The organism is Salinimicrobium terrae DSM 17865, assembly GCF_000424665.1.
GTDB lineage: Bacteria > Bacteroidota > Bacteroidia > Flavobacteriales > Flavobacteriaceae > Salinimicrobium > Salinimicrobium terrae.
Map to the genome: position 1 here is coordinate 1 of NZ_AUKI01000005.1, position 57,671 is coordinate 57,671.

Here is a 57,671-nt window from a genome sequence, read left to right on the forward strand (position 1 = left end):
GTTACGCACCCGTGCGCCGGTCGCCACCATCCGAAGACGTGCTGCCCCTCGACTTGCATGTGTTAAGCCTGCCGCTAGCGTTCATCCTGAGCCAGGATCAAACTCTTCATCGTTAAATCTTATATACTTTAACAACTACTAAAGGAATTCCTCTTCTTCACCCCGATAGCTATCGGGGATCAAAGCTCAAAACGTTCTTCTAGTCTTAATTCTTATTTGCATTTGTTACTAATTAAAGCAACATACGCGCTGTCAATTCAATATGTCAATGAACTCGAACCCCTCCGCCTTCGGCACCTCCCCTTCGAAAGGGGAGGATCATTCCGTTTATTTGGAAGGATCGTCTTGTGAAATAAAAGGAGTTGAACCTTTTTTATTATTACCCGTCCCGGGATTTCTATTTCAGTATGTTTTAATGAACTTCGCTCCTGTTCTAAGCGGCTGCAAATCTACAACCTTTTTTAAAACCAGCAAGAAAAAAAATTAAATTTTTTCTTAGCTCCTGTTTTTAGCTTTCTTAAAGAACGAGCTTGCAAATTTACAACCTTTAGTCTTTATTATCCAAGTTAAAATTCAAAACTTTTTCAGAGAACTTTGCCTGCTATTTCAACCAGACCAATTTTACTTCGATACTCCTGCCCTACCGGCTTACAACTCCCGGATATAAAACCCTTTGTTGTTTCTCAAAGCGGGTGCAAATATACTACCGATTTCTACTTCTGCAAACTTGTACCACAACTTTTTTAAGGTTTTTTTGACATTTCAAAACCTCCCCCAGATAAGGTGTTGAAAATGACTTTTTTGAGAGGTGATTATTTTTTTTCAACCCGCGTTAGGGATAGCAGCGGAAATCCTTTTGTGAAGCATGAGCAAAAAGATTGAAGCGAATAGCCCGACCCCGCATGCGCGGTAGCAAAGGCGGGGGAACGCTCAAAAAAAGCATATACCTATATAATAGTATTGTAAAGCACCCGTGAACCTGTTATCTTTGCACACTTAATAACAGTTTTATGATAAAGATTACGTTGCCCGACGGCAGTATTAAAGAGTTTGAAAACGGCACTACTCCAATGGAGGTAGCAAAAAGCATTAGCGAAGGCCTTGCCCGCAATGTGATTTCGGCAAAGTTCAATAATACGGTGGTGGAGACTACCACTCCTCTTAATACCGACGGCAGCCTTACTTTATTTACCTGGAATGATGAGGAGGGAAAAAAGGCTTTTTGGCACTCTTCTTCTCACGTTATGGCTCAGGCAATCCAAGATCTTTATCCCGGAGCAAAATTGACTATAGGTCCCGCTATCGAAAACGGCTTCTATTATGACGTGGATTTTGGAGAGCAAAAGATCTCTGAGAACGATTTCAAAAAGATCGAGGATCGTATGCTGGAAATTTCCCGCGGAAAGCACGACTTCCAGATGAGAGAGGTTTCCAAACAGGAGGCACTTGATTTTTATAAAAAAGAAAATAACCCTTTCAAGGTTGAATTGATTGAAAACCTTGAGGACGGTACCATCACCTTCTGCGACCATGATACCTTCACGGATTTATGTCGCGGAGGTCATCTTCCCAACACAGGGGTTATAAAAGCAGTGAAACTTATGAGCGTTGCCGGTGCTTACTGGAGAGGAAATGAGAAAAATCCGCAGCTGACAAGAGTGTACGGAATTTCGTTTCCGAAGCAAAAAGACCTTAAGGAGTATCTGGAACTTCTGGAAGAGGCTAAGAAAAGAGATCATCGCAAGCTTGGGAAGGAACTGGAATTATTTACTTTTTCTCAAAAAGTTGGACAGGGACTGCCATTATGGCTTCCGAAGGGTGCTGCTTTAAGAGAGCGCCTGGAAAACTTTTTGAAAAAGGCGCAGAAAAAAGCCGGGTACGAAATGGTGGTTACTCCGCATATTGGCCACAAAGAACTATATGTGACATCAGGTCACTATGAGAAATACGGAGAAGACAGTTTTCAGCCAATCAAGACTCCAAATGAAGGAGAAGAATTTTTGCTGAAACCGATGAATTGCCCTCATCACTGTGAGATATATAATAATGGACACTGGAGCTATAAGGATCTTCCGAAGCGCTTTGCAGAATTCGGAACTGTTTATCGCTATGAGCAAAGTGGGGAGTTACACGGACTAACCCGCGTTCGTGGATTTACGCAGGATGACGCCCACATTTTCTGTACTCCAGATCAACTGGATGCTGAATTCAAGAAAGTAATAGACCTTACCTTATATGTATTCAACTCTCTTGGATTTGAAAACTTCACTGCACAAGTGTCATTAAGAGATAAGGAGAATAAATCAAAATACATAGGATCTGACGAAAACTGGGAGAAGGCTGAAAACGCTATTATAAGCGCAGCCAAAGAGAAAGGACTAAATTATGTTGTTGAAACCGGAGAGGCTGCCTTTTATGGACCTAAACTAGATTTTATGGTGAAGGACGCGCTTGGCAGGCAATGGCAGCTGGGAACGATTCAGGTAGATTATAACTTGCCTGAAAGATTCGATCTTACATATAAAGGAAGTGACAATGAAATGCACCGGCCGGTGATGATCCACCGTGCTCCCTTTGGAAGTATGGAACGTTTTGTTGCCATCCTTTTAGAACATACAGCCGGTAATTTCCCGTTGTGGTTGATGCCTGAACAGGCTATTATTCTCTCCCTCAGTGAGAAATATGAAAAATACAGCCAAAAAGTTTTAACTTTGCTGGAAAATCACGAAATTCGCGCCCTTGTGGACAACCGGAACGAAACCATTGGGAAGAAAATTCGGGGTGCAGAAGTGAACAAATTTCCATATATGCTGATCGTTGGAGAACAGGAGGCAGAGAATGGAACGGTTTCTGTACGTAAACATGGGGAAGGTGATCTTGGCAGCATGTCTGTTGAAGACTTTGCCGAATTAATTAAAAAAGAAGTAAATAGTACATTACAATCATTTGAAGTTTAACCAAAATTTTTGAGCCATAGCAATACGTAGAAAAAGAACCAAAAGACCTCTTAGAGAAATCAAAGAAGATCCGCACAAAATTAACGGAAAGATCCGTGCGGAAGAAGTTCGCCTTGTGGGCGACAACGTGGAAATGGGTGTTTACCCAACCCGTAAAGCATTAGCCATTGCCGAAGAGCAGGAGCTGGACCTGGTGGAAATATCCCCAAATGCCAATCCTCCCGTGGCCAAAGTAATGGACTATAAGAAGTTTCTCTATGAACAGAAAAAGCGTGATAAGGCTTTAAAGGCCAAAGCAACCCAGGTGGTTGTCAAAGAAATACGTTTTGGTCCTAATACAGACGATCACGACTATGAGTTTAAGAAAAGGAATGCAGAGAAGTTCCTTAAGGATGGGGCGAAATTGAAAGCCTTTGTTTTCTTTAAAGGACGTTCTATTGTATTTAAGGAGCAGGGAGAAATCCTGTTATTGCGCCTTGCTACCGACCTGGAAGAACTTGGAAAGGTAGAACAAATGCCTAAACTTGAAGGAAAAAGAATGACCATGTTCCTTTCACCCAAGAAGACCAAATCGAAATAATATCGGCCAGCTCTCCGAGAGTAAGACCGATTTACAATAATAAGTGAGATAATTAAAAAGAAGGACAGAATGCCTAAGATGAAAACAAAATCCAGTGCCAAAAAGCGTTTTAAGCTTACCGGTACCGGAAAGATCAAAAGAAAGCATGCGTTTAAAAGTCACATCTTAACAAAGAAGACTAAAAAACAAAAGCTAGCGCTGACTCACAGTACTTTGGTACATGAAGCAGACGAGAAAAATATCAAACTTCAATTGCGTTTATTGTAGTTGAACCTTTGATGGTTTACCAAATTTAATAACCCTGGAGTTGGGCCTGTTAGAAGTGAGATTTTAGATATGAGTATTGAGATCTTTTCTAATAAAAAAGTGCCGGTTACCGGTCGCCTGCTACAAAAAAATTTAAAAATATGCCAAGATCAGTAAATTCAGTTGCGAAGAGAGCCAGAAGAAAAAAGGTTCTTAAGCAAGCAAAAGGTTACTTTGGACGTCGTAAGAACGTTTGGACAGTAGCGAAAAACGCGGTTGATAAAGCAATGTTATATGCTTATAGAGACCGTAAGACCAAGAAGAGAAATTTCCGTTCACTATGGATCATGCGTATCAACGCAGGAGCCCGTACTCACGGAATGTCTTATTCTCAATTCATAGGGAAGGTAAAAGGCGCAGGAATCGAATTGAACCGTAAGGTTCTTGCAGATTTAGCGATGAACCATCCCGATGCGTTTGAAGCTATCGTCAAAAAAGTAAAATAAATTAAACTGTTATCTCACTTATAAAAGATCCCGTTCGAAAGAGCGGGATCTTTTTTATTTACAATGTTTGGAGTCATCCTGCCATTCTGAACGAGCGATAGCGGAGAGAGAAATCTCTTCTTTTTTCAAGATTTTGTAGAAACTAAAAGAAGCATTATCAAACTTTAGAAAGATCCTGAAACAAATTCAGGATGACTGTAATGGAGAATATTCTGCCAGGTTATTTTTTTTCTCCTGTTATAGTGAGCACCAATTTCCTGCTGCCGCCCTGATCGCGGTGCTCACACAGATATATACCCTGCCAGGTACCAAGATTTAGTCGGCCATTGGTGATGGGGATCTGGAGCGAAGAACCTAAAAGAGCTGCTTTAATATGCGCCGGCATATCATCACTACCTTCTATGTTGTGCTTGTAATAAGGCTGATCCTCGGGCACCATCTTGTCAAAATGGCTTTCAAAGTCCTCCCTGACTGTGGGATCGGCATTTTCGTTAATGGTGAGACCGGCAGAAGTATGTTTGATAAAAACATTCAGCAGTCCTATGGAAACATTCTTTATTTCCGGGATTTGCCGCACCACTTCGTCTGTTATAAGGTGAAAGCCTCTTGGCCGTAGTGCAAGCTCTATCTCCGTCTGAAAGATATAATCCATATTATCGATTTTTCAATACTACCTCAAGTTATAAAATTCTACGGCATTTCTCCCAAAGATCTTCTCCTTATCTTCCTTTGAATAACTGCTGAAAAATTCCTCCACTACTCCAACCACCTCCTTATAATTTGCTGCGGAAAGACAGACAGGCCAATCGGATCCAAACATGAGCCTGTCTGCTCCAAAAGCTTCAGTTACCACCTCCAAATGAGATGAAAAATCGGAAGTTTTCCAGCTGAAGTCGGGAGTTTGAGTTACCAAACCGGAAATTTTGCACCAAACATTTGGTGATTCTGCCAATTGCCCGATATGCCTCTCCCACTCCTTATCAGGTTTTCCAGTAATCTTCGGCTTTCCCATATGATCCAGCACAAATTTTTGTCTTGGAAATGCCTGTACCATTTCTACTGCAGATCCCAGCTGATAATCAAATGCCAGAATATCATAAGTTAATCCAAGATTAGCCAAAAAAGTCAGTCCACGCTGCAAATCGGGAGCTGTCATAAATTCTCCTTTTTCGTCCCAAACCGTATGACGTATACCTTTCAAAAATGGATCTTTGGAAAAAACTTTCAGGCGCTCCTTCACATCGGGTGAACTTAGATCCACCCAACCAACTACCCCTTTGATAAAGTCGTGCTTATTTGCCATTTTCAGAAGGTTTTCTGTCTCGGCTTCAGATTGATGTGCCTGTACAGCAACACAGCCTGAAAAGCCATTTTTGGAGAGTATGGAGCGAAGATCTTCCGGGGTAAAATCCTTCCTGATTACCGCCATTTCATCTGGAATCCATGAATATTTTTCAGAATCGTAATTCCAAAAGTGTTGATGGGAATCGATTTTCATGAAATAGATGTGAGATTTGTGATCTAACAAAAACAGGAGACTTATGTCTTCTGTTTTTGTTTTTTGGCAGCAGGAAAAAGAACATTATTCAGGATAAGACGATATCCCGGGGAGGTAGGATGAAGTTCCAGTTCAGTTTTGGGATCTCCAACCATGTGCTGATAATCTTCGGGATCATGACCTCCGTAAAAGGTAAAAAACCCGTTACCTTTTATTCCATGGATATATTTTGCTTCGCCATTGATCTTGCTCTCTCCCATAACCAAAACTGTAGGTTTTAAGTTTGCAGGATCATAAGCTGTTGTTTGTCCCATAAACCCTTTTACCAGCATTGTATGGTTTTGGGTAAGCATGGTAGGAACAGGATCCCACTTTGCCGAGTATTCCATAAGTGTAAAATAATCCACATCCATAGGCACCTGCCGTTTCCCGGTCATATCAATAGAAGAAAATTCATAAACCATAGGATTACGTTCGAGAATAAAATTTTCAAAAGCAAAACTTTTTTCGAAATTCAGCCTTTTCTGATAATCGGCATCACTGGGATCTCCGTCGAACATGGGCTCGGCAATATCTACACCTTCGGCTGATAATGCAATATCAAAGCTATCGGTTGCACTGCACATTGCGAACATAAATCCGCCTCCAACGACATAATCTCTAATCCTGAGAGCAACAGCAAGTTTCTCTTCCGAGACTTTATCATAACCCAGTCTTGAAGCCATTGCCTCGGCTTGTTTTTTCTCTTCAATATACCAGGGCGCAGTGCGGTAGCTGCGGTAGAACTTTCCATACTGGCCGGTAAAATCTTCATGATGCAGATGTAGCCAGTCGAACAGGAGTAAAGCATCATTCAAAACTTCTTCATCGTAAATTGTTTCATAAGGAATTTCGGCATAAGTGAGCACCATAGTGACGGCATCGTCCCATGGCCTGTTTCCCTGGGGTGAATAAACGGCTATTCTGGGTGCTTTTTCAAGCAGAACAGCTTCCATATTCTTTGATGGACTGGAGATCTCTTCCAGTAAATTTTCAGTTTTCTGATCGCTGATGACCTCAAACGAAACTCCCCGTATTTGACACTCCCGCCTCAATTCTTCCGAATCGGGTAAAAGAAAAGATCCGCCCCGATAGTTGAGCAACCACTGCACTTTTACATCCTTTTCAAGCATCCAGTAAGTGATCCCGTATGCCTTCAGATGATTTCGTTGTGTCTCTGCATCCATGGGAATAAGGATTTGCGAGGCAAAGGCCGAAGCAGGGAGCAGAAAACAAAACAAAAGCACAAAAAGGCCGGAAAAGAGAAATTTCTTTCCGGCCTTTGAATTATTACTTACAGAAGTTTCTTTTCCGAAAAAATTTCGAAGAAAAAAAAATATATTTTTAAAAAGGTACGTCGCTATCGTCATCATTAAGATCATCATTCATTGAGCTTCCAAAAGCTTCATCGGCACTGGGAAAATGACCGGTAGTAAAGCTCATATCTCCTGAATCGTTGTCATTCATTTTCGAATGAAATTCCGATGGAGAATCAAAATCATCTAAGTTATCGAATTTACCTAAATGTCCAACGAATTTCAGCCTAATATTCTCAAGTCCACCATTCCTGTGCTTGGCAACAATAAATTCTGCCTGCCCGTCTGTAGGTGAACGTTCTTCATCATCCCACTCCTCGATCTTATAATATTCGGGGCGGTAAATGAAGGAAACGATATCGGCATCTTGTTCAATTGCTCCGGATTCCCTAAGATCACTTAAAAGTGGCCTTTTTGACCCCCCTCTCGTTTCAACTGCCCGGGAAAGCTGAGATAGTGCAATCACAGGCACGTTAAGTTCTTTGGCAAGAGCTTTCAGGTTCCTGGAAATTGTGGAAATTTCCTGTTCCCGGTTTCCGCCTTTTTGACTACCACCGGCAGTCATTAGCTGAAGGTAATCGATCACGATCAATTTGATCCCGTGCTGTGAAGCAAGCCTCCTAGCTTTCGCCCTAAGGTCAAAAATTGAAAGTGAAGGGGTATCATCTATAAAAAGTGGTGCTTTTTCAAGACCTTTTACTTTTACGTTTAGTTGCTCCCACTCGTGTTTTTCGAGGTTTCCGGTACGGAGCTTTTCTGAAGAAAGTCCGGTTTCGGAGGAAATTAAACGGGTGATCAACTGCACCGAGGACATCTCTAAAGAGAAAAAAGCCACCGGAATATTCTGTCCCACAGAAATATTTCGCGCCATAGACAAGGTAAGCGCCGTTTTACCCATACCGGGACGGGCAGCAACAATAATAAGGTCACTGGGCTGCCAACCGGAAGTTAACTTGTCCAATTTTTCAAAACCGGAAGGAATACCAGAAAGACCCGATTTATTGGATATCTCCTGGATCTTTTTCTTAGCCTGCATCACAAGATCCTGAGCAGTCTCTGATGATCTTTTGATGTTCCCCTGGGTTACTTCATAAAGTTTGGATTCTGCGGTGTCTAAAAGGTCAAAAACATCTGTGGTTTCATCATATGAATCTTCAATGATTTCGTTTGATATCTTGATCAAACTACGCTGAATATATTTTTGAAGAATAATCCTTGCATGGAATTCAATATGGGCAGAAGATGACACTTTTTGAGTAAGCTGCACGAGGTAAAAATCACCACCCACCTGCTCCAGTTTCTGATCTTTCCTTAATTGGTTGGAAACCGTTAATAAGTCAACCGGTTCAGAATTTTCAAACAACTTAAAAATGGCTTCAAAAATATATTGATGTGCATTCTTATAGAAAACATCGGGATGTAAAATGTCAATAATCTCGTCCACCCCTCTTTTATCAATCATCATCGCGCCAAGCACAACTTCTTCTAAATCAACAGCTTGAGGCGGAAGTTTTCCTTTCTCGAGATTGATAACATTCCCGGGGCTGTAATTAATATTTTGAGGGGCTTTGACTTTTTCCATGTTACGAAAGTAGAAAAATTGAGTTTAGAACTTCGCCGTAAACGACTTTACTTAGTTCACAGTTTATGAACATTTTAACTGTTAATAACTTTAATTATTTGTTGATAAGGCCAAAAAAATCCGAAGAGAAACCCTTCGGATTTTTTGCTGTCTTATGTAATAAGGTTTTAACCTTTAAACACTCCCATCTGAGAATATTTATCCATACGTTTTTTGACTAATTCTTCTGGTGATAAGTTTTTAAATTCACCGTAAGCATCAGAAATGGCATTCTTCACAATATCAAAAGTCATTTCCCTGTTGCTATGAGCACCTCCCACCGGTTCTTTAACGATCTCATCAATAAGCTTCTGCTTTTTCATGTCCTTGGCGGTAAGCTTTAAAGCATCGGCTGCTCTTTCTTTAAACTCCCAGCTTCTCCATAGAATGGAAGAACAGGATTCAGGAGAAATTACAGAATACCATGTATTTTCCAACATAAGTACTTTGTCACCTACACCAATTCCGAGGGCTCCTCCACTTGCTCCTTCTCCAATAATCACTACGATAATTGGCACTTTTAGACGGGTCATCTCCAGAATATTTCGGGCAATAGCCTCTCCCTGTCCACGTTCTTCAGCTTCAAGGCCGGGATAAGCACCGGGTGTATCCACAAAAGTAACTACAGGAATTCCAAATTTTTCCGCAGATTTCATAAGGCGAAGTGCTTTTCGGTAACCTTCAGGATTAGCCATTCCGAAATTACGGTACTGGCGGGTTTTGGTATTATAACCCTTCTGTTGACCTACGAACATATAACTTTGATCCCCTATTTTCCCAAGGCCGCCAATCATAGCTTTATCGTCCTTTACATTCCGGTCCCCATGAAGTTCCAGAAATGTATCCCCACAAATAGAATTAATATAATCGAGGGTATATGGTCGGTTTGGATGCCTGGAAAGCTGAACCCGCTGCCAGGCAGTTAGGTTCTTATATATTTCTTTTTTTGTTTCGTTAAGTCTTTTTTCGATTTGACGACAGGTGGCAGTGACATCAACATCACTTTCCTGACCTATGGCACAAGCCTTCTGGTATTGATCTTCCAACTCCTTTATAGGCAATTCAAAGTCTAAATATTCCATAATGAGCTATGGTTGTTTTTAATTAGCTTACAAATATAAGAAACTTAAGAGGTAGCTTTTGGTTGTTTTCTGAATTTTCTCCTCGTCTTTAGAAAGCCGTTCATAATTACTGTAATTACAATAATGGCCGCCCCGTAGTAAAAGCCGGGCTTCATCGCTTCATCGCTTCCAAAGACCCAAAAAGCAAGGAGAATTCCGTAAACAGGTTCAAGGTTGATGGTGAGCATTATTGTGTATGGACTTAAGTGTCGCATGACAGCTACAGAAGCTATAAAAGCATAGGCGGTACATACAGAAGCCAGGATAAGCAGGTAAGTCCAATCCAAAGCTGAAATATCGAAAAAGTCATTATTGGAACCAGTAGTACTGCTTCCGAAGAAGGTAATTATAAGCAGATAGATCGTTATGGCTCCGGTACCGGTGAGCAGTTCATAAAAAGAAATCACCGAGGCATCTTCCTGTTTAGCTAATTTCCCATTTATTAAGGAGAAGACTGCAGAAAGAAATGCTGAAACTAAAGCAAGCAGGATTCCCAACACATATTCCGTCTCTACCTTAAAAATAATATAAAGTCCGCAGATTACAACGACACCGAAAAGGATCTCATACCAAATGACTTTCCGCTTGTAAAAAATTGGTTCCAGTATAGAAGTAAAAAAAGCCCCGGTAGAAAGCAAAGCAAGTGTAATACTAACGTTAGAAACCTTTATAGCTCCAAAAAAAGTAAGCCAATGTGCTGCAATTACCACTCCGGCAATCAACATTACCAGGATCCGTCTTGGTGCAAGACTTAATTTTTTCTTCTTCCATTTGATCCAAAGAAAAATAAAGACACTTGCCAATAACATCCTGTACCATACCAAAGGTACAGCATCAAGAGTTATCAATGCTCCCAGCACGGCCGTGAATCCCCAGATGAACACAATGACGTGAAAATGGAGATAAGCCTTTACTTTATCGTTTAGCATTCCAAAGCAGGTAAACAGCCAGAATTCCGAAGAAAATGTTCGGAAACCACACGGCAAGCAAGGGAGAAAATGTACTTTGTTCGGCAATAGTTCCAAAGACCTTGTCCATAAAGATGAAAACAAAAGCCAGGGTGATTCCCAAAGCCAGGTTGACTCCCATACCACCACGACGCTTCATGGAAGATACGGCTACCGCTATCACAGTAAGGATATATGCCGAAACGGGAAGACTCCAGCGTTTATAGGCCACTACCTTATAACGGTTTATATTGCCTGAACCGCGACTTTTTTCCTGCTCAATAAAAGCTTCAAGTTCATCGTAGTTGAGCGTTTCGGCCATATAAGAGACCGGGGTTAGTTCTTCAAAGTCAAAAGGAAGAACAGTATCTTTACTCATTTCAGTGATGAGCTTATCTCCATCTTCACCTATAATACGTTTATTATAGTTCGTTAAGGTGTAGGTTGAATCTTCCTCATTTAACTTCAACCTTGAGGCGCTAATTTTAAACAGCATCTTGTTTCCCTCAAAGTGTTCTAGAGTGAAGTTCTGAGCAGAATTTATCCGAGGTTGGAAATGTGAAGCATATATAAATTCATTGTCATTGATTTGCCTGTAGACATCACTCGTCTCCTGGACTTCACTTCCCTTTTTTAAATAAGTATATTTAAATTCATTAAAGCCTTTACTGGCAGTGGGCGCAAGATACATCCCCATGATAAGGGCAGCGGCACACACTATGGTAGAACCTATCATATATGGCCGAAGAAAGCGCCAAAAGGATACCCCGCTACTTAAAAAAGCAATGATCTCTGTGTTTTGTGCAAGTTTAGAGGTGAACCAAATTACCGACAGGAACAGAAAAAGAGGAAAAAGTAAATTAGCGAAGTAGATGGTAAAGTCGATGTAGTAATTCACCACCTCCAAAAAAGGCACCTCATTTCGAATGATCTTGTCGATCTTCTCTGCCAGGTTCACTGTTATACCAATAGGAATAAAGAGGAGTAACATTAAAATAAATGTTCCCAGATATCTCTTTAATATGTACCAGTCAAGGATCTTCAAATTAGAGACGTTTGTTCATTTGCTGTACCATCATATTTTTCCAGGTGGCAAAATCCCCGGCTAAGATATGTTTTCTGGCTTCACGAACCAACCAGAGGTAAAAACCGAGGTTATGCATTGTTGCAATTTGCTTGCCAAGCAATTCATTAACAGAAAACAAATGTTTAAGGTATGCCTTTGTATAAAAAGTATCGACATAGGTTATGCCGCTATCATCTATTGGAGAGAAATCATCTTCCCACTTTTTGTTCTTGATATTTATGGTCCCGTGTGCGGTAAAAAGCATTCCGTTTCTTGCGTTCCTGGTGGGCATCACACAATCGAACATATCCACCCCCAGCGCAATATTTTCAAGAATATTGATTGGCGTCCCAACTCCCATTAGATATCGCGGCTTTTCCTTCGGAAGGATTGTCGTCACTACTTCGGTCATGGCATACATTTCTTCAGCAGGTTCTCCAACAGAAAGTCCGCCGATAGCATTACCCTCGGCTCCCGATGCAGCAATATACTCTGCCGATTCCTCTCTTAAATCCTTATAAGTACTTCCCTGCACTATAGGAAAAAGCGCCTGGGAATAACCATATAGCGGCGGATTTTTATCGAAATGGGCTATACATCTATCCAACCAACGGTGGGTGCGGTGCATTGAATTCTTAGCGTAGCGATAGTCACAGGGATAAGGGGTGCATTCATCAAAAGCCATGATAATATCGGCACCAATGAGGCGCTGGGTATCCATAACGTTCTCGGGAGTGAAATTATGAAAAGATCCATCAATATGGGATTTGAACCTAACACCTTCTTCCTTGATCTTCCGTCTCTCAGAAAGGGAATATACCTGATAGCCTCCACTATCGGTAAGAATATTTCTATCCCAATTCATGAACTTATGAAGACCTCCCGCTTTCCTGAGGATCTCTGTCTGCGGGCGAAGATAAAGGTGGTAAGTATTACCAAGAATAATATCAGGATTTACCTGCTCTTTTAGATCTTTCTGGCTTATTCCTTTCACGGTGGCTATTGTGCCTACCGGCATAAAAATAGGGGTTTCAATAGTTCCGTGATCTGTAGTTATAGTTCCTGCCCTGGCACTGCTACCGGGGTCATTAGCAGCTAATTCAAATTTCATATATAATTTTAATGGGCGCAAAGATAGCCATTTTAAGTGGGCAGTGGCAGTAAGCAGTGAGCAGAAAATTAGTAGTTGAGGTTAAAAACCGGAGTGTTGAGAAAAAGAAAATAATTTTTGTAATGTGACCTTCTGGTTCAAGTTACCATTAAAGGTTAACAGTTTCCGAATTACTGATTTATGGAATGATGGATTGTTAAAACCTTTTGATAAGAATTGAGGCTGGTTGATTTCCTAAATATTCTAAAATAGTATTTTTGCGACACAATTAATCTAAACCAAATGTCAAACACACAACAACTAGAAGATTTTATCACTCAGGTGAGAAGGGACATTGTAAGGCAGGTTCATAAGGTGAATTCGGGACATCCCGGAGGATCTTTAGGCTGTGCCGAATTTATTAGTGTTCTTTACCAGGAGGTAATGGAGCGAAAAGAAGGATTTGATATGGACGGAGTTGGAGAAGATTTGTTCTTCCTTTCCAATGGCCATATCTCCCCGGTTTTTTACAGCGTGCTTGCCCGTAGCGGATATTTTCCCGTAGAGGAACTCAGCACCTTTAGACTTATCGATTCCCGCCTGCAGGGACATCCAACTACTCACGAAGGTCTGCCCGGGGTGAGAGTAGCTTCAGGATCTCTTGGCCAGGGAATGTCTGTTGCCCTGGGAGCAGCCCAGGCAAAAAAGTTAAATGGAGATGACCACCTTGTCTATACCCTTCACGGAGATGGTGAGCTTCAGGAAGGACAAAACTGGGAAGCCATCATGTATGCAGCTGCCAAAAAAGTGGACAATCTTATTGCTACTGTAGATCGCAATTTTCAGCAGATCGATGGTTGTACAGATGACGTTCTGCCAATGGGAGACCTAAAAGTGAAATTTGAAGCTTTTGGATGGGATGTCATTGAAATCGAGAAAGGAAATAGTATTGCGAAAATACTTGAAGGTCTTAAAGAAGCCAAAAGCCGAACCGGCCAGGGGAAACCCGTCTGTATCTTGTTAAATACGGAAATGGGTTACGGAGTAGATTTTATGATGGGAAGCCACAAATGGCACGGAGTTGCTCCAAATGATGAACAACTAAAGGAAGCTCTGGCCCAAAATCCTGAAACTTTAGGGGATTATTAGACCCACCCAACCTTTCCGAAGGGGAGGATCCTAATTTGGGTAAAAAAAGTGATATTATTAATAATTTAACACACACCCTAACTCCCTACTTTGGAGGGATCGGGGGAAGCTTATGAAAAAATATACAGATACAGGTAAAAAAGATACGCGCTCCGGATTTGGAGCAGGACTAACTGAACTTGGGAAGACTAATCCCAATGTGGTAGCCCTTTGTGCCGATTTGGTTGGTTCTTTAAAAATGCAGGATTTCATCGATGAAAATCCTGAAAGGTTTTTTCAGGTGGGAATTGCTGAAGCCAACATGATGGGAATCGCAGCCGGATTGACCATTGGCGGAAAAATTCCTTTTACAGGAACTTTTGCAAATTTTTCCACCGGAAGGGTTTATGATCAGATAAGGCAATCAATCGCCTACAGTGACAAAAATGTCAAAATTTGCGCCTCTCATGCGGGGCTTACCCTGGGTGAAGATGGAGCGACCCACCAGATCCTGGAAGATATCGGTCTAATGAAAATGTTGCCGGGTATGACTGTGATCAATCCTTGTGATTATAACCAGACCAAAGCTGCAACCATTTCAATTGCTGAGCACCATGGCCCCGTTTATCTTCGCTTCGGAAGACCAAAAGTTGCAAATTTCACTCCTGAAGATCAGAAATTCGAGATAGGAAAAGCCCTTTTACTGAATGAGGGAAAGGATGTAACCATTATAGCCACAGGTCATTTGGTCTGGGAAGCCTTACAGGCGGCAGAACAACTGGAGGAAAAAGGAATTTCGGCTGAAGTGATCAACATACACACAATAAAGCCGCTTGATGAAGCTGCTATTTTAGCTTCAGTTGGAAAAACGGGATGTGTTGTAACTGCCGAAGAACACAACTTTCTTGGCGGCCTTGGGGAAAGCGTTGCCCGTACACTGGTTCAAAATCATCCTGCACCACAGGAATTTGTTGCCACTATGGACACCTTTGGTGAAAGCGGAACCCCGGAGCAGTTGATGGAAAAATATGGTTTAAACGCCGCTGCCATTGTAAAAGCTTCAGAAAAAGTGATCAAAAGAAAGTAAAATTTAATGGTCAGCTTTTTTAAAATCCTCTCTAAAAATGCCATTTTTGAGAGGATTTCTTTATTTCAGAAATATTTTCTTCAGGAAAACGTTTAATGAAAAGAACAAAAACCAAACTTATGAAAAAGTATCTAACGATTCTTGTGTTTTGTATTACTTCCTCCGCAATGGCCCAGAACGGATTTGGAATTAAGGGGGGGCTTAATTATGCCGATAATGGTGAGATCACTTATGCCGATGTTACCGGTGCCGGTGAAGATATCCTGGAAGGTGGAGAAAGCAAAATGGGATATCACTTAGGATTATACTACCAGGCAAATATTTTAGGTTTTTTCTTGAGGCCTGAGCTGGTTTACACGACCACTAAAAGCTCATACATGTTTAATCAACAGGAAGCAGATTATAATGTTACAAAAATTGATCTACCAATTTTAGTGGGCACAAAGGTCTTTGGCCCTGTTAGATTATTTGCAGGACCCAGCCTTCAGTACATGGTAGATAATGATTTTGAAGGTTTTGAACTTGGGGATGTAGAGGAGGAATTCACAATTGGGGCACAATTAGGTGCAGGAATTCAATTTGGACGTCTCGGGTTAGATGTTAGATATGAACGTGCACTTAAGGAGAATGAGGCAGAGTTTATGAACCTTAACAGCGAAGATGGATTAAGAAGAATTGATACCCGACCAAGTCAGATCATTTTTAGTCTCTCATTAAATCTATAGTAGAAAATATATTAGTATTAAAAAAAGCCCTGAAAAGGGCTTTTTTTAATTAAATATTTGGATCCAGATAATCTGGTGTTCCATCTTCATCGGCATCGGGATATGGAAAAATTATATTCCCATCCTCATCTGATATTTCTTCCAGAGTTGGTATGAAATCCCCGTCATCATCTGGGTCGAGAAAATTAGGAATTCTATCCCCGTCTGTATCATCATTGAACACTAACTCATCTTCATCTAAATCTTCCCTCCAGGATGGAATTCCATCATTATCATGATCGGCTTCATTGACTCTGTAAAGGTCGAAAGTAAAAACCAATGGACTGTAGGTGGGAATACCTTCCTGATATGTATTAAAGTACCCAAGACCCGAAGGAAGGAACATAGCTCCTATTCCATAATCGTTATTCCATTCTACAGTGTTGTCAGGCAACACATCAAAACCTGAAGCTCCTCGGAATTCTGTCAGGGCCTGCGCAAATCCGGTGAGTCTTCTAGTGAGATCATGCCATGTAGGATAATTGGAAGTTTCAAAAACGTCCCGATTAAGAAAAGATCCTTCATAAGAAACAAAAGTTGAATCACTAAATTTTGGTTGCGACTGCTCACTTGCGCCTTCCCGTACCTTTAGAACATAGTATGTATACTCTACTCCTTCATAGTCGAATTTCTTTGTCTCCAGCAATGGTGACTGGCTTAGCGGAGTTTTATCTGTATTATCAGCGTTTATCGTGTCAATTTCGATATTGTAGTCAAAATCTGCCGGAGGATTTTCAAATTCCTCATAGTTATAGAAATGGGTATCCAGATATTCCTCCAATGCAGCCTGATCTGTTAACTCCTGCTCTCCCCTGTCTCTTGGCGGAACAACTTCGGGAGTATCATCGTCCTTATCACAGGAGAATAAAAACACGGCTGTAAAAAAATATAAAAACAAAAATTTATTCAGTTTCATCAAAAGGTATTTTAGGGCCGCAAGATACAATATTCTTGTATTTTTGCTTAGGATCGATAGATTTTTACTGTACAAATATGAGAGTAGATAAATTTTTATGGTGTGTGAGATATTTTAAAACCCGGAGCATAGCAACCGAGGCATGCAAACAGGGAAAAGTGAGAATGAATGAAGCCCTGGTCAAGCCTTCAAGAGAGGTCTTCGCTACAGACAAGATTCAGGTAAGGAAAAATCAAATCAACTATTTGATAGAAGTACTTGATGTTCCCAAAAGCCGTGTTGGTGCAAAATTGGTTAACCTGTATATAAATGATATCACTCCCAAAGAAGAACTCGAGAAAAGGGAGCTGCTAAAATATTCGCAGGAATATTATAGAAAGAAAGGCACCGGCAGACCTACAAAAAAAGACCGCAGGGAATTAGATGAATGGTTCGACCCCGAAGCCGATGAGGATTAACAAACTTTATACACCAATTATTATCTTTATAAAAAACATCCCATGGAGAACAATGCTGTCCTGATCCTTAATAATGAACAGATCAACCATAAAATTACTAGGATCGCTTATCAAATCTATGAAAGTAATGTAGAGGAAGAACAAATTATACTTGCAGGAATTGCAAAGAGCGGTTTTAAACTTGCTCAAAAACTTCAGGCAGAACTGCAAAGGATCTCTGATATGGATGTGCTGCTTTGTGAAGTGAAAATAAATAAAAAGAATCCCCTGGAACCCATAACAACCAGCCTGTCTCCTGAAGATTACCAAAACAAGGCACTTGTTTTAATAGATGATGTCCTTAATTCCGGCGCTACCTTGATCTATGGGGTAAGACATTTCCTTGATGTGCCGCTTAAAAGATTCAAAACTGCTGTTCTCGTTGACCGCAGTCATAAAAATTACCCTGTAAAAGCCGATTATAAAGGAATTTCTCTTTCCACCTCCATTCATGAAACGGTAAAGGTCGATTTCAATGCAGGTGCCGCCAGGGTCGAACTAATTTAAATTACTTTGAATTTCCTGTACGACCTGTTCAATGGATTTACTATCTGTTGAGACTATTAGGTCACTTTGATTATAATAGAAAGTACGCTCGAACAAGTGCTTTCTTAGAAAATCTTCCAGAGCTTCAGGAGTTCCCAGCTCTTTTATTAAAGGGCGATCTTCTTTTTCATTTGATAGACGTTCCATAAGTTGCTGCAGACCCGTTTTAAGATAAATCAAGGTGGCTTCGGAAGTATTTTTAATGAGTTGTAAATTTTTTCCATAACAAGGGGTGCCGCCACCTAAGGAAAGAACAAAATTTTCTTCCTGCTCCAGAAGATTTTTCAATACTTCTGCTTCCCTCCTGCGGAAATAAATTTCCCCCGATTCTGTAAAAATCTCCGGAATAGTTCTATTTTCTTTTGCACATATTTCCTTATCCAGATCAAGAAATTTTAGGGACAATTGAGTCGCGAGAGCTTTTCCAACTACAGTTTTCCCCGATCCCATATAACCTGCCAGAATTAATTTCATGCTTAAATATATGATTTATAAGGAGTTTTACTCCACGTTTAAAATGATGTTCAAATTTATGTCAATTTGTTCTTGAAAAATAAATTAATGTGGGTATATTTGCACCCGCATTAGCAAAAATGCAACAAAGCAGATCTGGTAGCTCAGCTGGTAGAGCATCTCCCTTTTAAGGAGAGGGTCCTGGGTTCGAATCCCAGCCAGATCACAAAGTGAATGGATAGGTAAAATCGAAAGAAAACCTAACCATACCACAAAAAGTTCTTATTATTTTTGACCTGGTAGCTCAGCTGGTAGAGCATCTCCCTTTTAAGGAGAGGGTCCTGGGTTCGAATCCCAGCCAGATCACAAAGTGAATGGATAGGTAAAATCGAAAGAAAACCTAACCATACCACAAAAAGTTCTTATTATTTTTGACCTGGTAGCTCAGCTGGTAGAGCATCTCCCTTTTAAGGAGAGGGTCCTGGGTTCGAATCCCAGCCAGGTCACTTATATTGTAAAACTTGAAGAAAACGTCGTCTAAAAAGTCCAGGTCCTGGTAAAAGGGCGAAGAAAATACTTCAGAGGATATTTAATCTTAGTTGTTTTTCGGAACATTTTTGTTTTACAAATAAAGAGGCTAAAGATCTTTGAATTTCTACTTTAGAATATCTTAATGATATTTTTAAAGCTCTTAAAGAAATGTTAAGGAATGCCCAGGTGCTGGAACTGGTAGACAGGCATGGTTGAGGGCCATGTGTTCATTAGAGCGTGCGGGTTCGAGTCCCGCTCTGGGCACTTTTAAAGCCAAAAACACTCTTCTCCCTTCAGAAAATATTCTGCTATACATCGTTAAGGTTTTCACTTTTCTTACTTGACTGCTTACAAAAAGCCTAAATTTCTGTTAATCACTATTTTAGCATCTTCATGAACAGAAATAAAGATTACATTTATCACAGATAATTTCTCTAGACTTAGACGAAGATGCAGTTTCAATTATATTCTCAGCTACTCAGATTAGATCTTTCCAATGATGATCTGCTTCAAATGTATTATGTACTTTATTACGATCTGAAACAGGATGACAAGGACATGGCCGAGAATATTGGTAAACTTATCGAGATAAGAGAAAAAGCAAAATTAGAGTTAAGAAAGCTCCTTTTTAATATAAAGAATTCCATTCAGATTTCCACTGTAGGAAGTGCAGTTTTGAACTTTTTACCGGTTTTTCTTAAACTGGATTATCTGGCCCGGAACACCTTCAATAATTTAAATTTGAAGGCCTGCTATGAAAAAGAGAAAAAAAATATTAAATTATATTACGAAACACTTTATAATCAGGATATTCCATCCTCGACTCTTGATGTACTTTTTAAACACAAGAACAAATTGGAATCCTTACCGTAAATAGATGAGACGAAAAGTAATTTTTACTGGGGGGCAAAAATTACTTAATCGAATCCTCCGGAAATAAACCTCCGGAGTTCTCATCTACTTTTTGGAAAAGCAATTCTTCGGAATTGCTTTTTTATTTTTATCTATCCAGGACAATTTTCTCCGGACTTATACCACGAAATATTTTGTTACAACACAGCTTTAGTTCTGAGTCGATTTATTGGTGAGAAAAGATAGGGTCTTTAGCTTATAAAGTAAAGTTTCTTCTGGGCACGCCCGAGTTATTTACTCTCTCAGGGTAATTAAACAAAAACTCCCGCCGCGGCGGGAGTTTAGCTTTGAATATATTCTTTGATTTTTAAGCGGCATTCTGCTTTTTGATCAGGTTAAGGGCAGATCCCTCCTTGTACCACTCGATTTGCGGTAGATTATAAGTGTGATTTGCCTTAATTGTATCCTTAGAACCATCAGCATGTACAATCTCTATTGTAAGTTGCTTATCTGGTGCAAAACTTTCAAGATCAATAAAGTTAAAAGTATCGTCTTCTTGCACAAGATCGTAATCACTTTCATTGGCAAAAGTGATTCCCAGCATTCCCTGCTTTTTCAAATTGGTCTCATGAATTCTAGCAAAAGATTTTACAAGTACTACTTTGACTCCAAGATGTCTTGGCTCCATAGCTGCATGTTCCCGGGAAGAACCTTCTCCGTAGTTGTGATCTCCCACTACTACTGTAGGGATTCCTGCGGCTTTATACTTTCGCTGAGTTGCGGGCACACCGTCATATTCTCCGGTAACCTGATTTTTGACAAAATTAGTTTTCTTGTTGAAAGCATTGACAGCACCTATCAAACAATTGTTTGAAATGTTGTCGAGGTGACCTCTAAAGCGTAACCAGGGTCCGGCCATGGAAATATGATCTGTTGTACATTTGCCGTAAGCTTTTATAAGTAACTTCGCCCCTGTCAAATTTTTTCCGTCCCATGGCTCAAATGGCTCAAGTAACTGAAGTCTTTCAGAATTCGGGTTTACTTTTACCTCCACACTTGCACCATCTTCAGTTGGTGCAAGGTAGCCGGGATCTTCCACATCAAAACCTTTTGGTGGCAATTCCAATCCTGTAGGCTCATCAAGTTTTACATGCTCACCATCTTCATTTAACAGCGTATCTCTTGTGGGATCGAAATCTAATCTTCCGGCGATTGCTATTGCAGCAACCATTTCCGGTGATCCTACAAAGGCGTGGGTATTTGGGTTCCCATCTGCCCTTTTTGAGAAGTTACGGTTAAAAGAATGTACAATAGTATTTTTTTCTTCACCCTTACGGTCACTTCGGTCCCATTGGCCTATACATGGCCCACAGGCATTTGTAAAGATAGTAGCGTCAAGATCCTCAAAGATTTGTATTAAACCATCTCTTTCTGCAGTGAAACGAATAGTTTCAGAGCCCGGGTTAATTCCAAAATCAGACTTAGCTTTAACTTTTTTATCGACCGCCTGTTTCGCAATGGACGCTGCACGGGTAAGATCTTCATAAGATGAGTTGGTACATGATCCAATTAAACCCCAATCCACGTTTATTGGCCAATCGTGCTTTTTAGCTTTTTCCCCCATTTCAGAAATTGGCGTAGCAAGATCGGGAGTAAAAGGCCCATTAAGGTGAGGTCTCAATTCAGAAAGATTGATCTCGATCACTTCATCAAAATATTGTTCAGGATTTGCGTAAACTTCAGCATCACCTGTCAGGTGTTCTTTCACTTCGTTAGCTGCATCGGCAACATCGGCACGATTGGTAGCACGAAGATATCTTGCCATGGATTCATCATAACCAAAAGTGGAAGTAGTAGCCCCCACTTCGGCACCCATATTACAAATTGTTCCTTTTCCTGTGGCCGACATAGATTCGGCTCCTTCGCCAAAGTATTCAATAATTGCCCCGGTTCCCCCTTTAACAGTAAGAATACCGGCAACTTTAAGAATAACATCTTTTGGAGCAGTCCAGCCAGATAGTTTTCCGGTAAGCTTCACACCAATTAATTTCGGGAATTTAAGTTCCCAAGCCATTCCCGCCATAACATCCACAGCATCTGCACCACCAACACCAATAGCAACCATTCCAAGTCCACCGGCATTCACGGTGTGTGAATCGGTTCCAATCATCATTCCTCCGGGGAAAGCATAGTTTTCTAAAACAACCTGATGAATAATTCCGGCACCCGGTTTCCAGAAACCAATTCCATATTTGTTGGAAACAGATTCAAGAAAATCAAACACCTCATCACTTGACTTTTTCGCACTTGGTAGATCAAATTGAGCTCCAAGTTTTGCCTGGATAAGGTGATCGCAGTGAACAGTAGTAGGAACTGCAACATTCTTCTTACCTGCCTGCATAAATTGTAATAAAGCCATTTGTGCAGTAGCATCCTGGCATGCGATTCTGTCTGGTGAAAATTCTACATAGTCTTTTCCGCGGGTAAATTTTTGAGTAGGTGTTCCATCCCATAGGTGGGAATAAAGGATCTTTTCTGAAAGAGTTAAAGGTTTTCCAACGATTTCACGCGCAGTATTAACCCGCTCGCTCATCTGGCTGTAAACCTTCTTGATCATATCAATATCGTAAGCCATATTTTGAATTGTTTTTATTCTGAAGTCCCGCAAAATTACGAATTCCCGCCCGATTTAAAAAATCAATACAAAACAAGAAGAATACCTAAATATAATTTAATGGATCCCAAAAAAAGAGCGCATAAAAATAAGCTAATCCCATAAAATTAGCATTAAAATAAGGAAATGGTAAAAATGACAAATTATTCATTCCTTCCTTAGATTGGAAGATCTCCCGGCTGCAGCTTTTTTCGCTGGAAGAGGTAAATAATAGGTGCCAGCCATGGCACTAAAAGCATAGAGATCAACCAGAAAGTTTTATTAGAAATCCTGGAGTGATAATATCAAATAATAAAAAGAGCCAAAAGCCGCTGAGGAAAAGAAAGCTAGTGATTGCAAGAAAGGACAAACTCTCCAGGTTGAGAAAATTGGCACCCGATCTAAACCAGAGGAATTGACATCCAAAGAAAACCAGAATGACAGGAATTTTTAACCTTTACCAGAAAAATAATCATGAACTAAAGATAGCAAATGATCTTAGAATAAGCTCTTTATAATCTCTTCTTCAGAAATTCCTTCGGCTTCGGCCTTGTAATTTTTAAGAACCCTATGTCTTAGAATTCCATAGGCTACCGCTTGTACATCTTCAATATCTGGTGAAAACTTACCGTGAACAGCAGCATTGGCCTTGGCGCCTAAAATGAGATTTTGAGAAGCTCTTGGTCCTGCACCCCAATCTACATATTCCTTTACCAGAGGCGTTGCTCTATCTCCCCCCGGTCGTGTTTTTCCAACAAGGCCAACGGCATATTCCACCACATTATCGGCTACAGGAATCCTCCGTATCAAGTGTTGAAAATCAACGATTTCCCGGGCAGTAAAAAGAGAATTAATCTCTGTCACTTCATCACTGGTGGTACTTTTTACGACCTCTATCTCCTCTTCAAAAGTTGGGTATTCCAGCTTAATTGCGAACATAAATCTGTCAAGCTGAGCCTCGGGCAACGGGTAAGTTCCTTCCTGCTCAATTGGATTTTGGGTAGCCAGTACGAAGTAAGGTAAATCCAGCTTGTAATGTTGTCCTGCAACAGTTACCGCCCGTTCCTGCATCGCTTCCAGTAACGCAGCCTGGGTTTTTGGCGGGGTCCTGTTGATTTCATCGGCAAGAATGATATTCCCAAAGACGGGACCTTTAATAAATTTGAATTGCCGGTTCTCATCCAGGATCTCAGATCCAAGGATGTCGCTCGGCATTAAGTCTGGTGTGAATTGAATTCTTTTAAAATTGAGTCCCAGCGCCTGTGCAATGGTATTCACCATAAGTGTTTTGGCGAGGCCGGGAACTCCAATGAGCAGCGAATGACCACCGGAAAAAACAGATAAAAGAATCTGATCTACTACATCCTGCTGCCCAACAATCCTTTTGGCTATTTCACGCCTTAATTGTTGGTGCCTGTTAACCAGATTCTTTACCGCTTCTACGTCTGTCATACTTGGTAAAAAGGATTATAGGTTCTTTAACCAGTTGCTGGAATATTCACAATTTCTATATTCTCCATTAACCTTTACATAGGTTTCGTTTATCTTCTCCTTTTGCCACTTTTCAATTGCCTCCAGTTGCTTATCTCTCAAGGCTAGTTCTTTGATTTTATTGTAATCCTGCGCATAATTTGCCTTATGCTCTGGAAACCTGTTGGTCACAGTAATAATCTTATAAAACGGACGACCGGTATTATCCTGATCTGTAAGAACTCTTGAAACCTCTCCTTCTTCCAGGTTCACAACCTGCTCATAAAGCAATGGATCTACTTTTGTAAGTTCAAATCTCGTATCTCCCGTGGTAGGATTAACAAGTTTTCCACCACTCTCACGAGTCTCCTCCTCATCGGAAACTTCTTTTGCAGCATCGGCAAAAGAGATCTCTTTACTGTTAATTCTTTCTCTCACGTTCTCGATCTCATCAAAAGCCTTTTGCTTGGTTTCTTCAGTAACATCTGGGATCAAAAGAATATGGCGGACATCAACCTGCTGGCCCCGAATCTTATCCACAGTAAGAATGTGATATCCAAATTCGGTCTGGAAAGGTTTACTTACCTCCCCTTCCTGAAGGGAAAATGCCGCATCTTTAAATTCTTTTACAAAAGGATCTTTTCGGGTTAAAGAAATTTTTCCACCAGATGATCTTGATCCGGGATCCTGAGAATATAATACAGCCTTTGTGGCAAAACTCGCACCGTTTTCAAGCACATCTGCCCTCATTTCATTTAGACGATTGATAATTTCTGTTTTCTGTTCCTGTGGGATTTCAGGTTCCACCACGATCTGTGCAATCTCAACTTCATCTCCAAAGACAGGGCGCTCCTCTTCAGGAATATCTGTAAAGAAAGCTCTCACCTCTTCGGGAGTTATCTCTACTGCATTAACGATCTTACGTTGCATTTCAGAAGCCAGTCTGTTTTGCTTATTGATCTCGAAAAGTTCAGCTCTAAATTCAGCTTCACTATCTTTCTTATAGAATTCGAGAACCTTTTCCATAGAACCTACCTGCTGTGTCATGTAAGCCATTTGTTGATCGATATTAGCATTAATTTCGGCGTCCGAAACCATGATACTATCCTGAATTGCATGATGAGCATACAATTTGTTTTCCATCAAACGCCCGGCAAGATTACAATTCGTAACGTCTGCAGTAGAAACACCCTGACTTTGAAGTTCGAGGTACATTTTGTCGATGTCGCTTTCAAGCACAACAAAATCCCCAATAACTGCTGCCACACCATCTACTTTAAAACGGCCGCTCCTGTCCTGTATTTTCTCCTGAATATCAGATTCAATACCTATAGAAGTACTATCGGTAATTATTACTTCCTGCGCCTGTAAATTGCTCCCGCCAAGGACGAATAGCAACAAGCCTAATGATTTAATTATAAATTTCAAATTCGTCATTTTTAATTGCATCTTGTGTAATGTCTGTTTCTAATTTCTTGATGAGATCCAGCTTTCTTTTGTTAAGCAGGATCTGCTTAATACTTGGCAAAGAATATTCCAAAGGCGCCTGTTCATTGCGCAATTTAACATCCTCAACAGAGATCAAATATACTCCTAATGAATCTTCAAGTTGCATAAAATTCTTATTTTTTAAGAATTCAGGATTGTCCTGAGGAGTCAATGGCTTTATTTTGTCGTAGACCTGCTTTGTCTTCACCCAAACCGAATCGTTTAGAGAATAGGAATTGAATTGAATAGCCATATCAAGCAAAGCCTTTTTATCCTCTTCATCAAACCTGCGAAAACGGGTTTTTATAGTTTCAAAATCCTTGTTGTCCTTTGTAATATTGATATACCTCACCTTAACAAGATTCTCATTAAGTATAAAGTTCTCTCCATTTTCTTCAAAGTAGGTTTCGGCTGCGGCCCGGGTTATACCGGTATCAAGCTCACGTGCAACAATGGCATCTGTATAAGCCTTAGCATAGAGTTCATTCCTATAGTTCTGCACCAGGCGATCGAATTCGGCCTGCTGTTCTTCACTAAGATTCACTCTCGCCCTGTCAAGCAATAGCTTCTGAGTTGCCCAGCGGGTAATAAAATTGTTAATTAGTAAAGTACTGTCTTCGGGTGAAGTATTATCGGCAATAAGGGTGGCAACATCATCTTTGTAAAGATAAGCATCATTCACCCTGGCGATCACTTCTTTTTCTTCGGGTTCGGTTAGAAAACTGCAACTACCAGTTAAAAAGCCCAAAAAAATTAAAAAGATTTTTCCCTTTTTTATTATCAACGTAATCTAAATATTATGAATTTGCGAAAATACGAATTCCAAACAGTATACCAACCTGCAGCTAAAACGAAATAAAATTCCAAAAATTATATTTTTGGCCCGGCTTTGGTAGAGAGCGAACTATAAAATTAAGCGAATGCCTGAAGAAAGAAAACTGAAACTCATCTGGGACTTTCATGGTCCCGACTCCGAAACTACTGCTGCCCATCATGCCATTCACCTGCAGGAATATTTGAAGACCCAAGAATTATCCCTGCAAATCTCAGGTTCAGAAAAGCTTTCGGAAGCACATGCCATCGCATACCTTGTAGTTACCGAACATGAAATGCGACCTGTGCGGGATGCTCTTAAACCTCATCGCGGCCAGATATATCAAAACTGAAAAAATAATTTATTAAAATCTTTATAAATGCCTCTGCTCCTTTATATTTGCGAAAATCAAAATCAAATCATGAAAAAATATCTTTTAGTCTTAAGTTTTGCCTTATTGAGTATTTCAGCTTTTGCCCAGTCAAAGGTTGGAACCATAGATGCAGATTACATACTTAATCAAATGCCAGAAATGGTGCAGGTAAATGAAGCTCTCAAATCCTATAATACCGATCTTCAGAAAGATCTGGAATCAAATGTCACCAATTATGAGACCCTGGTAAAAGATTACCAGGCCAATAATGAAACTTTTTCTGAAGAAGACAGAAAAGCCAAAGAATCTGAGATCATTAATCTTGAAAATGACATTAAAAGCTTCAGGCAAAAAGCGGGAGTTATGATGCAAATGAAGCGGAATGAACTCACTCAGCCTTTATATGAAAAGATCAATGAAGCTATGCTGGAAGTAATCGCAGAAGAGAATTACACCCAGATCCTCCACTCCGGCGGAAACGCTCTGGCGTTTTCTTCACAGGAGTATGACATCACCCTGAAGGTTCTAAATAAACTTGGGATTGAAGTAAAGGAGTAAATTTTCAAAAATCATATAAAAAGAGGAGGCTCAAAAATGTCATTTTTGAGCCTCCTCTTTTTATATAAGTGCTTGTTATCTGCTATAGTTCGGGGATTCTTTGGTGATAGTCACATTATGGGGATGACTTTCATTGATACCTGACGCAGTTATCTTCACAAACTTGGCAGACTCCTGCAGCGTAGCAACATCTTTTGCACCGCAATATCCCATCCCGGCTCTTAAGCCGCCAATGAATTGATGAATACTTTCATAAAGATCTCCTTTGTACGGGACCCGACCAACAATACCTTCGGGCACCAGCTTCTTGATATCATCTTCCACATCCTGGAAATAGCGATCTTTGGAACCTTGTTTCATCGCTTCTACAGAGCCCATTCCACGGTAAGATTTAAATTTTCTTCCTTCGTAGATGATGGTCTCTCCCGGAGATTCCTTAGTACCTGCAAGTAGAGAACCTAGCATCACACAATCTGCACCCGCAGCAAGAGCCTTTGGAATATCTCCGGTATACCTTATGCCCCCGTCTGCTATTACCGGTACTCCGCTGCCTTTGATGGCAGCGGCTACTTCAAGTACAGCCGAAAATTGTGGAAAGCCAACCCCTGCAACGACCCTGGTTGTACAAATTGAGCCCGGGCCAATTCCCACTTTTACAGCATCTGCACCCGCCTCAACAAGATATTTCGCCGCTTCGGCAGTAGCAATATTTCCCACAACAACTTCTAAATCCGGGAATTTCTTTTTTACTTCTTTCAGAACCATCACCACACCTTTTGTGTGCCCGTGAGCAGTATCAATCACTACAGCATCTACTCCTGCATTTACCAGTGCTTCAACCCTTTCTACAGCATCTCCCGTTACGCCAACAGCAGCTGCTACGCGAAGCCTTCCGTAGGTATCTTTATTGGCAATAGGTTTTTGAGTAAGTTTTGTGATATCCCTGAAGGTGATTAGGCCTACAAGTTTATCTTCAGAATTAACCACCGGCAACTTTTCTATCTTATTCTGCTGTAATATAACTTCGGCCTCTCCCAGAGAGGTACCTTCAGCTACAGTCACAAGATTTTCTGAGGTCATTACTTCTGAAATTGGCCTGTCGTTATTCTTTTCGAACCTTAGATCGCGGTTCGTTACAATTCCGAGCAATTTACCTTCATCATCCACAATGGGAATCCCCCCAATACTGTGCTCGCGCATATTCTCTTTCGCATCCCCCACTTTCGCAGTGATAGGTAAAGTAATTGGATCAATGATCATTCCGCTCTCTGCACGCTTTACTTTACGCACCTTAAGAGCCTGTTCTTCAATTGTCATATTCTTATGAAGCACCCCAATACCTCCTTCCCTCGCCATAGCAATAGCCATACGGGATTCGGTTACTGTATCCATTGCGGCGGAAACAATAGGAACATTAAGCATAATGTTGCGGGTGAATTTTGACTGAATTTTTACTTCGCGGGGAAGGATTTCTGAAAAGGCAGGGACTAAAAGTACGTCATCGTAGGTGAGTCCTTCGCCCAAAATCCTGGAGGTGTGTGCGATCATGGCAATTAAGATTTAATTGCGTGCAAATGTACACTTAATTCATCACAAAATCAGATGCAGATTTAATTATTTGATTCTTTGATCTTAAGCATGAGATGATTCCTCCTCCCGGTGAGCATCTGCCCCACTTTAGGTAAAATGTGAGGGAAATACAACGGAAAAATAAGGTGCAAAAAAGAATCTATTTAAGACTTAAATTTAATGGTCCATGACCTCTTTGATCTAATCATCAGGAATTCTCTTTTTCTAATGATAAGTTGAAAAAATCTTGGTAGCCTCGTTGTGAGAGGATTCAAAGCTCATCATCTTTACATTTGTATCGGCCTTTTTTGAAGTAAAATAGGATAGCAGTTTTTCTGTCGGCATATTGCCGGTAAGCTCATCTTTGGCCATAGGACAACCTCCAAACCCCTGGATGGCCCCGTCAAACCGACTGCAGCCCGATTTATAGGCAGCATCAACTTTTTCAAACCATTTGGTAGGTGTTGTATGTAAATGAGCCCCAAATTCTATTGTGGGGTACTTAGGAATAAGGTTCGAAAAAAGATATTCTATGACCTCTGGAGTGGAACTTCCAATTGTATCTGAAAGAGATAGGATTTTAACTCCCATTCCTGAAAGTTTTTCTGTCCACTCCCCCACAATCTCTACGTCCCATGGATCTCCATATGGATTTCCAAAGCCCATAGAAAGATAGGCTACCACTTCTTTTCCTGAAGCATCTGCTATGTCAAGAATTTCCTGCAGAGTTTCCACAGATTCGGCGATAGTTTTATGTGTGTTCCGCATCTGGAAGTTCTCGGAAATTGAAAAAGGATAACCCAAATACTGTATTTCAGGATGTTTCGAAGCATCCTGAGCCCCACGTGTATTGGCAACGATTGCCAGTAACTTGCTTTGGGTGCGGGAAAGATCTAGTTGGGAAAGCACTTCGGCGGTGTCGGCCATTTGAGGAATGGCCCGGGGAGAGACGAAACTTCCAAAATCGATAGTGTCGAATCCGCAACGTAAAAGGGACTGGATATATTGAACTTTTTTTTCTGTAGGAATAAAGGTTTTTATTCCCTGCATCGCGTCCCGCGGACATTCAATAATCTTTATTTTCCCCATGAGCCAAATATAGAAGTTAGATTTTAGAATTACGAGGTTAAAATGGGGATTTCCGGGCCGTTTTCTATTTTTTAAACTAATATAAAAATTCCAATTCCAACAAACACCAGCACTTGCACCCACTTAAAAACCACTCCGGAATTTGGGTGTTTTTGAAGATAATGCGAGATCTTCCCCGCAAGTACAGCGACAATAGAAAAAATTATAAAAGCTTGCAGCATAAACAAGAATCCAAGAATGAAGAATTGAACAACGGTATTGCCATAGGGCTCCCAAAGAAATCCCGGGAAAAAGGCAAGAAAGAAAATAGCTACTTTAGGATTTAAAACATTCATAAAAAATCCCTTTCTAAAGAGGGAAGTTAATTCCTTTCTATCGCTGTTCATTCCCGTTCCAAATTTAATTGAAGGTTCACTCCTAAAAACCTGCCATGCCAGGTAGAACAGATAAGTTGCCCCAAGAACTTTTATAAGAAGGAATAAAGTCTCGGACTGTTTTATAACAGCCGAAATACCAAAAGCCACCAGGCTGGTATGGATTATGATCCCGGTGACCAACCCTAAAGCAGTCATTATTCCGTACTTCTTTCCGTTGGTCATTCCCTGCACCAGCACGTAAACGATATCGGGCCCGGGAGAAATCGTCAACAGGATTGAAGCGGTAAGAAATGGAATAAGTTCTGTGATCACCCGGTGCGTTTTAGGATTTCCAGGTTAATATCTTTAACTAACTGAGGTCCTTCATAAATAAAGCCTGTATACAATTGCACAAGACTGGCTCCTGCTTCCAGTTTATCAATAGCATCTTCTGCAGACATTATTCCACCAACTCCAATAATTGGAAAAGCTTTGTTACTCTTTTCCGAAAGAAACCGAATGACCTCTGTTGCCCTTTTGGTAAGAGGTCGTCCACTTAAGCCGCCGGTTTCCTTTTGATCTGGTGAAGTTAATCCTTCTCTTGAGATCGTTGTGTTAGTAGCGATGACACCAGCGATTCCGGTTTCTTTAATAATATCGATGATATCAAGAAGTTGAGAATCGGTAAGATCGGGGGCTATTTTTAGCAGAATGGGTTTGGGCGCCGGCCGTTTCAGGTTTTGTTGCTGTAAGGTTTCCAATAATTTCGTTAGTGGCTCCTTATCCTGAAGTTCTCTAAGATTTGGGGTGTTTGGAGAGCTTACATTCACCACAAAATAATCTACATGCTCAAAAAGGGCATTAAAACAGATCAAATAATCATTTACTGCATTTTTGTTTGGTGTGATCTTATTCTTCCCAATGTTCCCTCCAATTAAAACTCCGTCATTCTTTTTTAGCCTTTTAACAGCATCTACCACTCCCCCATTGTTAAAACCCATTCTATTGATGATCGCCCCGTCTTCCTTAAGTCTGAAGAGTCTTTTCTTTTCATTCCCCGGCTGTGGTTCAGGCGTTAGTGTTCCAATTTCTATAAATCCAAAGCCGAAATTTGACAGCTCTTTGTAAAGTTTTGCATCCTTATCAAAACCTGCGGCCAACCCTACGGGATTCGGGAATTTAATTCCGAAGACTTCACGCTCCAGCCGCTGATCCTCAACTACAAACTTTTGCCGCACTAATTTTTGTGTTCCCGGAAGCAAAAATAATTTCCGAAGTGTGGAAAAGGTAAAATAGTGGACTTTTTCAGGGTTAATATTAAATAGGAGTGGTCGAATAATTTTATTATACATCTGGGCGCTTTTAGGCAAAATTAACACAAAGCCATCTAAAAAAGCAGGAAATGGGGAAAGGTTTTCGAACAGCTCTTTATATCTTTATTTTTGAAAAAATTCAGCAGAAATGACTAATAAGCAGGAAATAATTGACCGATTTTTAAGCTATGTAAAGATAGATACACAAAGTGACGAAACCAGTGATACCACTCCCAGCACAGAGAAACAATGGGACCTGGCAAGAAAACTGAAGGAAGAGCTTCAGGAAATGGGAATGCAGGAGGTGAGTATAGATGAAAATGCTTATGTAATGGCCACTTTACCTTCCAATATCGATCATGAAGTGCCGGTAATAGGTTTCGTCTCCCACTTTGATACCACTTCCGATTTTTCGGGAACCAATGTAAATCCGCAGATCATCGAAAATTATGACGGAAAAGACATTATGCTTAACAAGGAAAAAAATATTATCCTGTCTCCAGATTATTTTAGTGATCTCCTGCAGTACGAGGGTCAGACAATAATAACCACTGACGGGACAACTTTACTGGGAGCCGACGATAAAGCCGGGATCACTGAAATCATGGAGGCCATGAAATACCTCCTTGAAAATCCGCAGATCAAGCATGGGAAGATTCGGATTTGTTTTACACCCGATGAAGAAATTGGCCGGGGGGCCCACAAATTTGATGTAGAAAAATTTGGTGCAGAATGGGCATATACTATGGATGGCAGCCAGGTGGGAGAGCTGGAATTTGAAAATTTTAATGCCGCAGGAGCTGTTGTAAAAGTCAGCGGAAAAAGTGTTCATCCCGGATACGCAAAAGACAAGATGATCAACAGCATGTATATCGCGATGGATTTTATCAACTCCCTACCTCGCCTCGAAACTCCTGAACATACCGAAGACCGTCAGGGATTTTTTCACCTCAACGGAATGGAGGGGGATGTAGAAGAAACTACCCTTCATTACATAATTAGAGATCATGACCGGGAGCATTTTGAAGCCAGAAAAGAAATGATGAAAGACCTGGCGACAGAGATATGTCGACAATACGAGAGGGATTGCGTGACGGTGGAGATCAAAGATCAGTATTTTAATATGAGGGAAAAAGTAGAACCTGTGATGCACATTGTGGACATTGCCGAAGAGGCCATGAAACAGGTAGATGTAACTCCCATCATTAAACCCATTCGCGGCGGAACCGATGGTGCCCAGCTAAGTTTTAAAGGTTTGCCTTGTCCAAATATTTTTGCCGGCGGCCATAATTTCCATGGGAAATATGAATATGTTCCCGTAGAAAGCATGCAGAAGGCGGTAGAAGTTATCGTGAAAATAGCAGAATTGACGGCGGATACGAATTCAAAATTTAGAATTTAAGATTTTCTATTTTCAATCGTCATGTTGAATCTTGATCCTTTTGTCATGCTGAACTTGTTTCAGCATCTTTGCAAACCAAAATAATAGACCCTAAAATAAATTCAGGGTGACGCCTCAGTATACAAAGTCATGCTGAACTTGTTTCAGCATTCTTGAAGACCAACTTAATAAACCCTGAATAAATTCAGAGTGACGTCCCGATCAACAACGTCATGCTGAACTTGTTCCAGAATCTTTGGTACTCCACTCCTTAGACCCTGAAATAAATTCAGGGTGACGTCCCGATCATTTCGTCATGCTCAACTTGTTTCAGCATCTAGAATCTTCCCTTATGGACCCTTAAATAAATTCAGAGTGACGCCCCGGTATACAACGTCATGCTGAACTTGTTTCAGCATTCTTGAAGACCAACTTAATAAACCCTGAATAAATTCAGGGTGACGTCCCGATCAACAACGTCATGCTGAACTTGTTTCAGCATCCTTGACAACCAACAAAATAGCGCTGAAATAAAATTAGAGTGACGCTCCCGTTTTTTCGTCATGCTGAACTTATTTCAGCATCCCTTGGAATTTCACTCCTTAGACCCGGAAATAAATTCAGGGTGACGCCCCGGTATACAACGTCATGCTGAACTTGTTTCGGTATCCTGACAACCAAAACAATAGTCCATGAAAAAAAATCTGGGTAACTAAGGGGATCGAAAGGAGAATATGAAGGCTTAAAAAAAAGCCCCAGGCTTTCTACGCATGGGGCTAACTATTATTTATTCTCGCCGGAATTATTTTGTTTCCTTCACCGGTTCGTTCAGCTTTCGACTCATCTCCATTGATATGGATGATCTGTCAAAAGTAATTTTTCCGGCTCCGGTTTCAATAATTACTGCATTTTGTTTATCACTGAAATCAACTATTTTTCCGTGCATTCCGCTTTTGGTGACAACTCTGTCTCCTCTTTTAAGTTCAGACGAGAATTGTTTTTCTTTCTTTGCACGGTTCATTTGTGGGCGTATCATAAAAAAGTACACCACGATGAACATTAAAATAATTGGGGCAAACTGGGCTAATTGATCCATAGATAATTCTGTTGCTCATGTTTATGCTTAAGACTGTGCCTTAGGCTCTACAAAAGCTTTGATTTTTAATTGTTCTTTACCGGTCTCTGTATTTGCAGTAATATTTACTGTTTTTGTAACCTGGTTTTGACCTGTACCGTTAAACTTTACCAGCATTTCACCAGTTTCTCCCGGAGCAATAGGTTCTTTTGTCCAGGTAGGAACAGTACAACCACAAGAACTGCTTGCGTTAGTAATAACTAATGGGGCGTTTCCTGTGTTTGTGAAAGTAAATGTATGTTCCACATTTTCTCCCTGTTGGATAGTTCCGAAATCGTGCTCGGTTTTCTCAAAAGTAACTTCGGGGTAAACTACCTCCTGTGAATCGCGCAGTGCAGCTTCTTCAACGTTTTCTGCCTGTACTTTCTCCGCTGCATTTTCTTTGCAGGAAGTGAAATTGAAGGCAGCAATCAATGCCAGTAATAAAATTCCTTTTTTCATGATTTACAATTTAAGGTTAAAGTGGATAAAATTAAGAAAAATTGCAGGACTACATAAGACCCCTGCCTATTTTATTGAGTTTGCCGTTTTCCCTATACTCTTTTGAAAGCTTATCAAGGATTCCGTTAATAAAAATACTACTTTTAGGAGTACTGTATTCTTTGGCAATTTCTAAATATTCGTTAATAGTTACTTTTACGGGTATAGAGGGAAATTTTAAAAATTCACAAATGGCCATTTTAATTAAAATGGTATCAATATCGGCGATTCTTTCCTTATCCCAGTTCGGGGTCTTCCCCTCCATCTCATTGGCAAGACTCTGATCGTTGAGCAATGTCTTCCTAAATAATTCTACTGCATAGTCTTTGTCTTCAGTGCTTTTAAAAAGACGTGTCAACCCCTGCTCTTTTCCCGCAGATGCTTTTTGCAGCATTTTCACTATAGCAGTATTCACAAGAGGAAGGTCATCAATCCAGGTGATCTTCTTATCTTCCAGATAATCGTAAAGTTTTTCGTTGGGGGCAATTATTTCCTTAAAAATGGTAATAACAAACTCTTTATCCTCCTTAAAACTCGAAGTCCGGGTGGACATATATTCCTGAAAGAGTTCGCTTTTTCTGATCTCTGACCAAAGAATCTCAACATATTCGTCGTCATTCTTCCAGTTATTGAGTTTTCGGGTCTCCAGTGCCAGATTAAGAGCTTTGTTCTTCTCCAGTTGCGCGATCAACTCGTTATTTACAAATTTCCGGTTGGGATCCACATCTTCTTCAGAAGGCAAATGCTTTTGCTGAGATTTTTCTAAATAATCTTCTGCATAATCTTTGATCTCCACGAATAAATTCAGCATTAAAAGATACAGGTCGTACATCTCGTCCATGCTTTTGAGAAGAAACTTCTCTTCTGACTTTAAATTGTCATTTTCGCTCTGGGAATAGGCGTATAGAGATTGCATTACTTTAACCCTGATATGTCTTCTGGTCAACATAGCTGTAAAAGAACTTTAAAAAATTAGGGCGAAAGGTGTTTCCCTTCCGCCCGGCAAAAATAGTATTTAATTGAAAAACCGCTGGGGTTATTTGCTATTTTTTCTCGCAGCTATTCGCTGCTGTGCAACTTTGAGAGCAGCTTCATGAGTTGAAATGTCATTAGCTTCGGCTGCGGTTAGGATTTCAAGTGTTGTGTTGTAGATATTCTGGGTCTTTTCCATGATCTCTTTTCTTCCGTAGCCTTCCAGTTCGGCATAGACATTTATGATACCTCCGGCATTGATTAGAAAATCGGGTGCGTAAACAATTCCTTTTTCTTTAAGAATACTTCCGTGTTTAGTATCATCGGCTAACTGATTGTTGGCAGCTCCTGCGATTATCGAAGCTTTGAACCTGTCAATGGTCTTATCGTTAATTGTGGCTCCAAGAGCACAGGGAGCATAAATATCTACATCTGCACCATAGACATCATCTCCACCATAAATTGTAGCATTATAGCGATCTCTCAACCGGATCAATTTCTCCTGATTAATATCGCTGATGATTACCTGTGCACCTTCTTTAGTTAAGTAATCTACCAATGACTCTCCCACGTGACCAACTCCCTGTACAAGAACAAATCTTCCCTGCAGGTCATCGTTGCCATATTGAAATTTTGCTGCCGCTTTCATTCCCATGTAAACTCCGTAAGCAGTTACAGGAGATGGATTTCCGGCACCACCTTTATCTTCAGAAATTCCGGTAACATAAGGCGTCACCTCTCGTACCGTATCCATATCGACGGTCTCCATGCCCACATCTTCCGCCGTAAGGTATTTGCCACTCAGGGAGTGGACAAATTCCCCAAATCTACGCATGAGTTCCGGAGTTTTCTGAGTTTTTGCATCACCAATGATTACAGCTTTACCACCTCCAAGATTAAGTCCCGTAACTGCACTTTTAAAGGTCATACCGCGGGAAAGTCTCAACACATCATTAAGGGCTTCCCATTCACTGTTGTAATTCCACATGCGGGTGCCGCCAAGTGCAGGTCCTAAAACTGTGTTGTGAATTCCAATAATTGCCTTTAATCCTGTATCTTTGTCGTTGCAAAAAACCACTTGTTCATGGTCATCAAAGGAAAGCTGCCCAAAAACCGGAGCGGCTTTTTTAAATTCATTTACCTTAAGAACATCCACTGTCATTAGTTTTAAAATTTGATAAAATTCCGTAATTCGAAATATTTTATAACAAACATAATGAATATTTCATTTTATAAGCATTGTACTTAGAAAAAAATGTGAAATTGAAAATGCAGCCGGAGAAGCCGTATGAAAGAACTTAAACATCTTAATAAATATTTCTACAAATATAAGTGGCACCTCATAGGAGGAATTATTATTACAATTGCAGCACGTGTCTTTGCTATTCTTACTCCCCGTTTTATTGGTGAATCCACTACTGCAATTGAAGAATATGTAACCGGCGAAATTACTTCGGAAGCTGTCCTGCGCGAAGAACTCATGCACAACATTCTACTTATCCTGGGTGCGACCTTAATGGCGGCTCTCTTTACATTTTTAATGAGACAGGCGATCATTGTGGTGTCCAGACATATTGAATATGATCTTAAGAACGAAGTTTACCGAAAATATCAGGACCTCTCCCTTAACTTTTATAAAAAGAACCGTACGGGTGATCTTATGAACAGGATAAGCGAGGATGTATCGCAAGTGCGCATGTATGCGGGGCCCGCCATTATGTACAGTTTACAAACCGGTGTCTTGTTCATCGTGGTAATACCATATATGTTCTTACAGGCGCCGGAACTCACCCTCTACGTGATCTCTCCTCTGCCGATACTATCTTTTGCCATCTATAAGCTCAGTGTTGCGATCAACAAACGAAGTACCATTGTTCAGCAATATTTATCAAAGCTAAACACCTTTACCCAGGAAAGCTTTAGCGGAATTTCTGTAATTAAATCTTATGGACTCGAGCCGCAAACTAATACATCATTCGTTACCCTTTCAAATGAAAACAAGGAAAAAAACATAGATCTCGTAAAGGTACAGGCTTTCTTTTTCCCGCTTATGATCCTGCTTATTGGCGCCAGTAACATCCTGGTAATCTATATTGGGGGAAGGAAATTCATTAACGGTGAAATTGAAGAGCTGGGGGTAATTGTTGAATTTCTCCTTTATGTTAATATGCTTACATGGCCTGTTGCCACAGTAGGATGGGTAACTTCCATTGTTCAGCAGGCCGAAGCCTCTCAGAAAAGGATCAACGAATTCCTGAAAGAAGTTCCACAGATCCAAAATCCTTCCAATGAACCCGAAGACGTACAGGGATCTATCGCTTTTAAAAATGTGACTTTCACCTATGAAGACACAAATATCACAGCTCTCAAAAACATTAGCTTTGAGGTAGAAAGCGGGGAGACCCTTGCGGTAATTGGGAAAACCGGGTCGGGTAAATCTACTATTCTGGAACTCATAGGCCGCCTCTATGACGTAGAACAGGGCGAGATCACTATTGATGGCAAGAATTTAGAAACTATGAACTTAAAAGATCTAAGGGAAAGTATAGGTTACGTGCCACAGGATGCCTTCTTGTTCAGCGATTCCATTAGAAACAATATTAAGTTTGGGAAAGCAGATGCTTCTGAAGAGGAGATCATAGAAGCCGCAAAGAATGCGGCGGTACACAAGAATATTACTGGCCTCAGCAAAGGATATGACACAGTATTGGGAGAACGTGGAATCACCCTCTCCGGTGGACAAAAACAACGGGTCTCCATTGCCCGGGCCATAGTACATGATCCAAAAATTCTGCTTTTTGACGATTCCCTTTCCGCAGTTGATACAGAGACAGAAGAAGAAATTCTTAATAATCTATTTAAAATTAGCAAGAACAAGACCACCATAATCGTAAGCCACAGGATCTCATCAGTAAAAAATGCCGATAAAATCATCATTCTGGAGGACGGCAGGATCGTGCAGCGTGGCACTCACCAGCAACTTCTGGGAACAGAAGGCTACTACAAAGAACTGTACCTGAAACAACTTAGTGAAAAAGAAATGTAAAAATTTGTTGCGGAATGTTAATTTTTTTTGGATTTTTGAACCTAAGATTTACAAACCGTAAAAGATATTTTGATTATGAGCGACAATGGAACGATTGAAAAAGAAGAAATTTTTTCCAAGGTCTTAAGAGCCGGGCGCCGCACCTATTTTTTTGATGTTAGGGCGACAAAGGCCAATGATTATTACCTAACGATTACCGAAAGCAAAAAATTCACCAATGAAGACGGTTCCTTCCATTACAAGAAGCACAAGATCTATCTTTACAAGGAAGACTTTGCCGGCTTTAATGAAATCTTACAGGAAATGACCGATTTTATTCTTGATGAAAAAGGAGAAGAAGTCATAAGTGAGCGTCATCAAAAGAATTTCAAAAAGGAATACGAAGAGGAAGAAACAGAAAATGGAAAAAAGAAAGAAGCAACCGGGGAACCATCTGCCGCAGCTTTTACCAATATAAGTTTTGAAGATATATAATTAACTTTTACCTCTTATAATAACCGTCCCGAGCAATTGGGATGGTTTTTTTATATTAGGGTCCCAAAAATGTCATTTATGAGATCATTGTTTATTGTCCTCTTTCTATTCTTTAACCTCCATCTACTTGCGCAGGAGGAACTTGACCTCTCCTATTACCTGCCGCAGGATGTGAAATACAATGCTGAAATTCCAAAACCCCAGGATGTTCTGGGTTATATTCCCGGAGAATGGCACGCGAGCCACGATCAAATTGTTAATTATATGAGGGCTTTAGCTGAAGCTTCTCCCCGAATTACTCTTGAAAACAGGGGAAGAACATTTGAAGGCAGGCCTCTAATACTGCTTAAAATAACCTCGGAAGGAAATCATCAAAACCTGGAGGAGATAAGACGCCGACATGTAGCATTGACCGAACCGGGTTCCGAAGATCTTGATCTTTCTGAAATGCCCGTAGTGGTGAACCAGGGGTTTTCAATCCACGGAAATGAAGCCAGTGGTGCAAACGCTGCACTTCTGGCCGCTTATTATCTTGCTGCGGCTGAAGGTCCGGAGATTGAAGAATTACTACAGAATACTGTAATTTTATTTGATCCTGTATTCAATCCGGATGGATTACAACGCTTCGCATCCTGGGTGAACACGAACAAAAGCGCCAATATTAATCCCGATCCACAGGATAGAGAGTACGATGAAACCTGGCCGGGTGGACGCACTAACCATTACTGGTTTGATATGAACAGGGACTGGCTGCCGGTTCAATTGCCGGAAAGTCGCGCAAGGATCGAAACTTTTCATAACTGGTATCCTAATGTGCTGACAGATCATCATGAGATGGGTTCCAACTCTACCTTTTTCTTTCAGCCCGGAATTCCCTCAAGAACACATCCTCTTACGCCCGATCTTAATCAGGAGTTGACCAGGGAAATAGGCACCTACCATGCTGCCGCTTTTGATGATATTGGTTCCCTGTATTACACAGAGGAGAATTACGACGATTTTTACTACGGAAAGGGTTCTACTTTCCCCGACATCCAGGGAAGTGTGGGGATACTTTTTGAACAGGGAAGTTCCCGCGGACATGCCCAGGAAACTGATCATGGGGTTCTGACTTTCCCATTTACCATTCGGAATCAATTCACTGCGGCACTTTCTACACTTGAAGCTGCTAAAGAAATGCGCGTAAGACTCCTGGAGTACCAGAGAAATTTCTACCAGAATGCCAGAAAAGAAGCTGAAAAAGGAGCTTATGTCTTCGGAAACCGTAAAGATGCTTCCTCGGCTTATCACCTGGCCGAAATTCTTAAACGCCACAAGGTAGAACTACATGAACTAAGAGAGCCTTTCACCGAAAACGGTGAATCTTTTGAACCGGGGAGCAGCTACGTAGTCCCAAAGAAGCAAAAACAACATCGGCTTCTGGAGGCTATGTTTGAGCAAAGAACAGAATTTCAAGACAGCCTTTTTTATGACATTTCGGCCTGGACTTTCCCGCTGGCTTTCAACCTGGATTTCACAGATGAAGCGAGGATGAGTGTAGCAGGGCAAATGATCGACAGCCTCACGAGACCGGCAGTAGATCTTCCCGCCAAGAGTGAATATGCCTATCTCATGGAATGGCATCCTTATGAAGCTCCAAAAGCCTTAAACGAGATCCTGAACAAAGGACTGCGTGCACAAGTCGCAATGCAACCTTTTAATGTCGGAAACAAAAAATATGATTATGGAACTATTTTGATTCCTGCACAAAATCAGGAAATAAATTCTGAAGAGATCTACGACTTCCTTAGAGAAGTATCAAAAGATGCCCATGTTGAGATCTCGGCAGCCGACACGGGATTAACAGGGGGAGTGAACCTTGGAAGTAACCAGTTTCGGGCTCTGGAACCGCAAAAGGTAGCCTTATTGGTCGGGGAAGGTATTACACCTTATGATGCCGGGGAAATCTGGCACCTGTTCGATCAACGCTACGACATGAAGATCACTAAACTGGATCTTAAGAATTTTTCGCGTACCGATTTGAGCCGTTATACAGATATCATCCTTTCCAATGCCTGGGGCAACGCTTTAGGAAAAGATGAGGCCGATAAGTTAAAAGAATGGGTTCGCCGCGGCGGCACGCTTATAGGTTATAAAAATGCTGCAACCTGGTTTGACAAGAATGAATTCATGGAACTTGAATTTAAGAAAAATGAAGTGGAGGCAAATAATGTCACTTTTGAGCAGAGAAGAGACTTCAGGGGTGCACAGGGAATTGGAGGTGCTATTTTTGAAGCCAAACAAGATTTATCTCACCCTGTCAATTTCGGATACAAGGATGATAAAATTGCTCTTTTCAGAGATACTACCTTATTTGTGGAAGCAGATTCAACTTCTTATAAGAATCCGATAATCTACACTGAAAATCCTCTTTTAAGCGGGTATATAAGTGAAGAAAATCTTGAGTTACTTCCCGGTACTGTACCTTTTAAACACAATTCAATGGGAAGAGGAAATATAATTTTGTTTACAGATAACACCAACTTCAGGGCGTTCTGGTATGGGACGAATAAATTGTTGATGAATGCAATTTTCTTTGGAGATGAAATGTAGAATAGATTTGAGATCTGAGATCTGAGACTTGAGATAAAAAAGAAGAGGTTCCAAAAATGCCATTTTTGGAATCTCTTCTTATTTTAAGCTAAAGCCCTTTTCTTATTTTTCATTTCGTCCTCCGGATAAAGCCGGAGGCAATTCAAATACTCTGAATTTGGCAAACCATTTAATCCACTCCTGACAGTTACAAAAAGCTAAAACCATATAAAGATGAATTGCCAGTGGCTTCAGCCACTGGCAAACAATAAAATTTCTCCCCGGGCTCTAGCCCAAGAAAGTCAGATTAACAAGAGTCACTGCTACAGCTTAAACCCTTCGACCTCGCATCCTCAAAAGCTTCTTTACCTTCTTTCCAGGCATACCATGCGATACCCAAACTTCCGAGGGCGTCAACATAAGGTATTTGCCACAGCTCGTAAAGTCCGCTTGAAATGAGCAGGATAAAAGATAGGTAGAAACAGGTTTTTGTGCACTTGGCATCGGAGATTATCGGCTGGCTATTCAGCTCCTCTCCTACTTTTATCTTTTCCCTGTACAGAAAATACATTGTGAGAATTGAAAGAACAGCAATGATGATTCCAACTAAAGTAGTATCAGGTTCTGAACCGAATACTACACTCAACCCAGCTCCAACTACCAAACCCGCAGTTAGTATATAAAATGCAGTTCCGGTGATTTTTAATGCTCTGATCTCAAAACCATCCCGCTCATTCACAGGATTTCGTCGCATGCGGTAAATCATATGTGCTATTCCTATTCCCGAAAGCACTTCTACAAAACTGTCAAGACCAAATCCAAAAAGTGCAAGGGTTTCATCACTGGCTCCAAAAAAGGTCGATACTACCCCTTCAATTAAATTATAACCAATTGTGATATAGCTTAGAATTAGGGCGTAATGGAGTTTCTTTATATGAGTTTTATCTTCCATAGAATAAATTTAAGTTAGAACTGCAAGATTTCCATAAACTTCTGACCTACCAGAGACCCTGAAATAAGTTCAGGGTGACGGTTTAGTTCAGAAGAATATAAGTGCCTTCGTATAAGAAGGATCACGAATTCGGCATCTAGTTATTAGATTAATCGCTAAAGTGTAACCGGTACATCTCATTAAGGAAGACCCTTCAGGCTCTCTTTAGCACACCTTCTTAAAAACAATTATAAGCACAAAACCGCAACTTTATAGATGGATCTTTATCCCACCATTAATAACGAATCCGTCGACGGGAGCATAAATATCCTTAAATTCAGGATCAGAAATTGAACCTGTATAAATACTGTCAAATCTGGTCTGACGGGTATCGGTAAAATTCTCAAAATTCAGGAACAGGGAAAAGTTCTCCCATTTCTTTTCGGTCATCAAACCAAAGATCCAGTAATCCTGTCCTGTCATCCCATTTTCCAGCTCCTGCTCACCGAAATAGTAGCCTTCAAGTCCAATTAGTAGTTTACCATGAACTTCATAGACCAACACATTGTTCAGGCGATGCTGAGCCACAAGCGAGGCTTCATAAGTTTCTCCGCTGTAGTGATTATTAACATCGGCTAAAGTGTAACCGGTAAACAGTTTAAAATGCTTATAAGCAAAACGCAAATTAGCTTCCATTCCCTGTGTGTCCAGGTAGCCGTCAGGTTGATTATAGGAATAGATCGTTGTCGCCTGATTGGATATACCGGTCAGGATGATTGGATCATTCACCCGGGTGTAGAAAAAGAGCGTGTTCAGGCTAAAGTCGATCACCTCAAAAAGGTTTGTCCGATAGTTGATATCGAAATTAGCTCCAAATGATCTTTCGGCTTCAGTTTGTGACACATCTATAGGAGCCACATTGCGAAATTGAATTCTTTCAGCATCTTCAGTAAAAATAGTAGGAGTTTTATAGCCTAATCCCCCGCCCAGTCTCATGGTCCATGCATCTGAAAATTCTGCCATTGCTGATAGCCGCGGCAGCACAAACCAGCCATACTCGTTCTGATAGTCGGTGCGAAGTCCGCTTTCCAGGCTAAACATGTTGGAGATACGCCAGTTATTCTGAAGAAAGGCGCCGTAGGTGATGTGGTTATAATCCACGACATCAGAAGTTCCCAAAGGATCCTGTTCAAAACGGTCCGACACTAAATTAAGTCCTGCAACCCACTCCAGATCAAGATTTCCGAAATTATATGCGATTTCATTAAAGGAGGCCAACTGGTTTCCTGAAAAAGTAAATTCCGGGATCTCAATTTTTCGTTCAAAAAAGCTAAAGCTGTTTTTCACCATCAGGGCATTACCATTTTCATAGAGTTGGGTATAGCCGGCGCGGGTGGTGATCCTTTCAGTATTATTCCTTTCAAAGTAAGGATTTTCCACTTCCTCACCTTCCAAAAATTCAATATTTCCCCCTGTCCTTTCTTCAATAACTGTATTCACTCCCAGTTCCAAAGTAGCATTTTCGGAAGGATAGTAAAACAGCCTTGGGTTGATAGTGATACGGTTAAATTCAGGGATTGCAGTAAGGCCAATATCTGCCGGATCATAAGGATTTCCATAATTATAAGAAGCAAAGAGTGTAGTTCCAAATTTTCCGAATGTATCGGAGTAGAATCCGCTAAGGTCAAGACCAAGAGCCGAAGTTCCGTTAAGCAGGAAATTGATCTCCCGCTCCTCGCCGGGGGTTTTGGATACCAAATTGACCAATCCGGCGATAGCTCCGCCGCCATACAGGGTCGACGAAGCTCCTTTTACGACTTCTACCTGTTGAAGGTCAAGGGGAACGATCTGCAGCAAACTCAATCCACCCGAGAATCCGGAGTATAGAGGATACCCATCTTTAAGCAGCTGTGTATATTTTCCATCCAGTCCCTGGATACGAATGCTGGAATTATAGGAAGTCGCGGAAGTCTGCTGTGTCTGGATCCCTGTAGTCTCATTGAGAAGCATTCTAATATCCCCCGGCTTCATATTTCCTTTTTCGCCAAGTTCTTCTCCCGAGATCACCTCAACCCGGGTAGGAAGATCGGCAATAGTTCTGCGGGAGCGCGTGGCAGAAATTATAACCTCTTCCATGTGCTCCCCTTCATGAGCGAGTTTAACTGTAATAAATTTCTCTTCGGCAAGAGGGAATTCCATAGAGAGTTCCTGTGTGGCGAAACCCACATAACTTACCAGAATGATCTGAATACCTTCAGGAATATTTTTCAGGGTGATCAACCCTTCTTCATTTGCTGTGGCACCAATTGTAGTTCCTTTTATAAAGGCATTGGCACCATAAAGAGGTTCATTGGTTTCAGCGTCTATAACTTTAATTTTAAGCACGTCCTGTGCGTTTGCCGCCAGACCACAAAAGAAAATGGCCAGGAACAAAAAAATATTTCGTTTCATTTTAATTATTTAATATTGAAAAAATAGCTTTGGGAAAGATCCCTTAGAGATGATTAGCTATTCTTTGGGGGTTGCCAGATGCGAAGTGTAAATTCTGAAAATAATCCTTTTTCAGCCTCAGAAAGCTCCTGAGATCCAATTGGATCCAAAAATGACATTTCTGAAGGCTCTTCCTGAAACACAACTGCATTGCAGCTGCCGCAGCTTAAAAAAGGAAAACAAAGTTCATTGCTATGGGAGTTTGTTTCCTGTTGTTCCGAGAAGTCTTCGCTGCTGCAGTCATCTGCACAACACGGCATTCCATTCAAAACTAAAACCAGGAGAGATATGAAGACAGCTAAGAATTTCACGCTGCAAAGATAAAAAACTGAAACGAAATTAGCCTATTCTCAAACCGTTTTGAACTTTTGTTTCGGGCTGCAGGAGCACAATATCATTCCCGGCACCAACAGACCCCAGTACCAGGCATTCACTCATAAAGTTGGCGATCTGTTTCTTCGGAAAATTGACTACCGCAATAATTTGCCTGTTTATAAGATCATCTTTCGAATAGCGCTTAGTAATCTGTGCCGAAGATTTAAGGATTCCCATTTCGGGGCCAAAATCTATCATTAACTGATAAGCCGGATTCCTAGCCTCAGGAAAATCTGAAACTTCAGTTATAGTACCTACTCGCATTTCTACTTTTTCGAAGTCTTTCCAGGTAATTAAATTTTTATCCATGAGCTATTTTTATTTTCTACATACACTTCATACCGGAGAAACAAATAATATTTCCTCTCAAAAATGGCATTTTGGAAGTTTACTTTAGACGGAAAAGAAAAAAGTTTCCGGGCTTCCAAATATGCAATCAACTTCAAATAAAAGAAAAACAAATCTTATAAGTAAAAATTAAAACAGAAGTTAAAAGTTTTTCTGCTAAAAAAATAAAAGCTCCAGAATTGCCCTTTTTTTCCTTAACATTCTGCTAATTCTTTCACCTTTCCAAAGACATCACTATAAAACTATGATCATTATTTTATCTTTGCTTTTTAACTAAAAATCACGATATGAACGACGGATTATATGCAAAACTCCATACAACTAAAGGAGAGATCACAATAGAACTGGAACATGAAAAAACCCCGGGAACGGTAGGGAATTTTGTAGGACTGGCAGAAGGTAACCTTGAAAACGAAGCGAAGCCACAAGGGAAACCTTATTATGACGGATTAAAATTTCACCGTGTCATCCCCGATTTTATGGTGCAGGGTGGTGATCCTCAAGGCACAGGTACAGGCGGACCCGGCTACCAGTTCGAAGACGAAATTCACCCCGATCTTAAACACGACCGTCCCGGAATTCTTTCCATGGCCAATGCAGGCCCTGGAACAAACGGAAGTCAGTTTTTTATCACTCACGTTGAAACCCCGTGGCTCGATGGAAAGCACACTGTTTTTGGACATGTTGTTGAGGGAATGGAAGTGGTGAATTCGATCAAGCAGGGAGATTCTATAGAAAAAGTAGAGATCGTGAGAGAAGGAGAATCGGCTAAAAATTTCAAGGCAGTGGAATCATTCCGCCAATTTAACGGCGCAAAAGCTGAAAGAGAGGCTGCGGCTAAAAAGCAACAGGAAGAGTTGTTGGGAGAGTTATCCCAGGGATTTGAGAAGACTGGCAGCGGATTGCGCTATAAAATGATTTCAGAAGGTAACGGTAAGAAAGCAGAAAAAGGTGACACAGTTTCTGTTCATTATAAAGGAATGTTACCTGATGGGACAGTATTTGATTCCTCTTACAAAAGAAAACAACCTATTGATTTTCCTTTAGGCAAAGGTCATGTGATAGAAGGCTGGGATGAAGGAATCCAGCTCCTGAAGGAAGGAGATAAGGCAAGATTTGTAATACCATCAAATCTGGCTTACGGTTCAAGAGGAGCCGGCGGTGTTATACCTCCGGATGCCACACTCATTTTTGATGTGGAACTTGTGAAGGTGAAATAAAAAGTTCAATTTGATATAAACAAAAGACCTCACAGGTTTAAACCTGTGAGGTCTTTCTATTTTTAGGCAATTTAAACAAAAATTGCCTTGTCGATTAACTCCTAATCCGGTTGAGGAGTCATTCTCAAATACGGCTTCACTTCTTTGAATCCTTTTGGAAATAGTTTTTCCGCTTCCTCATTGGTCACTGCCGGACTTATAACCACATCCTCTCCGGATTTCCAGTTGGCAGGAGTCGCTACTTTTTTATAGGCAGTAAGTTGCAGGGAATCTATTACTCTTAATAACTCTTCGAAATTTCTTCCGGTGCTGGCGGGATAGGTAATCATTAACTTAATTGTTTTGTCGGGCCCGATAACATACACAGATCTTACTGTGAGCGTATTATCCGCATTTGGATGGATCATATCGTAGAGATCGGCAACTTTGCGGTCTTCATCTGCTATGATGGGAAAGTTAACCGAAGTATTCTGGGTTTCATTAATATCCTGGATCCATCCTTTGTGAGATTCAACGCCATCTACACTTAGCGCCATCACCTTTACATTCCGCTTTTCAAATTCCTTTTTATATTTGGCGGCTGCACCTAGTTCTGTGGTACAAACAGGCGTATAATCGGCCGGGTGCGAAAACAGGATTCCCCAACTGTCACCAAGAAAATCATAAAAATTTATATCTCCTTCCGAAGTCTTTGCATCGAAATCGGGGGCTTTATCTCCTAAACGTAGTGTACTCATAATTTTCAATATTTTTAAATGAATAAAGAACCTTAAATTTAATCAATAAATTTCCAGAGAAATTCTTCCGCAGTTAAAAATGAGTTAATGTTTATTCAATGATCTATGATTAATCATTGTTGTCCGAGAAAAGAATCGAGATCGCTCCACTTCCAGAATCCAGAGCCAAGACTTTAAAAAATTGAAATTTGAAACCCACCTCCTCAAACAGCGAAAGAGGGTATTAGATCAGCATTAGCAGGTGGTTTCGGGAATATTTATTTTTATTAATCGAACAACAATGATCATCAATGAACAGGTACCAGATTAATTTCAAGAATTAATTCTTACTACTTTCCAATGTACTTCCATTTAATGGAACATCCCACACTGGGCTTTTGTGGCCCCGGTACAGGGCGGCTTCCAAGTAAGGCATCAAGAGCCTCCCGCAGTTCCCTCCCATTTAAGGAGTGTCCGTTACCGGGACGGGAGCTGTCAAGTTGCCCGTGATAAACCAGCTTTTCTTCCCCGTCAAAAAGGTAAAAATCAGGGGTGCATTCTGCTTTGTAGTTCCGCGCAACTTCCTGGGTACGATCGTAGAGATACGGGAAAGTAAAGTTATGCTTGCGCGCGAACTTCCACATAAGATCTGGATGATCTTCGGGATATTGTTTAACATCATTACTGCTTATGGCGACAAAGCCAAAGCCCAGCACCCGGTAATCGTTCGCCACCCGCACAATTTCATCCACCACATGTTTAACGTACGGACAATGATTACACAGGAACATGATTACCGTTCCTCTGTCCCCCTGCACATCGACTAAAGAATGAAGGTTTGCCGTAACCGCATCGGGTAATTCAAAGTCGATTAATTTTGTTCCCAACGGAAGGGTATTTGAAGCAGTTTCAGCCATTATCCTGATGTTCATTTAGATCCTGAAAATACAAATTTCCTGCGAAATATATTCAAAAATGCTATCTTGGTTCTACTGCAACAAAATCTATGCGAACACTGGATCAATGGTTTTCTGAATATGCCGTGAGTCATCAGAACAAGACGAACCAGGTGATACATTACATTTGTGTCCCTGCAATTTTCTTCTCAATAATTGGATTATTTATGAGTATCCCTCCGGGACCGCTAACCGGGATCTTTCCTATATATATATCACCTTTTTGGAAAATTGGGCGGTTGTAGCATTAATTTTGGTCCTGTTATTCTACATGCGCCTTTCCATTTCAATGGGAATAAAGGTCCTCTTATTTGCTGCGCTTTGTATTGCCGGAAATTTCTTTATCTCCCAATTTGCCACCCTTTGGCTTGTTTCGCTATTTATATTCGTAGCAGCATAGATGGGGCAATTCTACGGACACAAAGTAGAAGGCAAAAAATCTTCTTTCCTGAAAGACCTGCAGTTCCTGCTGATTGGCCCTGCCTGGGTGATCAAAAAAGTTATTGGATAAATGCTAATACCTAAGGGAAATCAGCTGTCTTTATAGATCAGGTTACTTCTGAAGAGGTCAAGAGTTTTATCTTTCACCGCTAATACAGAAAAGTCGATAATTTATATGTAAATCTGTATAATTCTTTTCCGGTGGAATTCCTGTTCCCACTATTTGTCCAAAACCTTAATCCTTATAAGCTTAATTTGCTACTTCACTGATGAATTTGATCCTGTACAGTCTCAATTCTTCTTCATCGTAATCTCCTTCAAATTCATCAAGTGCATCTTCGATCTTATCGGTCCGGGCATCGAGAAAATACTCGTGCATCTCTTCCTGCTGGTCTTCATCCAGGATATCATCGATCCAATAATTGATATTTAACTTGGTGCCGCTATAAACAATAGCTTCCATTTCTTTTATAAAATTGGACATTTCCATGCCTTTGGCGGCAGCAATATCATCAAGCGGAAGTTTGCGGTCTACGTTCTGAATAATGTATAATTTTAGTCCGCTATTGGCCCCGGTAGTCTTTACAACGAGGTCGTCCGGACGGGTGATTTCGTTCTCTTCAACATAATTAGCAATAAGATCAACAAATTCCTTGCTGTATGATTTGGATTTTTTTCCTTCTCCTACCCCATGTATGTTTCCAAGCTCCTCAAGGGAGACAGGATATTTTAAGGCCATGTCTTCCAGAGAGGGATCCTGAAATATAAGATGCGTTGCGAGTCCCCTGTCTTTAGCCACCTTCTTTCGCAGATCCTTCAGCATTTTCAGCAGGTTTTCGTCGGTACCCCCGCCAGATTTGGCTGCAGTAACGATGCCGTCATTGCCATCAACCTTGTAAATATGATCTTCGGTCATCATGAAGGAATCAGGGTTCTTCAGGAATTTTTCACCCTTTTCGGTGAGTTTAACCACTCCGTAAGTTTCGATATCCTTCCGCAGAAATCCTCCTACCAAAACCTGTCTCAACAAAGCCATCCAGTATTTGTCATCTTTACCGGCTCCTTTTCCGAAGAGATCGTGTTCATCTGTACGATGAGACTTGATCACGGCATTAGATTTCCCAACCAAAGTGTTCACCACTTCCTTGGATTTATAAAGCTGTTTTGTCTCTTTAATGGTCTTCAACAACAGTTCTACTTCATCCTTTGCTTCGTGTTGTTTTTTAGGATTCCGGACATTGTCATCCATATCGGCCCCTTCGCCGGTTTTTTCATCGAAATCTTCTCCAAAGTAGTGAAGAATAAATTTTCTCCTGGAAACAGAAGTTTCAGCAAAAGCCACAACTTCCTGAAGCAGTGCCTGGCCAATCTCTTGCTCGGCGACTGGCTTACCGCTCATAAATTTCTCCAGCTTTTCTATGTCTTTATAGGCATAAAATGCGAGACAGTGGCCTTCCCCGCCATCTCTTCCTGCCCGACCGGTTTCCTGGTAATAACTTTCTATACTTTTTGGAATGTCATGGTGAATCACGAACCGAACATCGGGCTTATCGATCCCCATTCCAAAGGCAATAGTGGCTACTACCACATCAACCTCCTCCATGAGGAACATATCCTGATGCCTGGAGCGGGTTTTAGCATCGAGTCCCGCGTGATATGGCACGGCAGAAATTCCGTTAACCTGCAGTGTTTGGGCAAGTTCTTCCACCCTTTTGCGGCTAAGGCAATAGATAATACCCGATTTCCCCTGGTTTTGCTTAATAAACCTGATGATATCGGCATCCACATTCTTAGTCTTGGGACGTATCTCGTAATAAAGGTTTGGACGGTTAAAAGAAGCTTTAAAGGTACGGGCATCGGTGATGGCCAGGTTCTTCAGGATATCTTCCTGCACCTTTGGCGTAGCCGTAGCCGTTAGACCAATAATAGGAATATCATCGCCAATACGCTTTACAATATGCCTTAAATTTCGGTATTCAGGTCTAAAGTCGTGCCCCCACTCACTAATACAATGTGCCTCATCAATGGCCATAAATGAGATTTTTACGCTGCGTAAAAATTCAACATTCTCCTCTTTTGTCAGAGATTCGGGCGCAACATACAGAAGTTTGGTAATTCCGTTGGTGATATCTTCTTTCACCTGTTTTACTTCAGTCTTATTTAAGGAGGAATTAAGGACGTGAGCGATACCGTTTTCAGAAGAAATTCCGCGGATGGCATCCACCTGGTTTTTCATTAAAGCGATCAAAGGGGAAACAACAATTGCCGTTCCATCTTTAATTAGTGCCGGTAATTGATAACACAGGGATTTCCCACCCCCGGTTGGCATCACCACAAAGGTGTTATGGTCGTTAACTATACTCTTTATTACCTCTTCCTGGAGGCCCTTAAACTGGCTAAAACCAAAGTATTTCTTAAGCTGTTCGTGTAAATTGATTTCCTGCGAAGTCATTCAATTGTGTTACAATTTTACATACATTTGCATCAAATAAAGATACGGTTTTCTTTACTCCATACAATTTCTAACTCTACAAATTTGACACCTCAAGAAAAAATACTCTCTGTTGCCAGAGAAACCATTTTAACTGAAGCCAAAGCTATAGCGAATTTAGAGCAATTATTAGACCAAAATTTTGCTGAAGCCGTACAGGCGGTGTTCAAATCCAGGGGTAGAGTCATTATAACCGGCATAGGAAAAAGTGCGGTAATCGCTACAAAGATCGTGGCCACCTTAAATTCAACCGGCACCCCGGCAGTATTTATGCACGCCGCCGATGCTATACATGGAGATCTGGGTACCATATTACAGGAAGACGTTGTAATTTGCATTTCCAAAAGCGGAAATACTCCTGAAATTAAGGTGCTTGTACCCCTTATTAAGAACTTCGGAAATACGCTCATCGCCATCACCGGAAGTACCGATTCTTTTTTAGGAAAACAGGCAGATCATATTCTCAATGCCTATGTGGAGAAGGAGGCCTGTCCTAACAACCTGGCTCCCACAACCAGCACCACCGCACAACTCGTAATTGGTGATGCCCTGGCTATTTGCCTGTTGAACCTTCGGGGCTTTTCAAGCCGGGATTTTGCAAAATACCACCCCGGTGGTTCTTTAGGTAAAAAATTGTATTTGCGGGTACATGATATCGCAGATCAAAATCAAAAACCCGCGGTAGGTCCCGAGGCGGCAATTCCACAGGTTATCGTGGAAATTTCAGAAAAAATGCTCGGAGTCACGGCGGTCCTGGAAAATGGCAAAATTTTGGGGATAGTAACAGATGGCGATATACGCCGAATGCTTCAAAAAAGTATTGATATATCAGGATTGACCGCAAAAGACATTATGAGCCGTAACCCAAAGACTATCGAATACGATGCCATGGCTGTAGACGCCATGGATGTTCTTGAAGACAACAAGATTTCCCAACTACTAGTAGTGAAAAACAAAGAGTTTTATGGAGTTGTGCATCTTCACAACCTAATTAGAGAAGGAATAATCTAGTATGGCGAAAGTAGTAAAATCTGCCGATGAAATGTCATTTTTGGATCACCTGGAGGATCTTCGGTGGCACCTGATCAGAGCGACTTTGGCCGTGGTTATTGCCGGTAGTGCGGCTTTTCTTGCCAAAGGTTTCATTTTTGACGTTCTGCTATTTGGTCCTACTAATGCTGACTTTTTCACCTATGATATTCTATGTCGTTTATCCACATTCGTCGGCTTAGAAGGTGGATTCTGTTTTGACGATATGCCTTTCACTATCCAGTCAAGGACCATGGGCGGGCAATTCTCCGCACACGTCTGGACCTCTATTACTGCCGGCTTTATTGTTGCTTTTCCCTACATTATTTACGAGTTCTGGAAATTCATTTCTCCGGCCATGTACACCAATGAACGCAACACAGCCAGGGGATTTATTTTTATTTCTTCGTTGCTGTTCTTCATGGGTGTCCTTTTTGGTTACTATCTGGTAACGCCCCTTTCCATTAATTTCCTCGGAAAGTACCAGGTAAGTGAGGTAGTTTTAAACGAATTTGACATTGGGAGTTATATAAGTCTCGTACGTTCCTCGGTGATCGCCTGCGGACTTATTTTTGAATTGCCAATTATCATTTATTTCCTGACCAAGATAGGCCTTGTAACTCCGGAGTTTCTTCGGAAATACAGGAAATTTGCACTGGTAATCGTGCTAATTCTTGCCGCAATTATAACTCCGCCAGATATTTTGAGTCAGATCATTGTGGCTATCCCAGTACTTATATTATATGAAGTGAGTATAGTGATCTCGCGCATTGTCACCCGAAAAGAAGAAAGAAAATTAAGAAAACAGAAGCTATGAAAAATCAGGTAGAAGAATTTAATGAATATCGCCAGAAAATGAATGAAAAGATCCTTGGCGACAACAATAAGATCATAAAACGGATTTTTAATCTCGATACTAACGCTTACGCACCCGGAGCTTTGGATGTAAAAACGAAGGAATTATTGGGATTGGTCGCTTCAGCAGTGTTGCGCTGTGATGATTGTATTAAATATCATTTGGAAACCAGCCACAAAGAAGGTCTAACCAAAGAGGAAGTAATGGAAGCGCTTAGCATCGCCACCCTCGTTGGAGGAACTATTGTTATTCCACACTTGAGGAAAGCTTATGAGTTTTGGGAAGCTTTGGAAGCCCGGAGCTAGTTAAAAGTTAGGATGCCCCCCGGCCCCCAACGGGGGAGTAATTGTCTGACAATTTCTATCTTTAAAAAAATTGCACAATAATTGCTAATCTCAATACTCATATCTAATATCTCATATCTACTAAATGAAGTTATACGCCGAGAGTCTTGTAAAATCCTATAAAGGTCGTGAAGTTGTAAAAGGCATTTCCCTAGAAGTAAATCAGGGGGAGATCGTCGGGCTGCTTGGTCCTAACGGGGCCGGAAAAACAACTTCTTTCTATATGATCGTAGGATTGATCAAACCAAATGGCGGGAGGATTTTCCTCGACCGGGAGAACATTACTAAATTTCCCATGTATAAGCGTGCGCAGTACGGGATTGGATACCTTGCCCAGGAAGCCTCGGTCTTTAGAAAACTAAGCATTGAAGACAATATTATGAGCGTGCTGGAGCTTACAGACCTCTCAAAAAAAGAGAGACAAATAAAGATGGAGTCTCTTATAGAGGAATTTGGTCTGGGACATATTCGTAAAAGCCGAGGAGATCTTTTGAGCGGAGGGGAGCGCCGGCGTACTGAAATTGCCCGTGCCCTGGCTACAGATCCAAATTTCATTCTTTTGGATGAACCCTTTGCCGGAGTGGATCCGGTTGCTGTAGAAGACATCCAACGGATTGTCGCTCAGCTGAAAAACAAAAACATAGGAATCCTAATTACCGATCACAACGTACAGGAAACACTCGCTATTACAGATCGTACATACTTAATGTTTGAAGGTCGTATTTTAAAAGCAGGTATCCCTGAAGAACTTGCCGAAGATCAAATGGTAAGAAAAGTATATTTGGGACAGAATTTTGAATTAAGGAAGAAGAAGATTTTTGAGTAGCGACCAGAGACGAATTCAGGATTCAGGATTCAGGATTTAAAATTTAAAATTTAAAATTATATCAATAACCGACACGGATTGCAAATCCGCACCATCAGTTAGCCGTCAGTTCGAGTTTTTTTGCTGAACGAAAGTGAAGAAAAAATGTATCGAGAACAGAGGCGGTAAACTAACCCCTCCTCCTCGATAAAAAGTTTATTCTTACCGTAGCAGAAATTAATTCACTCGGACTGACGGAGAGCGAAATAACGAATAAATTAAACTACTCAAGGATTGTAAATTTGCGTCATCACAATTTCTGATACGAAATGATTTACAGATTGGAATTTTGAATTTGTTGCTTGGAATTTTTGAAATTAATGGCTCTCCGCTTCCGTCTCTCCATCTTTCTTGTTCGTAACCATAGATACGATCACATAACTCAGGATAATTAAAGGTATGGCAGCAAATTGTAAGAAAATAAGAAGAATAAGGCAGAAGATGAGAAACAAATATCTGACTTTGTTTTCTGCAAATCCCCAGCTGCTGAATTTTAATGCGAACAAATGAACTTCTGCATTCAGCATAAAACAGCTAAACAGGGTTAATGCCGCAAGAAACCACGGGTTAAGAATGATATCTACAAGAAAAGGCTCCGGCTGAAAAATAAGGATAAGGGGCAAACTTAATATTAAAAGAGCATTAGCCGGAGTGGGCAGGCCAATAAAAGAATCTGTCTGGCGTTCATCGATATTAAATTTTGCCAGCCGGTATGCTGAAGCAAGGGTAACCAGCAGACCAAAGAGTGCAAAAACAGGTAGGTTCCATTCGAGGAGATCCTGTCCCGATGTCCAGTAGGTAGGTTGAGCAGCCGATCCCGGCAGGGCCTGTCTAAACAGCTGAAACATTACAATTCCGGGAACTAATCCACTGGTAACCATATCGGCCAGGGAATCTAGTTGCAATCCCAGTTCCGATTTCACATCAAGAAGCCGGGCAGCAAGTCCGTCAAAAAAATCAAAGAAGATCCCGAGCGCCACAAAGATCGCTGCCATGACCAGGTCGCCCTGTACAGCGAATATAGCACCGATGCTGCCACTAAGAAGGTTGATTAATGTGATAGCATTGGGAACGTGCTTTGCAAAGCTCATATTGGTGGGTTTTGTGTAAAAATAGTAAAAAAAGACTGCCACGTCGATTCAAGATTCAAAATTTAGAATTCAAAATTGTATAGAATTGTCATTCCGACGAAGGAGGGATCTCTGTCATACACGAAAGATTCTTCGCTCCGCAAAAACTTCGCTCTGAATGACAATAGTGGGTTCTCGTCACGGAGTGCAAATCCGGACCATCAGAGGGATTCAACATATAGAATTCAAAATTGTATAGGAGTGTCATTCCGACGAAGAAGGGATCTCAATCCTACACGAAAGATTCTTCGCTCCGCAAAAACTGCGCTCTGAAAGCCAATAGTCGGTTCTCGTCCCGGAGTGCAAATCCGCAGCAATAGTCATTTATTGATCATTGTTAATTGCTAATTGTTAGCTGTTCATTGATTATTCTTAATTGTTTAAATTTGCTATCCACAAATTACTATGAAACACTTCCTTTACGCTTTACTTTCAGGAATTTTACTGGCACTGGCGTGGCCCACATATGGATTTCCGTTGTTGCTGTTCTTTGCTTTTGTGCCTTTACTTTACGCAGAACATAACATTAGGGTTAAACAGGCTCACAATCGCAAATGGAAGATCCTTGGCCTCTCCTATCTCAGTTTCTTTATATGGAACCTTATTACAACTTACTGGCTTTATTTTTCCACACCATTTGGAGGTGTTTTCGCAATTACAGTTAATTCTCTGCTCATGTCACTGGTATTTCTGTTGTTTCATATAGTGGCAAAAAGGGTGAATTTCAGTGCCTCTGCCTCTTTTTTCATCAGCATCTGGATTGCCTTCGAATACCTGCACCTCAACTGGGAATTCTCATGGCCATGGTTAAACCTTGGTAACGGATTTTCAGAATTTCCTCATTGGATCCAGTGGTATGAATTTACCGGGACTCTTGGAGGTACACTTTGGATCCTGCTTGTAAATATCGCTCTCCTTAAAATGATTTTACTGTACCGCCAACACAAGGTAAAGGAAATACTTTACCGCGGACTTGTGAAAAACGCTTTGCTGATTCTCGTACCCATAGGGATCTCTTACGTCATCTTGTGGAACTATGAAGAGAGCCAGGAAACACTTGAGGCAGTAGTATTACAACCGAATATTAATCCCTACACAGAAAAATACAATACCAATGACAAGCGTATTGGGGAACTGCTTACAGAACTTGCCGAAGAAAATGTCACCCCTGATACTCGTATAGTTGTTGCTCCAGAAACCGTTTTTGCCGATGGAACTGTCCTAAGCCGCTTCGAAAATTCGGAAGCAAATTTCTTTGCTACCCAATTTGTAAACAACCATCCGGAAATTTCATTTTTGAGCGGGATTTCCATGTATGATCGCTTTAGTGATCCTGGAAGAGTAAGAGGGCAGAGTAATCAATTAGGGCCAAATGACTGGTATGATGATTACAATTCCGCCTTTATGATCTCTGCCAATGATTCGGTTCATTTTTACCACAAATCGAAATTAGTGGTTGGGGTGGAGAATTTCCCTTACCAGGAAGTACTTAAACCACTTCTGGGAAATGTCATGATCGACTTGGGCGGCACGGTAGCCATGAAAACCACGCAAAAAGGCCGCGGAACCTTTAAAGTTACCGGAAATGAAGAAGTAGGGCCTATAATCTGCTACGAATCAGTGTACGGAGATTTCGTTACGGGTTATGTCACTGAAGGTGCAGAATTTCTTGCAATCATCACCAACGACGCCTGGTGGGGAAATACCCAGGGTCATAAGCAACATCTCAGTTACGCTCGGCTGCGCGCCATTGAGAACCGCCGATCCATTGCCAGAAGTGCCAATACAGGTATTTCGGCTTTTATAAATGAAAAGGGCGAAATTACATCTACCCTGGGCTACGAAGAGCTGGGCGCACTGCGAGGGAACGTTACCCTGAACGACCGCCTCACCTTTTACACCCGCTTTGGAGATTACATTGCACGAATCTCCCTGTTCCTGGCTCTTTTCATATTTCTTTTTGCTATGGTACCCTG

General features: G+C 41.0%; 54 protein-coding genes, 4 tRNA genes and 1 rRNA gene (1 of these 59 running past the window's edge). 27 read left to right on the top strand and 32 right to left on the bottom strand.

Annotated features, from left to right (window positions below):
- Positions 1-113: ribosomal RNA gene (locus H148_RS0101945) — 16S ribosomal RNA — on the bottom strand; the annotation flags it as partial.
- An 897-nt stretch (positions 114-1,010) separates the two neighbouring features.
- On the opposite strand from H148_RS0101945, the gene thrS reads away from it, so the two are divergent.
- From thrS to rplT, 4 genes are all read left to right on the top strand, one after another.
- The gene (thrS, locus tag H148_RS0101955) at positions 1,011-2,957 is read left to right on the top strand and encodes a threonine--tRNA ligase (protein ID WP_029033295.1); all 1,947 of its coding nucleotides are present in this window, start codon (positions 1,011-1,013) and stop codon (positions 2,955-2,957) included.
- A 58-nt stretch (positions 2,958-3,015) separates the two neighbouring features.
- A complete protein-coding gene (infC, locus tag H148_RS0101960) occupies positions 3,016-3,537 on the top strand; it encodes a translation initiation factor IF-3 (RefSeq protein WP_281169088.1) in 522 nt (173 codons plus the stop codon).
- A gap of 69 nt (positions 3,538-3,606) precedes the next feature.
- Positions 3,607-3,804 carry a 50S ribosomal protein L35 gene (gene rpmI, locus H148_RS0101965; RefSeq protein WP_029033297.1) on the top strand — a complete coding sequence of 66 codons (198 nt, stop codon included), beginning with the start codon at positions 3,607-3,609 and terminating at the stop codon, positions 3,802-3,804.
- A 140-nt stretch (positions 3,805-3,944) separates the two neighbouring features.
- Positions 3,945-4,289, top strand: a complete 345-nt coding sequence (gene rplT / locus H148_RS0101970) for a 50S ribosomal protein L20 (RefSeq protein WP_029033298.1) — start codon at positions 3,945-3,947, stop codon at positions 4,287-4,289.
- A gap of 220 nt (positions 4,290-4,509) precedes the next feature.
- On the opposite strand, the gene H148_RS0101975 is transcribed toward rplT, so the two are convergent.
- The 8 genes from H148_RS0101975 to tgt form a co-directional block, all read right to left on the bottom strand.
- Entirely contained in the window at positions 4,510-4,941 is a 432-nt protein-coding gene (locus H148_RS0101975; protein ID WP_029033299.1) for a secondary thiamine-phosphate synthase enzyme YjbQ, read from the bottom strand.
- Between the two features lie 18 nt (positions 4,942-4,959).
- Positions 4,960-5,787: an amidohydrolase family protein gene (locus H148_RS0101980; RefSeq protein WP_029033300.1), complete on the bottom strand. Its 828-nt coding sequence runs from the start codon at positions 5,785-5,787 to the stop codon at positions 4,960-4,962.
- Between the two features lie 41 nt (positions 5,788-5,828).
- Positions 5,829-7,013 (bottom strand): hypothetical protein, encoded by a 1,185-nt coding sequence (locus tag H148_RS0101985; RefSeq protein WP_029033301.1) that lies wholly within the window; start codon positions 7,011-7,013, stop codon positions 5,829-5,831.
- A 157-nt stretch (positions 7,014-7,170) separates the two neighbouring features.
- A complete protein-coding gene (gene dnaB, locus H148_RS0101990; protein ID WP_029033302.1) occupies positions 7,171-8,724 on the bottom strand; it encodes a replicative DNA helicase in 1,554 nt (517 codons plus the stop codon).
- A 167-nt stretch (positions 8,725-8,891) separates the two neighbouring features.
- The gene (locus H148_RS0101995; protein WP_029033303.1) at positions 8,892-9,845 is read right to left on the bottom strand and encodes an acetyl-CoA carboxylase carboxyltransferase subunit alpha; all 954 of its coding nucleotides are present in this window, start codon (positions 9,843-9,845) and stop codon (positions 8,892-8,894) included.
- A gap of 44 nt (positions 9,846-9,889) precedes the next feature.
- Positions 9,890-10,813 carry a DMT family transporter gene (locus H148_RS0102000; protein WP_029033304.1) on the bottom strand — a complete coding sequence of 308 codons (924 nt, stop codon included), beginning with the start codon at positions 10,811-10,813 and terminating at the stop codon, positions 9,890-9,892.
- A complete protein-coding gene (locus H148_RS0102005) occupies positions 10,800-11,876 on the bottom strand; it encodes an LptF/LptG family permease (RefSeq protein WP_029033305.1) in 1,077 nt (358 codons plus the stop codon). The genes H148_RS0102000 and H148_RS0102005 overlap by 14 nt, the downstream gene beginning before the upstream one ends.
- Before the next feature lies 1 nt (position 11,877).
- A complete protein-coding gene (gene tgt / locus H148_RS0102010) occupies positions 11,878-13,008 on the bottom strand; it encodes a tRNA guanosine(34) transglycosylase Tgt (protein ID WP_029033306.1) in 1,131 nt (376 codons plus the stop codon).
- Between the two features lie 282 nt (positions 13,009-13,290).
- Here tgt and H148_RS0102015 point away from each other — a divergent pair, with 282 nt between their 5' ends.
- The 3 genes from H148_RS0102015 (at position 13,291) to H148_RS0102030 (ending at position 15,927) form a co-directional block, all read left to right on the top strand.
- Positions 13,291-14,136 carry a transketolase gene (locus H148_RS0102015; protein WP_029033307.1) on the top strand — a complete coding sequence of 282 codons (846 nt, stop codon included), beginning with the start codon at positions 13,291-13,293 and terminating at the stop codon, positions 14,134-14,136.
- Positions 14,137-14,248: 112 nt separating this feature from the next.
- Entirely contained in the window at positions 14,249-15,202 is a 954-nt protein-coding gene (locus H148_RS0102020) for a transketolase family protein (RefSeq protein ID WP_029033308.1), read from the top strand.
- A 119-nt stretch (positions 15,203-15,321) separates the two neighbouring features.
- Positions 15,322-15,927 (top strand): outer membrane beta-barrel protein, encoded by a 606-nt coding sequence (locus tag H148_RS0102030; protein ID WP_029033309.1) that lies wholly within the window; start codon positions 15,322-15,324, stop codon positions 15,925-15,927.
- A 49-nt stretch (positions 15,928-15,976) separates the two neighbouring features.
- On the opposite strand, the gene H148_RS0102035 is transcribed toward H148_RS0102030, so the two are convergent.
- Positions 15,977-16,882, bottom strand: a complete 906-nt coding sequence (locus tag H148_RS0102035) for an FKBP-type peptidyl-prolyl cis-trans isomerase (RefSeq protein ID WP_029033310.1) — start codon at positions 16,880-16,882, stop codon at positions 15,977-15,979.
- A 77-nt stretch (positions 16,883-16,959) separates the two neighbouring features.
- Between H148_RS0102035 and H148_RS0102040 the strand changes: the two genes are divergently transcribed.
- Positions 16,960-17,340 (top strand): RNA-binding S4 domain-containing protein, encoded by a 381-nt coding sequence (locus H148_RS0102040; protein WP_029033311.1) that lies wholly within the window; start codon positions 16,960-16,962, stop codon positions 17,338-17,340.
- A gap of 42 nt (positions 17,341-17,382) precedes the next feature.
- Positions 17,383-17,886, top strand: coding sequence for a phosphoribosyltransferase family protein (locus H148_RS0102045; protein ID WP_029033312.1), 504 nt, complete (start codon positions 17,383-17,385; stop codon positions 17,884-17,886).
- On the opposite strand, the gene H148_RS0102050 is transcribed toward H148_RS0102045, so the two are convergent.
- On the bottom strand, positions 17,878-18,399 hold the full coding sequence (locus H148_RS0102050; protein WP_029033313.1) for a shikimate kinase: 522 nt from the start codon (positions 18,397-18,399) through the stop codon (positions 17,878-17,880). The two genes, H148_RS0102045 and H148_RS0102050, sit on opposite strands and share 9 nt — an antisense overlap.
- A gap of 132 nt (positions 18,400-18,531) precedes the next feature.
- Here H148_RS0102050 and H148_RS0102055 point away from each other — a divergent pair.
- The 5 genes from H148_RS0102055 to H148_RS0102075 all read left to right on the top strand — a co-directional run bounded on the left by H148_RS0102055 (position 18,532) and on the right by H148_RS0102075 (position 19,782).
- Positions 18,532-18,604 (top strand) — tRNA-Lys (locus H148_RS0102055).
- A gap of 67 nt (positions 18,605-18,671) precedes the next feature.
- A tRNA-Lys gene (locus H148_RS0102060) sits at positions 18,672-18,744 on the top strand.
- A gap of 67 nt (positions 18,745-18,811) precedes the next feature.
- Positions 18,812-18,884, top strand: a tRNA-Lys gene (locus H148_RS0102065).
- Positions 18,885-19,089: 205 nt separating this feature from the next.
- Positions 19,090-19,173, top strand: a tRNA-Leu gene (locus tag H148_RS0102070).
- Positions 19,174-19,359: 186 nt separating this feature from the next.
- Positions 19,360-19,782, top strand: a complete 423-nt coding sequence (locus H148_RS0102075) for a hypothetical protein (RefSeq protein ID WP_029033314.1) — start codon at positions 19,360-19,362, stop codon at positions 19,780-19,782.
- A gap of 346 nt (positions 19,783-20,128) precedes the next feature.
- Here H148_RS0102075 and H148_RS0102080 read toward each other — a convergent pair whose 3' ends face one another.
- The 5 genes from H148_RS0102080 to H148_RS0102095 form a co-directional block, all read right to left on the bottom strand.
- Positions 20,129-22,396, bottom strand: coding sequence for an aconitate hydratase (locus H148_RS0102080; protein ID WP_029033315.1), 2,268 nt, complete (start codon positions 22,394-22,396; stop codon positions 20,129-20,131).
- Positions 22,397-22,593: 197 nt separating this feature from the next.
- Positions 22,594-22,704, bottom strand: coding sequence for a PLDc N-terminal domain-containing protein (locus tag H148_RS19015; protein ID WP_156877185.1), 111 nt, complete (start codon positions 22,702-22,704; stop codon positions 22,594-22,596).
- 208 nt (positions 22,705-22,912) lie between these two features.
- Complete coding sequence (locus H148_RS0102085) at positions 22,913-23,866, bottom strand: AAA family ATPase (protein ID WP_029033316.1); 954 nt, start codon at positions 23,864-23,866, stop codon at positions 22,913-22,915.
- A gap of 15 nt (positions 23,867-23,881) precedes the next feature.
- Entirely contained in the window at positions 23,882-25,333 is a 1,452-nt protein-coding gene (locus H148_RS0102090; RefSeq protein WP_029033317.1) for a peptidylprolyl isomerase, read from the bottom strand.
- Entirely contained in the window at positions 25,296-26,120 is an 825-nt protein-coding gene (locus H148_RS0102095) for a peptidyl-prolyl cis-trans isomerase (RefSeq protein WP_245583373.1), read from the bottom strand. The genes H148_RS0102090 and H148_RS0102095 overlap by 38 nt, the downstream gene beginning before the upstream one ends.
- Positions 26,121-26,292: 172 nt before the next feature.
- Here H148_RS0102095 and H148_RS0102100 point away from each other — a divergent pair, with 172 nt between their 5' ends.
- Both H148_RS0102100 and H148_RS0102105 read left to right on the top strand, forming a co-directional pair.
- Positions 26,293-26,538 (top strand): hypothetical protein, encoded by a 246-nt coding sequence (locus H148_RS0102100; protein WP_029033319.1) that lies wholly within the window; start codon positions 26,293-26,295, stop codon positions 26,536-26,538.
- A 69-nt stretch (positions 26,539-26,607) separates the two neighbouring features.
- Positions 26,608-27,117, top strand: a complete 510-nt coding sequence (locus H148_RS0102105) for an OmpH/Skp family outer membrane protein (RefSeq protein WP_029033320.1) — start codon at positions 26,608-26,610, stop codon at positions 27,115-27,117.
- A gap of 75 nt (positions 27,118-27,192) precedes the next feature.
- Here the strand turns inward: H148_RS0102105 and guaB are convergent, their stop codons facing one another.
- From guaB to H148_RS0102125, 4 genes are all read right to left on the bottom strand, one after another.
- Positions 27,193-28,665 carry an IMP dehydrogenase gene (guaB, locus tag H148_RS0102110; protein WP_029033321.1) on the bottom strand — a complete coding sequence of 491 codons (1,473 nt, stop codon included), beginning with the start codon at positions 28,663-28,665 and terminating at the stop codon, positions 27,193-27,195.
- A gap of 246 nt (positions 28,666-28,911) precedes the next feature.
- A complete protein-coding gene (locus tag H148_RS0102115) occupies positions 28,912-29,775 on the bottom strand; it encodes a hydroxymethylglutaryl-CoA lyase (protein ID WP_029033322.1) in 864 nt (287 codons plus the stop codon).
- Positions 29,776-29,846: 71 nt separating this feature from the next.
- Positions 29,847-30,464, bottom strand: coding sequence for a LysE family translocator (locus H148_RS0102120; RefSeq protein ID WP_029033323.1), 618 nt, complete (start codon positions 30,462-30,464; stop codon positions 29,847-29,849).
- The gene (locus tag H148_RS0102125) at positions 30,461-31,483 is read right to left on the bottom strand and encodes a quinone-dependent dihydroorotate dehydrogenase (protein ID WP_029033324.1); all 1,023 of its coding nucleotides are present in this window, start codon (positions 31,481-31,483) and stop codon (positions 30,461-30,463) included. Before H148_RS0102125 ends, H148_RS0102120 begins: the two co-directional genes overlap by 4 nt.
- A gap of 109 nt (positions 31,484-31,592) precedes the next feature.
- On the opposite strand from H148_RS0102125, the gene pepT reads away from it, so the two are divergent.
- Positions 31,593-32,846: a peptidase T gene (gene pepT, locus H148_RS0102130; RefSeq protein WP_029033325.1), complete on the top strand. Its 1,254-nt coding sequence runs from the start codon at positions 31,593-31,595 to the stop codon at positions 32,844-32,846.
- 781 nt (positions 32,847-33,627) lie between these two features.
- Here the strand turns inward: pepT and yajC are convergent.
- The 4 genes from yajC to H148_RS0102150 all read right to left on the bottom strand — a co-directional run bounded on the left by yajC (position 33,628) and on the right by H148_RS0102150 (position 36,574).
- A complete protein-coding gene (gene yajC, locus H148_RS0102135; RefSeq protein WP_029033326.1) occupies positions 33,628-33,921 on the bottom strand; it encodes a preprotein translocase subunit YajC in 294 nt (97 codons plus the stop codon).
- Positions 33,922-33,948: 27 nt separating this feature from the next.
- Positions 33,949-34,401, bottom strand: coding sequence for a DUF1573 domain-containing protein (locus H148_RS0102140; protein ID WP_029033327.1), 453 nt, complete (start codon positions 34,399-34,401; stop codon positions 33,949-33,951).
- 49 nt (positions 34,402-34,450) lie between these two features.
- Positions 34,451-35,389, bottom strand: a complete 939-nt coding sequence (gene nusB / locus H148_RS0102145) for a transcription antitermination factor NusB (RefSeq protein ID WP_029033328.1) — start codon at positions 35,387-35,389, stop codon at positions 34,451-34,453.
- A gap of 87 nt (positions 35,390-35,476) precedes the next feature.
- On the bottom strand, positions 35,477-36,574 hold the full coding sequence (locus tag H148_RS0102150; RefSeq protein ID WP_029033329.1) for a Glu/Leu/Phe/Val family dehydrogenase: 1,098 nt from the start codon (positions 36,572-36,574) through the stop codon (positions 35,477-35,479).
- 126 nt (positions 36,575-36,700) lie between these two features.
- On the opposite strand from H148_RS0102150, the gene H148_RS0102155 reads away from it, so the two are divergent.
- The 3 genes from H148_RS0102155 (at position 36,701) to H148_RS0102165 (ending at position 41,524) form a co-directional block, all read left to right on the top strand.
- A complete protein-coding gene (locus H148_RS0102155; RefSeq protein ID WP_029033330.1) occupies positions 36,701-38,458 on the top strand; it encodes an ABC transporter ATP-binding protein in 1,758 nt (585 codons plus the stop codon).
- Positions 38,459-38,533: 75 nt separating this feature from the next.
- Positions 38,534-38,932, top strand: coding sequence for a PUR family DNA/RNA-binding protein (locus H148_RS0102160; RefSeq protein WP_029033331.1), 399 nt, complete (start codon positions 38,534-38,536; stop codon positions 38,930-38,932).
- Between the two features lie 78 nt (positions 38,933-39,010).
- Complete coding sequence (locus H148_RS0102165; protein WP_029033332.1) at positions 39,011-41,524, top strand: M14 family zinc carboxypeptidase; 2,514 nt, start codon at positions 39,011-39,013, stop codon at positions 41,522-41,524.
- A gap of 286 nt (positions 41,525-41,810) precedes the next feature.
- Here the strand turns inward: H148_RS0102165 and H148_RS0102170 are convergent, their stop codons facing one another.
- The 4 genes from H148_RS0102170 to H148_RS0102185 all read right to left on the bottom strand — a co-directional run bounded on the left by H148_RS0102170 (position 41,811) and on the right by H148_RS0102185 (position 45,608).
- Entirely contained in the window at positions 41,811-42,455 is a 645-nt protein-coding gene (locus H148_RS0102170) for a cation efflux transmembrane domain-containing protein (protein WP_037324511.1), read from the bottom strand.
- Between the two features lie 249 nt (positions 42,456-42,704).
- On the bottom strand, positions 42,705-44,885 hold the full coding sequence (locus tag H148_RS0102175; RefSeq protein ID WP_029033334.1) for a TonB-dependent receptor: 2,181 nt from the start codon (positions 44,883-44,885) through the stop codon (positions 42,705-42,707).
- Positions 44,886-44,938: 53 nt separating this feature from the next.
- Positions 44,939-45,235: a hypothetical protein gene (locus tag H148_RS0102180; RefSeq protein WP_156877184.1), complete on the bottom strand. Its 297-nt coding sequence runs from the start codon at positions 45,233-45,235 to the stop codon at positions 44,939-44,941.
- A gap of 28 nt (positions 45,236-45,263) precedes the next feature.
- Complete coding sequence (locus tag H148_RS0102185; protein ID WP_029033336.1) at positions 45,264-45,608, bottom strand: tRNA-binding protein; 345 nt, start codon at positions 45,606-45,608, stop codon at positions 45,264-45,266.
- 326 nt (positions 45,609-45,934) lie between these two features.
- Between H148_RS0102185 and H148_RS0102195 the strand changes: the two genes are divergently transcribed.
- The gene (locus H148_RS0102195; RefSeq protein ID WP_029033337.1) at positions 45,935-46,867 is read left to right on the top strand and encodes a peptidylprolyl isomerase; all 933 of its coding nucleotides are present in this window, start codon (positions 45,935-45,937) and stop codon (positions 46,865-46,867) included.
- A gap of 101 nt (positions 46,868-46,968) precedes the next feature.
- On the opposite strand, the gene H148_RS0102200 is transcribed toward H148_RS0102195, so the two are convergent.
- Both H148_RS0102200 and H148_RS0102205 read right to left on the bottom strand, forming a co-directional pair.
- Positions 46,969-47,604, bottom strand: coding sequence for a peroxiredoxin (locus tag H148_RS0102200; protein ID WP_029033338.1), 636 nt, complete (start codon positions 47,602-47,604; stop codon positions 46,969-46,971).
- 329 nt (positions 47,605-47,933) lie between these two features.
- A complete protein-coding gene (locus H148_RS0102205) occupies positions 47,934-48,500 on the bottom strand; it encodes a thioredoxin family protein (protein ID WP_029033339.1) in 567 nt (188 codons plus the stop codon).
- Positions 48,501-48,589: 89 nt separating this feature from the next.
- Here H148_RS0102205 and H148_RS18985 point away from each other — a divergent pair, with 89 nt between their 5' ends.
- The gene (locus tag H148_RS18985; protein WP_342663233.1) at positions 48,590-48,784 is read left to right on the top strand and encodes an Mpo1-like protein; all 195 of its coding nucleotides are present in this window, start codon (positions 48,590-48,592) and stop codon (positions 48,782-48,784) included.
- Positions 48,785-49,230: 446 nt separating this feature from the next.
- Here H148_RS18985 and H148_RS0102220 read toward each other — a convergent pair whose 3' ends face one another.
- On the bottom strand, positions 49,231-51,432 hold the full coding sequence (locus H148_RS0102220; RefSeq protein ID WP_029033340.1) for a RecQ family ATP-dependent DNA helicase: 2,202 nt from the start codon (positions 51,430-51,432) through the stop codon (positions 49,231-49,233).
- An 84-nt stretch (positions 51,433-51,516) separates the two neighbouring features.
- Between H148_RS0102220 and H148_RS0102225 the strand changes: the two genes are divergently transcribed.
- The 4 genes from H148_RS0102225 to lptB all read left to right on the top strand — a co-directional run bounded on the left by H148_RS0102225 (position 51,517) and on the right by lptB (position 54,526).
- The gene (locus H148_RS0102225) at positions 51,517-52,482 is read left to right on the top strand and encodes a KpsF/GutQ family sugar-phosphate isomerase (protein ID WP_029033341.1); all 966 of its coding nucleotides are present in this window, start codon (positions 51,517-51,519) and stop codon (positions 52,480-52,482) included.
- Between the two features lies 1 nt (position 52,483).
- On the top strand, positions 52,484-53,317 hold the full coding sequence (gene tatC / locus H148_RS0102230; protein WP_029033342.1) for a twin-arginine translocase subunit TatC: 834 nt from the start codon (positions 52,484-52,486) through the stop codon (positions 53,315-53,317).
- Entirely contained in the window at positions 53,314-53,661 is a 348-nt protein-coding gene (locus H148_RS0102235; RefSeq protein ID WP_029033343.1) for a carboxymuconolactone decarboxylase family protein, read from the top strand. The genes tatC and H148_RS0102235 overlap by 4 nt, the downstream gene beginning before the upstream one ends.
- Before the next feature lie 124 nt (positions 53,662-53,785).
- The gene (gene lptB / locus H148_RS0102240; RefSeq protein ID WP_029033344.1) at positions 53,786-54,526 is read left to right on the top strand and encodes an LPS export ABC transporter ATP-binding protein; all 741 of its coding nucleotides are present in this window, start codon (positions 53,786-53,788) and stop codon (positions 54,524-54,526) included.
- 356 nt (positions 54,527-54,882) lie between these two features.
- Here the strand turns inward: lptB and H148_RS0102245 are convergent, their stop codons facing one another.
- Positions 54,883-55,656, bottom strand: coding sequence for a CDP-alcohol phosphatidyltransferase family protein (locus H148_RS0102245; protein WP_029033345.1), 774 nt, complete (start codon positions 55,654-55,656; stop codon positions 54,883-54,885).
- A 444-nt stretch (positions 55,657-56,100) separates the two neighbouring features.
- On the opposite strand from H148_RS0102245, the gene lnt reads away from it, so the two are divergent.
- Positions 56,101-57,671 carry the 5' portion of an apolipoprotein N-acyltransferase gene (gene lnt / locus H148_RS0102250; protein ID WP_029033346.1) on the top strand. Its footprint extends 19 nt past the window's final position, so the window shows 1,571 of its 1,590 coding nt (coding positions 1-1,571); it begins with the start codon at positions 56,101-56,103; its stop codon lies off the right edge, out of view.

What these genes read in the sequence shown, in the direction of transcription:
- H148_RS0102050 (WP_029033313.1), bottom strand. Translation starts at nt 18,399, where the DNA reads ATGAAATTAATTCTGGCAGGTTATATGGGATCGGGGAAAACTGTAGTT.
- tatC (WP_029033342.1), top strand. Translation starts at nt 52,484, where the DNA reads ATGGCGAAAGTAGTAAAATCTGCCGATGAAATGTCATTTTTGGATCAC.
- H148_RS0102195 (WP_029033337.1), top strand. Translation starts at nt 45,935, where the DNA reads ATGAACGACGGATTATATGCAAAACTCCATACAACTAAAGGAGAGATC.
- nusB (WP_029033328.1), bottom strand. Translation starts at nt 35,389, where the DNA reads ATGTTGACCAGAAGACATATCAGGGTTAAAGTAATGCAATCTCTATAC.
- H148_RS0102075 (WP_029033314.1), top strand. Translation starts at nt 19,360, where the DNA reads ATGCAGTTTCAATTATATTCTCAGCTACTCAGATTAGATCTTTCCAAT.
- H148_RS0102015 (WP_029033307.1), top strand. Translation starts at nt 13,291, where the DNA reads ATGTCAAACACACAACAACTAGAAGATTTTATCACTCAGGTGAGAAGG.
- H148_RS0102000 (WP_029033304.1), bottom strand. Translation starts at nt 10,813, where the DNA reads ATGCTAAACGATAAAGTAAAGGCTTATCTCCATTTTCACGTCATTGTG.
- H148_RS0102125 (WP_029033324.1), bottom strand. Translation starts at nt 31,483, where the DNA reads ATGTATAATAAAATTATTCGACCACTCCTATTTAATATTAACCCTGAA.
- H148_RS0102045 (WP_029033312.1), top strand. Translation starts at nt 17,383, where the DNA reads ATGGAGAACAATGCTGTCCTGATCCTTAATAATGAACAGATCAACCAT.
- rplT (WP_029033298.1), top strand. Translation starts at nt 3,945, where the DNA reads ATGCCAAGATCAGTAAATTCAGTTGCGAAGAGAGCCAGAAGAAAAAAG.
- H148_RS0102105 (WP_029033320.1), top strand. Translation starts at nt 26,608, where the DNA reads ATGAAAAAATATCTTTTAGTCTTAAGTTTTGCCTTATTGAGTATTTCA.
- H148_RS0102155 (WP_029033330.1), top strand. Translation starts at nt 36,701, where the DNA reads ATGAAAGAACTTAAACATCTTAATAAATATTTCTACAAATATAAGTGG.
- H148_RS0102200 (WP_029033338.1), bottom strand. Translation starts at nt 47,604, where the DNA reads ATGAGTACACTACGTTTAGGAGATAAAGCCCCCGATTTCGATGCAAAG.
- H148_RS0102205 (WP_029033339.1), bottom strand. Translation starts at nt 48,500, where the DNA reads ATGGCTGAAACTGCTTCAAATACCCTTCCGTTGGGAACAAAATTAATC.
- H148_RS0102040 (WP_029033311.1), top strand. Translation starts at nt 16,960, where the DNA reads ATGAGAGTAGATAAATTTTTATGGTGTGTGAGATATTTTAAAACCCGG.
- lptB (WP_029033344.1), top strand. Translation starts at nt 53,786, where the DNA reads ATGAAGTTATACGCCGAGAGTCTTGTAAAATCCTATAAAGGTCGTGAA.
- H148_RS18985 (WP_342663233.1), top strand. Translation starts at nt 48,590, where the DNA reads ATGCGAACACTGGATCAATGGTTTTCTGAATATGCCGTGAGTCATCAG.
- H148_RS0102020 (WP_029033308.1), top strand. Translation starts at nt 14,249, where the DNA reads ATGAAAAAATATACAGATACAGGTAAAAAAGATACGCGCTCCGGATTT.
- H148_RS0102150 (WP_029033329.1), bottom strand. Translation starts at nt 36,574, where the DNA reads ATGACAGTGGATGTTCTTAAGGTAAATGAATTTAAAAAAGCCGCTCCG.
- H148_RS0102165 (WP_029033332.1), top strand. Translation starts at nt 39,011, where the DNA reads ATGAGATCATTGTTTATTGTCCTCTTTCTATTCTTTAACCTCCATCTA.
- H148_RS0102030 (WP_029033309.1), top strand. Translation starts at nt 15,322, where the DNA reads ATGAAAAAGTATCTAACGATTCTTGTGTTTTGTATTACTTCCTCCGCA.
- H148_RS0102160 (WP_029033331.1), top strand. Translation starts at nt 38,534, where the DNA reads ATGAGCGACAATGGAACGATTGAAAAAGAAGAAATTTTTTCCAAGGTC.
- guaB (WP_029033321.1), bottom strand. Translation starts at nt 28,665, where the DNA reads ATGATCGCACACACCTCCAGGATTTTGGGCGAAGGACTCACCTACGAT.
- H148_RS0102170 (WP_037324511.1), bottom strand. Translation starts at nt 42,455, where the DNA reads ATGGAAGATAAAACTCATATAAAGAAACTCCATTACGCCCTAATTCTA.
- H148_RS0102175 (WP_029033334.1), bottom strand. Translation starts at nt 44,885, where the DNA reads ATGAAACGAAATATTTTTTTGTTCCTGGCCATTTTCTTTTGTGGTCTG.
- pepT (WP_029033325.1), top strand. Translation starts at nt 31,593, where the DNA reads ATGACTAATAAGCAGGAAATAATTGACCGATTTTTAAGCTATGTAAAG.
- H148_RS0102100 (WP_029033319.1), top strand. Translation starts at nt 26,293, where the DNA reads ATGCCTGAAGAAAGAAAACTGAAACTCATCTGGGACTTTCATGGTCCC.
- H148_RS0101985 (WP_029033301.1), bottom strand. Translation starts at nt 7,013, where the DNA reads ATGGATGCAGAGACACAACGAAATCATCTGAAGGCATACGGGATCACT.
- H148_RS0102080 (WP_029033315.1), bottom strand. Translation starts at nt 22,396, where the DNA reads ATGGCTTACGATATTGATATGATCAAGAAGGTTTACAGCCAGATGAGC.
- thrS (WP_029033295.1), top strand. Translation starts at nt 1,011, where the DNA reads ATGATAAAGATTACGTTGCCCGACGGCAGTATTAAAGAGTTTGAAAAC.
- H148_RS0101995 (WP_029033303.1), bottom strand. Translation starts at nt 9,845, where the DNA reads ATGGAATATTTAGACTTTGAATTGCCTATAAAGGAGTTGGAAGATCAA.
- H148_RS0102085 (WP_029033316.1), bottom strand. Translation starts at nt 23,866, where the DNA reads ATGACAGACGTAGAAGCGGTAAAGAATCTGGTTAACAGGCACCAACAA.
- H148_RS0102185 (WP_029033336.1), bottom strand. Translation starts at nt 45,608, where the DNA reads ATGGATAAAAATTTAATTACCTGGAAAGACTTCGAAAAAGTAGAAATG.
- dnaB (WP_029033302.1), bottom strand. Translation starts at nt 8,724, where the DNA reads ATGGAAAAAGTCAAAGCCCCTCAAAATATTAATTACAGCCCCGGGAAT.
- H148_RS0101975 (WP_029033299.1), bottom strand. Translation starts at nt 4,941, where the DNA reads ATGGATTATATCTTTCAGACGGAGATAGAGCTTGCACTACGGCCAAGA.
- yajC (WP_029033326.1), bottom strand. Translation starts at nt 33,921, where the DNA reads ATGGATCAATTAGCCCAGTTTGCCCCAATTATTTTAATGTTCATCGTG.
- rpmI (WP_029033297.1), top strand. Translation starts at nt 3,607, where the DNA reads ATGCCTAAGATGAAAACAAAATCCAGTGCCAAAAAGCGTTTTAAGCTT.
- H148_RS0102090 (WP_029033317.1), bottom strand. Translation starts at nt 25,333, where the DNA reads ATGCAATTAAAAATGACGAATTTGAAATTTATAATTAAATCATTAGGC.
- H148_RS0102220 (WP_029033340.1), bottom strand. Translation starts at nt 51,432, where the DNA reads ATGACTTCGCAGGAAATCAATTTACACGAACAGCTTAAGAAATACTTT.
- H148_RS0101980 (WP_029033300.1), bottom strand. Translation starts at nt 5,787, where the DNA reads ATGAAAATCGATTCCCATCAACACTTTTGGAATTACGATTCTGAAAAA.
- H148_RS0102035 (WP_029033310.1), bottom strand. Translation starts at nt 16,882, where the DNA reads ATGAAACTGAATAAATTTTTGTTTTTATATTTTTTTACAGCCGTGTTT.
- H148_RS0102140 (WP_029033327.1), bottom strand. Translation starts at nt 34,401, where the DNA reads ATGAAAAAAGGAATTTTATTACTGGCATTGATTGCTGCCTTCAATTTC.
- H148_RS0102245 (WP_029033345.1), bottom strand. Translation starts at nt 55,656, where the DNA reads ATGAGCTTTGCAAAGCACGTTCCCAATGCTATCACATTAATCAACCTT.
- H148_RS0102115 (WP_029033322.1), bottom strand. Translation starts at nt 29,775, where the DNA reads ATGGGGAAAATAAAGATTATTGAATGTCCGCGGGACGCGATGCAGGGA.
- H148_RS0102235 (WP_029033343.1), top strand. Translation starts at nt 53,314, where the DNA reads ATGAAAAATCAGGTAGAAGAATTTAATGAATATCGCCAGAAAATGAAT.
- tgt (WP_029033306.1), bottom strand. Translation starts at nt 13,008, where the DNA reads ATGAAATTTGAATTAGCTGCTAATGACCCCGGTAGCAGTGCCAGGGCA.